General features: G+C 56.8%; 49 protein-coding genes (1 of these 49 running past the window's edge). 34 read left to right on the forward strand and 15 right to left on the reverse strand.

All coding sequences use genetic code 11. From position 1 onward, the window contains the following. Window positions 1-137 precede the first annotated feature (137 nt). Window positions 138-557 (forward strand): hypothetical protein, encoded by a 420-nt coding sequence (locus tag ABD837_RS17585; protein WP_345057077.1) that lies wholly within the window; start codon window positions 138-140, stop codon window positions 555-557. An 84-nt stretch (window positions 558-641) separates the two neighbouring features. Here the strand turns inward: ABD837_RS17585 and ABD837_RS17590 are convergent, their stop codons facing one another. Further along, window positions 642-1,130: a hypothetical protein gene (locus ABD837_RS17590; protein WP_345057079.1), complete on the reverse strand. Its 489-nt coding sequence runs from the start codon at window positions 1,128-1,130 to the stop codon at window positions 642-644. Window positions 1,131-1,344: 214 nt separating this feature from the next. Then, on the reverse strand, window positions 1,345-2,721 hold the full coding sequence (gene mgtE / locus ABD837_RS17595) for a magnesium transporter (protein ID WP_345057081.1): 1,377 nt from the start codon (window positions 2,719-2,721) through the stop codon (window positions 1,345-1,347). A 247-nt stretch (window positions 2,722-2,968) separates the two neighbouring features. Between mgtE and ABD837_RS17600 the strand changes: the two genes are divergently transcribed. After that, entirely contained in the window at window positions 2,969-3,796 is an 828-nt protein-coding gene (locus tag ABD837_RS17600; protein WP_345057083.1) for a cyanophycinase, read from the forward strand. A gap of 146 nt (window positions 3,797-3,942) precedes the next feature. After that, window positions 3,943-4,989 (forward strand): toxin-antitoxin system YwqK family antitoxin, encoded by a 1,047-nt coding sequence (locus tag ABD837_RS17605; RefSeq protein ID WP_345057085.1) that lies wholly within the window; start codon window positions 3,943-3,945, stop codon window positions 4,987-4,989. A gap of 39 nt (window positions 4,990-5,028) precedes the next feature. Here the strand turns inward: ABD837_RS17605 and ABD837_RS17610 are convergent, their stop codons facing one another. Beyond that, the gene (locus tag ABD837_RS17610) at window positions 5,029-5,388 is read right to left on the reverse strand and encodes a YraN family protein (protein WP_345057087.1); all 360 of its coding nucleotides are present in this window, start codon (window positions 5,386-5,388) and stop codon (window positions 5,029-5,031) included. Between the two features lie 131 nt (window positions 5,389-5,519). On the opposite strand from ABD837_RS17610, the gene lipB reads away from it, so the two are divergent. The 10 genes from lipB (at window position 5,520) to porN (ending at window position 16,055) form a co-directional block, all read left to right on the forward strand. Continuing rightward, window positions 5,520-6,332, forward strand: a complete 813-nt coding sequence (lipB, locus tag ABD837_RS17615) for a lipoyl(octanoyl) transferase LipB (protein WP_345057089.1) — start codon at window positions 5,520-5,522, stop codon at window positions 6,330-6,332. Between the two features lie 50 nt (window positions 6,333-6,382). Next, entirely contained in the window at window positions 6,383-6,802 is a 420-nt protein-coding gene (locus tag ABD837_RS17620) for a hypothetical protein (protein WP_345057092.1), read from the forward strand. Window positions 6,803-6,853: 51 nt separating this feature from the next. Next, window positions 6,854-7,939, forward strand: a complete 1,086-nt coding sequence (locus ABD837_RS17625; protein WP_345057094.1) for an MraY family glycosyltransferase — start codon at window positions 6,854-6,856, stop codon at window positions 7,937-7,939. An 11-nt stretch (window positions 7,940-7,950) separates the two neighbouring features. Beyond that, entirely contained in the window at window positions 7,951-9,150 is a 1,200-nt protein-coding gene (locus ABD837_RS17630; protein ID WP_345057096.1) for a DUF4271 domain-containing protein, read from the forward strand. A 77-nt stretch (window positions 9,151-9,227) separates the two neighbouring features. Continuing rightward, window positions 9,228-10,058, forward strand: a complete 831-nt coding sequence (locus tag ABD837_RS17635) for a uroporphyrinogen-III synthase (RefSeq protein ID WP_345057098.1) — start codon at window positions 9,228-9,230, stop codon at window positions 10,056-10,058. A 181-nt stretch (window positions 10,059-10,239) separates the two neighbouring features. Then, a complete protein-coding gene (locus ABD837_RS17640; RefSeq protein ID WP_345057100.1) occupies window positions 10,240-11,235 on the forward strand; it encodes a PorP/SprF family type IX secretion system membrane protein in 996 nt (331 codons plus the stop codon). 248 nt (window positions 11,236-11,483) lie between these two features. Beyond that, complete coding sequence (porK, locus tag ABD837_RS17645; protein WP_345057102.1) at window positions 11,484-12,503, forward strand: T9SS ring complex lipoprotein PorK/GldK; 1,020 nt, start codon at window positions 11,484-11,486, stop codon at window positions 12,501-12,503. A 77-nt stretch (window positions 12,504-12,580) separates the two neighbouring features. After that, entirely contained in the window at window positions 12,581-13,387 is an 807-nt protein-coding gene (gene porL, locus ABD837_RS17650; RefSeq protein WP_345057104.1) for a type IX secretion system motor protein PorL/GldL, read from the forward strand. Window positions 13,388-13,441: 54 nt separating this feature from the next. Continuing rightward, complete coding sequence (porM, locus tag ABD837_RS17655; RefSeq protein ID WP_345057106.1) at window positions 13,442-15,028, forward strand: type IX secretion system motor protein PorM/GldM; 1,587 nt, start codon at window positions 13,442-13,444, stop codon at window positions 15,026-15,028. 58 nt (window positions 15,029-15,086) lie between these two features. After that, window positions 15,087-16,055, forward strand: a complete 969-nt coding sequence (gene porN / locus ABD837_RS17660; RefSeq protein WP_345057108.1) for a type IX secretion system ring subunit PorN/GldN — start codon at window positions 15,087-15,089, stop codon at window positions 16,053-16,055. A 69-nt stretch (window positions 16,056-16,124) separates the two neighbouring features. Here the strand turns inward: porN and uvrC are convergent, their stop codons facing one another. From uvrC to porW, 3 genes are all read right to left on the reverse strand, one after another. Beyond that, window positions 16,125-17,960 carry an excinuclease ABC subunit UvrC gene (uvrC, locus tag ABD837_RS17665; protein WP_345057110.1) on the reverse strand — a complete coding sequence of 612 codons (1,836 nt, stop codon included), beginning with the start codon at window positions 17,958-17,960 and terminating at the stop codon, window positions 16,125-16,127. A 267-nt stretch (window positions 17,961-18,227) separates the two neighbouring features. Further along, on the reverse strand, window positions 18,228-20,567 hold the full coding sequence (locus ABD837_RS17670) for a penicillin-binding protein 1A (protein ID WP_345057112.1): 2,340 nt from the start codon (window positions 20,565-20,567) through the stop codon (window positions 18,228-18,230). A gap of 85 nt (window positions 20,568-20,652) precedes the next feature. Beyond that, window positions 20,653-24,096 carry a type IX secretion system periplasmic lipoprotein PorW/SprE gene (gene porW, locus ABD837_RS17675; RefSeq protein ID WP_345057114.1) on the reverse strand — a complete coding sequence of 1,148 codons (3,444 nt, stop codon included), beginning with the start codon at window positions 24,094-24,096 and terminating at the stop codon, window positions 20,653-20,655. 158 nt (window positions 24,097-24,254) lie between these two features. Here porW and ABD837_RS17680 point away from each other — a divergent pair, with 158 nt between their 5' ends. The 9 genes from ABD837_RS17680 (at window position 24,255) to ABD837_RS17720 (ending at window position 31,612) form a co-directional block, all read left to right on the forward strand. Further along, window positions 24,255-24,515 (forward strand): AtpZ/AtpI family protein, encoded by a 261-nt coding sequence (locus ABD837_RS17680; RefSeq protein ID WP_345057116.1) that lies wholly within the window; start codon window positions 24,255-24,257, stop codon window positions 24,513-24,515. A 28-nt stretch (window positions 24,516-24,543) separates the two neighbouring features. Beyond that, window positions 24,544-24,948 (forward strand): hypothetical protein, encoded by a 405-nt coding sequence (locus tag ABD837_RS17685; RefSeq protein ID WP_345057118.1) that lies wholly within the window; start codon window positions 24,544-24,546, stop codon window positions 24,946-24,948. 39 nt (window positions 24,949-24,987) lie between these two features. Further along, window positions 24,988-26,046, forward strand: coding sequence for a F0F1 ATP synthase subunit A (gene atpB, locus ABD837_RS17690; protein ID WP_345057120.1), 1,059 nt, complete (start codon window positions 24,988-24,990; stop codon window positions 26,044-26,046). Window positions 26,047-26,170: 124 nt separating this feature from the next. After that, entirely contained in the window at window positions 26,171-26,443 is a 273-nt protein-coding gene (gene atpE / locus ABD837_RS17695) for an ATP synthase F0 subunit C (protein WP_345057122.1), read from the forward strand. A 136-nt stretch (window positions 26,444-26,579) separates the two neighbouring features. Continuing rightward, window positions 26,580-27,080, forward strand: coding sequence for a F0F1 ATP synthase subunit B (gene atpF / locus ABD837_RS17700; RefSeq protein WP_345057124.1), 501 nt, complete (start codon window positions 26,580-26,582; stop codon window positions 27,078-27,080). 91 nt (window positions 27,081-27,171) lie between these two features. Further along, a complete protein-coding gene (gene atpH / locus ABD837_RS17705) occupies window positions 27,172-27,732 on the forward strand; it encodes an ATP synthase F1 subunit delta (protein ID WP_345057126.1) in 561 nt (186 codons plus the stop codon). Window positions 27,733-27,816: 84 nt separating this feature from the next. Then, a complete protein-coding gene (gene atpA, locus ABD837_RS17710; protein ID WP_345057128.1) occupies window positions 27,817-29,400 on the forward strand; it encodes a F0F1 ATP synthase subunit alpha in 1,584 nt (527 codons plus the stop codon). 90 nt (window positions 29,401-29,490) lie between these two features. Beyond that, on the forward strand, window positions 29,491-30,375 hold the full coding sequence (atpG, locus tag ABD837_RS17715) for an ATP synthase F1 subunit gamma (RefSeq protein ID WP_345057130.1): 885 nt from the start codon (window positions 29,491-29,493) through the stop codon (window positions 30,373-30,375). Between the two features lie 193 nt (window positions 30,376-30,568). After that, window positions 30,569-31,612, forward strand: coding sequence for an LLM class flavin-dependent oxidoreductase (locus tag ABD837_RS17720; protein WP_345057132.1), 1,044 nt, complete (start codon window positions 30,569-30,571; stop codon window positions 31,610-31,612). Between the two features lie 77 nt (window positions 31,613-31,689). Here the strand turns inward: ABD837_RS17720 and ahcY are convergent, their stop codons facing one another. After that, a complete protein-coding gene (ahcY, locus tag ABD837_RS17725; RefSeq protein ID WP_345057134.1) occupies window positions 31,690-33,006 on the reverse strand; it encodes an adenosylhomocysteinase in 1,317 nt (438 codons plus the stop codon). Between the two features lie 136 nt (window positions 33,007-33,142). After that, the gene (locus ABD837_RS17730) at window positions 33,143-33,898 is read right to left on the reverse strand and encodes a DUF4397 domain-containing protein (protein ID WP_345057136.1); all 756 of its coding nucleotides are present in this window, start codon (window positions 33,896-33,898) and stop codon (window positions 33,143-33,145) included. 153 nt (window positions 33,899-34,051) lie between these two features. On the opposite strand from ABD837_RS17730, the gene ABD837_RS17735 reads away from it, so the two are divergent. From ABD837_RS17735 to metK, 3 genes are all read left to right on the forward strand, one after another. Further along, window positions 34,052-34,681, forward strand: a complete 630-nt coding sequence (locus tag ABD837_RS17735; protein WP_345057138.1) for a hypothetical protein — start codon at window positions 34,052-34,054, stop codon at window positions 34,679-34,681. Window positions 34,682-34,710: 29 nt separating this feature from the next. Then, a complete protein-coding gene (locus ABD837_RS17740; protein ID WP_345057140.1) occupies window positions 34,711-35,925 on the forward strand; it encodes a THUMP-like domain-containing protein in 1,215 nt (404 codons plus the stop codon). A gap of 298 nt (window positions 35,926-36,223) precedes the next feature. Next, window positions 36,224-37,489, forward strand: a complete 1,266-nt coding sequence (gene metK / locus ABD837_RS17745) for a methionine adenosyltransferase (protein WP_345057142.1) — start codon at window positions 36,224-36,226, stop codon at window positions 37,487-37,489. A 126-nt stretch (window positions 37,490-37,615) separates the two neighbouring features. Here the strand turns inward: metK and hpf are convergent, their stop codons facing one another. The 4 genes from hpf to ABD837_RS17765 all read right to left on the reverse strand — a co-directional run bounded on the left by hpf (window position 37,616) and on the right by ABD837_RS17765 (window position 40,551). Continuing rightward, complete coding sequence (gene hpf, locus ABD837_RS17750; protein ID WP_345057144.1) at window positions 37,616-37,915, reverse strand: ribosome hibernation-promoting factor, HPF/YfiA family; 300 nt, start codon at window positions 37,913-37,915, stop codon at window positions 37,616-37,618. A gap of 38 nt (window positions 37,916-37,953) precedes the next feature. Continuing rightward, the gene (locus tag ABD837_RS17755; RefSeq protein WP_345057146.1) at window positions 37,954-38,832 is read right to left on the reverse strand and encodes a tyrosine-type recombinase/integrase; all 879 of its coding nucleotides are present in this window, start codon (window positions 38,830-38,832) and stop codon (window positions 37,954-37,956) included. A 167-nt stretch (window positions 38,833-38,999) separates the two neighbouring features. Next, complete coding sequence (gene rpsU / locus ABD837_RS17760; RefSeq protein WP_345057148.1) at window positions 39,000-39,197, reverse strand: 30S ribosomal protein S21; 198 nt, start codon at window positions 39,195-39,197, stop codon at window positions 39,000-39,002. Between the two features lie 208 nt (window positions 39,198-39,405). Continuing rightward, complete coding sequence (locus ABD837_RS17765) at window positions 39,406-40,551, reverse strand: acyl-CoA dehydrogenase family protein (RefSeq protein ID WP_345057150.1); 1,146 nt, start codon at window positions 40,549-40,551, stop codon at window positions 39,406-39,408. 312 nt (window positions 40,552-40,863) lie between these two features. Between ABD837_RS17765 and ABD837_RS17770 the strand changes: the two genes are divergently transcribed. The 6 genes from ABD837_RS17770 (at window position 40,864) to ABD837_RS17795 (ending at window position 48,881) form a co-directional block, all read left to right on the forward strand. Next, a complete protein-coding gene (locus ABD837_RS17770; protein WP_345057203.1) occupies window positions 40,864-41,754 on the forward strand; it encodes a polysaccharide biosynthesis/export family protein in 891 nt (296 codons plus the stop codon). Window positions 41,755-41,834: 80 nt separating this feature from the next. Further along, the gene (locus ABD837_RS17775; protein WP_345057152.1) at window positions 41,835-44,339 is read left to right on the forward strand and encodes a polysaccharide biosynthesis tyrosine autokinase; all 2,505 of its coding nucleotides are present in this window, start codon (window positions 41,835-41,837) and stop codon (window positions 44,337-44,339) included. A gap of 69 nt (window positions 44,340-44,408) precedes the next feature. Beyond that, entirely contained in the window at window positions 44,409-45,137 is a 729-nt protein-coding gene (locus tag ABD837_RS17780; protein ID WP_345057154.1) for a tyrosine-protein phosphatase, read from the forward strand. Between the two features lie 99 nt (window positions 45,138-45,236). Then, a complete protein-coding gene (locus ABD837_RS17785) occupies window positions 45,237-46,259 on the forward strand; it encodes an NAD-dependent epimerase/dehydratase family protein (protein WP_345057156.1) in 1,023 nt (340 codons plus the stop codon). A gap of 153 nt (window positions 46,260-46,412) precedes the next feature. Then, complete coding sequence (locus ABD837_RS17790) at window positions 46,413-47,810, forward strand: tetratricopeptide repeat protein (RefSeq protein ID WP_345057158.1); 1,398 nt, start codon at window positions 46,413-46,415, stop codon at window positions 47,808-47,810. A gap of 240 nt (window positions 47,811-48,050) precedes the next feature. Continuing rightward, complete coding sequence (locus ABD837_RS17795) at window positions 48,051-48,881, forward strand: phosphosulfolactate synthase (protein WP_345057160.1); 831 nt, start codon at window positions 48,051-48,053, stop codon at window positions 48,879-48,881. 127 nt (window positions 48,882-49,008) lie between these two features. On the opposite strand, the gene ABD837_RS17800 is transcribed toward ABD837_RS17795, so the two are convergent. Together ABD837_RS17800 and ABD837_RS17805 are read right to left on the reverse strand one after the other, a co-directional pair. Beyond that, window positions 49,009-51,777, reverse strand: a complete 2,769-nt coding sequence (locus tag ABD837_RS17800; RefSeq protein WP_345057162.1) for a T9SS type A sorting domain-containing protein — start codon at window positions 51,775-51,777, stop codon at window positions 49,009-49,011. Window positions 51,778-51,977: 200 nt separating this feature from the next. Continuing rightward, entirely contained in the window at window positions 51,978-52,901 is a 924-nt protein-coding gene (locus ABD837_RS17805) for a bestrophin family protein (RefSeq protein WP_345057164.1), read from the reverse strand. Window positions 52,902-53,276: 375 nt separating this feature from the next. On the opposite strand from ABD837_RS17805, the gene ABD837_RS17810 reads away from it, so the two are divergent. Further along, entirely contained in the window at window positions 53,277-53,930 is a 654-nt protein-coding gene (locus tag ABD837_RS17810; protein ID WP_345057166.1) for a DedA family protein, read from the forward strand. 80 nt (window positions 53,931-54,010) lie between these two features. Then, the gene (locus tag ABD837_RS17815; RefSeq protein WP_345057168.1) at window positions 54,011-54,754 is read left to right on the forward strand and encodes a shikimate dehydrogenase family protein; all 744 of its coding nucleotides are present in this window, start codon (window positions 54,011-54,013) and stop codon (window positions 54,752-54,754) included. A gap of 80 nt (window positions 54,755-54,834) precedes the next feature. On the opposite strand, the gene ABD837_RS17820 is transcribed toward ABD837_RS17815, so the two are convergent. Then, window positions 54,835-56,301, reverse strand: coding sequence for a serine hydrolase (locus tag ABD837_RS17820; RefSeq protein ID WP_345057170.1), 1,467 nt, complete (start codon window positions 56,299-56,301; stop codon window positions 54,835-54,837). Between the two features lie 277 nt (window positions 56,302-56,578). Here ABD837_RS17820 and ABD837_RS17825 point away from each other — a divergent pair, with 277 nt between their 5' ends. Continuing rightward, window positions 56,579-57,671: the 5' portion of a sensor histidine kinase gene (locus tag ABD837_RS17825; protein WP_345057172.1), read on the forward strand. The gene runs 101 nt beyond the window's last position; 1,093 of the gene's 1,194 nt are visible here — the first part of the coding sequence; the start codon lies at window positions 56,579-56,581; its stop codon lies off the right edge, out of view.

Here is a 57,671-nt window from a genome sequence, read left to right on the forward strand (position 1 = left end):
GTGTTTACTCGACTCATTCCGCAAATAACGAGCATAATGCAAACTAATTCATCCGACCTACTTATTCATGTAAATACTAAATTATTCATGGTGTCGTTCAGGGGGCTCACTTTCTTCAACCACTTTTCCCTAACCATATGGCCTTCGACGTCAATCTGCTCAAAACCCGCTCCCAATGCATTGCTGCTAAAAATTCGCTCGAAGCCGAGCTGGACAGCTACAGCGTGCGCAATACGAATCTGGACTTTCGCGACCGGCAGGCCGAACGCTCCGAAACCTCGGTGGCCTCGCGCCTGGCCACTGCTACCAGCCAGTTGGCCTACGCCACCCAGGAGCTGGCCCGCCCCGACCTCTCCGACGTGGACCGCAAGCGCTACAAAGCCCAGCAAATGACAGCCCGCCACCAGAAGGAGCGCCTCGAAAGCCAGGCCGAAGAAGAAGGCGGCACCACCGCCTTCCTGGCCGATGTGAATGCCGACCAGGTCGACGGGCAGGTGGCCATCCTCACGGCTGCCATCGCCGCCACCCAAACCCGCCACGACGCGCTGCCGGCGTAGTTCGGGCGTTGTACCAATAAAAAGGCCGGCCCCACGCAGTGTGGGGCCGGCCTTTTTATTGGTGCACAGAAGCCTTAACGGTTATTATTTAAGGGCCCTAAGGGAGTCAATGCTGCGAAATACCGCCGCCCGGTAGTCCAGCCAAGTACGGTACGTGACTAAGTCATGGTGGTCCATCGGGGCATTGGTACTGATGCCGGGGGTATTGCGGTCGATGATGGTGTGCTTGGCACGGGCGGTTCGCTCATAGTCCCGTATGAATTGCAGGTTGCTCAGCGCCCAGGCCTTCGCCCGCGCCCGCAGTTCCTGCGCGTTGGGGTGCTCGATAGTGTCACTGGCTAATTCCTCGTCATAGCTCAGCTCGTGGGCTATCTGGGCATCCGCACCGGTAAAAGGAAGCAGTTCGCGGCTCTCCGAAGGCTGGGGCTGGCTTTGAGGCGGGATTTGTGTCGGTGTTTGCGGGCACCCGGTGAGCAAGGTTAAGCCCAGCAGGCTGGCGCCAAGTAGCAATGAGCGACGCGCCGGGCCTCTGGGGGCATTCCTGGCAACACTCATTCTGATAGAATGGAACATGGTAAAGGGGTTTGTGGAAGGATACAACGTCTCAAACATAAGACAAGATCTATACTGCCATTGAAAACAGATGGCTGTTTTAACCCGTCAACAACATCATCATCAATTGTCTCTAAACCAAAGCTGTATTACTGCTTGGCAAACGAAGTGGAAAACGAAAAACCCCACGATTTTTGTCGTGGGGTTTGGTCGGTTCATCGGAATGGTGTTTCCTCTACAGCAGCGTGCCTCTAAGCAGCAGTAGTGCCACCGAGAAGTAGATAATCAGGCCCGTCACGTCGACCAGCGTGGCCACGAAGGGGGCGGAGGACGTGGCTGGGTCGAGGCCCAGCTTCTTGAGCAGCAGCGGCAGCATGGAGCCCGCCAGCGAGCCCCACAGCACAATGCCCACCAGCGCAATGCCCACCGTGAGCGCTACCAGTGCCCAATGCGGGCCATAAATGGGTGTGATGGCCTGCCAGATGGCAATGCGCCCAAAGCCCACGAGGCCCAGAATCAGGCCCAGGGCCAGGCCGGTGATGATTTCGCGCCGCAGCACCCGCCACCATTCGCCCAGTGTGAACTCGCCCAGCGCCATGGCTCGGATGATGAGCGACGTGGCCTGCGAGCCCGAGTTGCCGCCCGAGCTGATAATCAAGGGCACGAACTGCATCAGCACAATGGCTTTTTGCAGCTCGCCTTCGAAGAATTGCATGGCCGAAGCCGTGAGCAATTCGCCCAGAAACAGCACCACCAGCCAGCCGGCCCGCTTTTGCACCAGCGTCAGCAGCGGCATGGTGAGGTAGGGCTCGTCCAGCGCTTCGGAGCCGCCGAGCTTCTGCATGTCCTCGGTGTCTTCCTGCTCGCGAATGCTCAGGATGTCGTCGATGGTCACGATGCCGAGCAGGATGCCCTGGTCCGACACTACCGGCAGGGCGTTGCGGTCGTTGCGCCGGAAAATATCGATGGCTTCTTCCTGGTCCTGGGTGGCAGTGAGCTGCACAAAGCGGCGGTCCATGAGGTCGCGCACCCGCGCCGCGGGCGCCGCCAGCAGAAACTCCCGGATGCGGATGTCATCAATCAGCACGCCGTGGGCGTCGGTCACGTACAGCATGCTCAGCGTTTCGGACTGCCCGCCGTGCTGCCGGATGTAGTCGAGCACCTGCTGCACCGTCCAGTTCTCGCGAATGGCGATGTAGTCGGGCGTCATCAGGCGGCCCACCGAGTATTCGGGGTAGCCCAGCAGCTGCAGCGTCACCTTGCGCTCTTCCTCGCTCAGGCTCTGCACCAGCTCGGCCACAAAGTTGGCGGGCAGAAACTCTAGCAGGGCCGTGCGGTCATCGGGCGACATCTCGTTGAGGATGTCGGCCATCTTGTCCTGGGCCAGGTTGTCGAGAAAGTGCCGCTGTTCCTCGATGTCGAGGTACTCAAACACTTCAGTAGCCAGCTTCAGCGGCAGCAGCCGGAAGATGATGAGCTGCTCCCGTTCCTCTTCGGCCTCAATCAGCGACACCAGCTCCGAGGGCTGGTAATCGCGAAGCAGCTGCTTGAGCTTAAAAAATTCGCCCTCCTGAATCAGGGACGTGATGGTTTCCACGGTCTGCGGCTGCATGAAAAAGAGGAGGGAGATGCTTCGCTAGGCAAGCGGGGTTGATGACGGGAATAAGCTCCACAAAAGTAGGGCCAAGCGGGCCACAGTAGCACGCAGCCTGTGCTGCATACACGAGCGCAGCGAGTAAACTCTTTGGCGCCGTTCTCGTGAATACACTCGCTGGGCTCGTATACGCAGCAAAGGCTGCGGGCTACAACTACCCCAAATTCCCTCAACGGCCCCATCTTGCCGCCCCAACTCTGTACCTATGCCCCTTGATGCTTCTGCTGTTGCCATGCCTTTGGGCACCCTCGTGGTGCTCGGTGGTGGCGACGACGACCCCCTGCTGGCTTTGCTCGCCGGCCTGCTGCCCGACCGCAACGCCCCCATCGAAGTGTTGACCACTGCCACGCGCCGCCAGCCGGCCCGTACCGCTGCTGCCTATGCGCATGCCTGGCACCAGCTGGGCTGCCCCCACGTGCGCCACCTGCAGGTGAACGAAGACAACCCCGCCGACGCCCCCGCAACCCTGACTCGGCTGCGCCGGGCGGCCCTCGTGTTCATGAGCGGCGGCGACCAGGAGCGCATCACCGATTTCCTGCTCGGCACGGAGTTTTTGGAAGTCCTTCGGCATAAGTACCAGCACGAAGCCGGTTTCATTGTGGCCGGTACGTCGGCTGGAGCCTCGGCCATGGCGGAGGTGATGTTGGTGGACGGCCACGGGTGGCGCAGCCTGCTCGGTGGCCGCATCGAGGTGAAGCCCGGCCTGGGCCTGCTGCCCGGCGTGCTACTCGACCAGCACTTTGCCGAGCGCGGCCGCTACCCGCGCCTAATGCACGCCGTGCTGGCCCAACCCGAATTGTTGGGCATCGGGCTGAGTGAAGAAACGGGTCTTGTTATCCGCGCCGGCCAGCCTGTGCAGGTGTTTGGTGAGGAAGCCGTGGTAGTCGTCGACGCGGCCGAAGTGCACCACAACAACCTGCCGGGGCTGGCCGACGGCGCGGTTATCAGCGGCCACGGCCTGCGCCTCCACCTGTTGGTAGCCGGCCAGCAGATGGATTTGGCCACCCGTGAGGTGATACCGGCAAACGGTTGAATTGGTGACTGGCTGCATGGCTGACGTGAGGCGGATGCATTGACCAGTCAGGTTGGCTATCCACCTATTCACTAACCCATCAATTCGGCTGGGCACCAAACCCGTCTACCTTTGCGTTGATGGCCCGAAAATATTCCGTGCGTTTCATGCCAAGTTCTCATTTCTGGTCGCGGCGCTTGCCCGGCCTGCTGCTGGTGCTGCTCACGGTGCTGCCGTGGGCTTGCACCCGCAAAACTGTATCCTTCAACAGCACCCCCGAGCCGCCGGCCCTGGCCGTGTCGGACACGCTCACGCGTACCTCCGATACGCTCGGGGGCAAGCCCTCGCTCAGCACGGCCCGCAAGGTGGTGCTCACCAAGGAGCAGGAGCGGCTGGCCAAAGAGCAGGAAAAGGATGCCCAGCGCAAGTCGAAGAAGCCCAAGAAAAACGTGTTTCTGGGCGAGCGCATCAAACGCGCCTACACCAAGACCGGACCCAAGGGGCGCAACCAGAAAATTACGATTTTCTATTATCTGAAGTATCCTCAGGTGCTGAATGCCTACGCGCCGTCGCATTACTACTACGACACCAAAAAGCATAAAATTCTGCCTCTGGCAGCAATTGAAGACGAAGAGCCAAACCTGAAAATCCTACACGGCCCCTATAAGGTGGTGCAGAACAATAAGGTGCTCGAAACTGGCTACTACGCCCTCGGCACCCGGCACCTGCGCTGGGAAACTTTTAATACAAATGGCGTGCTGCTGGCCAAAACCCACTACGAAATGGGCTTCCCGCGCGACGCCAACGTGAGCTACTACGGCGAAGACCGCAGCCTCATCAACGAAGTGGTGCCCTACGTGAACGGCAAGCTCGAAGGCGAATACGCCAAGTTCTTGGTGAATGGCCAGCCCGACTGGCGCGGCCAGTTCGAGAACGGCAAGCGCGTGGGCGTCTGGACCAAGTACTGGGGATTCCGGGCCCGCCGCCGCTACGAGTACCAGTACGGCGAATCGGGCTACGACCCCGAGGTAACCGAACCCGAGCTCATCCGCCAGTACAACCGCAATGCGGTGCTCATCTACGACAAGGAGAAGAACTACGACCACCGCAACGACCCCGACGCTGTAGACCTGCCCGCCGCCCAGCGCCGCCCCGGCTATACGCCCCGGCCTGTTTACAAAGCCCCCGGCAAAGTGCAGCCCAAGAAGAAGTAAGGCTTTACTGTGCTGGCGCTTCTGCTCATGGTCCGTACCTCAGTAAAAGGCGTCCTCAAAGTGCTCAATGCGGAAGCCCGAGCTGAGCAGGGTTAGCGCCAGAATGTCGAAGCGGATGTCGCCGCGCCAGTCCATCTCCTCCTGCAAATGCGTGGCCGCGAGCCGAAACAGCTCTTTCTTACGTTCCGAAACAAAGGTTTCGGGCTCGCCGAACTGGCCGGAGGAACGGGTCTTCACCTCAGCAAATACCAGTAGACCAGCGCCCTGCTGTAACACTAAATCTACTTCGGCGCGGCCGTGGCGGTATCCACGCGCCAGCACTTGGTAGCCTTGAGCCATCAGGTAGTTGGCAGCAGCCTCTTCGCCAGCCTGGCCGAGTTGGTGGGGCGCGTGCGCCATTGAGTAGGGGAGAGGAGGGCCACACGAGCCCTCGGGAGCTGCAAGCTAGCCGTACCGGGGCTGGCCACCAAGCTTCTGCCAAAGCTTGCGGCGGGTCGTACCTTCGCGGTTCGTTTTTGCCCTTGCCGCCTATGGTTACTTCCGCTCCCTCGTTTTCGGCCCTGCTGCCCGCTAATACTCCGGCCGCTAACCGCGGCGTGCAGGTGCACCGCCTGGGCCTGGTCGAGTACGTACCCACCTGGCAACTCCAGGAAGCACTGATGGAGGCCACGCTGGCTATCAAAACCCAGAACCGCTTGGGCGAAGCTGCGGGTACTGCGCCGTTGCTTACGCCCAACCACCTGCTGCTCTGCGAGCACCCCCACACCTACACGCTGGGCAAAAGTGGTAAGCCTGAGCACCTGCTACTGGACGATGCCGCCCTGGCTGCCCATGAGGCCAGCTTTCACCGCATCAATCGGGGCGGCGATATCACCTACCACGGTCCCGGCCAGCTGGTAGGCTACCCCATCTTGGACCTCGACAATTTCCGGCCCGACATCCACTGGTACCTACGCACGCTGGAGGAAGCCGTAATCCGCACCCTGGCTGAGTATGGTTTGAACGCCGGCCGCATTGCCGGCCTCACCGGCGTTTGGCTCGATTGGGAGGAAGGTGCACCTAACCCGCGCAAAATTTGCGCACTAGGCGTAAAGTGCAGCCGCTGGGTTACCCTGCACGGCTTCGCCCTGAACGTTGCGCCCGACCTGTCCTATTTTGGCCACATCGTGCCCTGCGGCATCACCGACAAAGCCGTTACCTCGCTGGCCCATGAACTAGGTCCAGGCTCTGCCGTTACCGTAGCCGAGGTGCAGGAGCGGCTGCTCCCGCACCTGCTGGGATTAGTAGGTGGCACGGACCCTGCTGCTGAGGCAACTGCGCCCGTCATCACCCCGAACCTTTAATAGTGAATTCTGGCAAGCTGTGAAATCCGCTCAGCCCGTATAATGCTGCAATGAAGCAAGATATTTCGTTTGACCCTATCGAAGGTGTATCCGTAGCCGTAGTACTGGCCGCCGACCAGGCCCTCAATGCCAATGGGCAGCCCATCTGGCAGGTTTACCTACTGAACGAAAATGACTTCCCCCTCGAAAACGTCATCATCAACGCCAACGGCTACGGCCAGCAGCCCGATGGCGAAAAGGTGCGGACTTCCACGTTGCGCTACCTATTCGAGCAGGTGCCGCCGTACACCGCCGTCCCGGTCGAGCCCCTCGACCCATCGCTGTTTCATCTCAATAACCAGTACTGGGTGAGCTACTACCGGGGTCCCCAGATTTTCGATAAGAAATTCATTTTTGTGCCCGATTCCATCGTGCCCGACAACTTCTCCAACATTCCCTTGCTCGACCGCGTGGGCGTGCTACATAGTTAAATTTCTTTGGTGTTGGCCTACCTTCTGGGTTCAACTCTCATGCAATACTTTATGAATCATCTCGATATTCCCTTGGCTTTGTCCTGGATGTGGGCGCTACTGGTATCGTTGTTTGCTGTGCCGTCCATCATCTACATTGCGCACCTCAAAAACATGCTCGATACGCCCAACGGGCGCACCGTGCACCAGTCGCTTACTCCGCGCTTGGGTGGGGTGGCGGTGTTCGCGGGCTTTATGTCGGCCCTCACCATTTTCGCGCCCCTGCAAAATGGTGTGAAGGAGCTGCTCGCCGGCTGCATCATTCTGTTTTTCGTGGGCCTGAAGGATGACCTCGTAGGCATGTCGGTATCGAAGAAGTTTGTGGGCCAGCTTCTGGCCACGGGCATTGTGATGATAATGGCCGATGTGCGCCTCACCAGCTTCCAGGGCATCTTGGGCATTGACACGCTTCCGGTCGGTATCAGCTACGCCTTCACCTTCTTCGTCATTGTCGGCATCACCAACGCCATTAACCTCATCGATGGTCTCGATGGCCTGGCTGGTACCATTGTGCTCATCATTTGCAGCACATTTGGCTATTATTTCTACTCCTACGGCGGGGCCGGGTTTGGTAACTATGCTTACGTGGCCATCTGCCTGATTGGCGGTTTGCTGGGTTTCTTGCGCTATAACTTCCACCGCGCACCCATCTTTATGGGCGACACCGGTTCGCTTGTTTGCGGCTTCATTGTGTCGGTGCTGGCCATTCAATTCATCGAGATGGGACTGCGCGTTGGGCAGCCGTTCAGCGCTTCGGCGCCCTCGGTTGCTGTAGGTATCCTGTTCGTGCCCTTGTTCGATACCTTGCGCGTGTTTTCGTTGCGCATGGCCGCTGGCAAGTCGCCCTTCTCCCCCGACAAGAACCACATCCACCACCGTATTCTGGCCATGGGTTTCCAGCAAATCAGCACCGTGTTGCTGTTAGCTATGCTTAACATTCTGGTTACCCTGTTCGTCATTCGATTCGCCCACCTCGGCAATACCATTCTAATAGCTGCACTGGCGAGTTTCTCGGTTCTGCTCAGTATCTTCTTCGGCGTATACCAAAGCCGTCTTTCCCGCCGCCAGCTGCAAGCTGCCCAAGCCTCCGGTCAATAGCCCTTTGCCTCATGCCAGCCCTTTGCCTCTTGCGCTTGCCCCTGCCGCGCCTGCTGAGTTGGCTGCTACTATGCATTTGCTTATTGAAAGGAGCCGCAACTCAGGCCAGCGAGTACCGCCAGTTGCCGCCCGCTTCGCCAACTGCCCTCTCCACCGATTGGTTGATTCATGATGCGGCCCGGAACCGGCTCATCTTTTACCTGCCGGGCTACCACCAGCCGTCGCACGCCTACTACCAGTGGGTACGTATCAGCCACAACCAGCCGTTCCCGCTATCCTTCGCTGCCCAGCCCGGCCTTAGCCTGTTTCTCGACAACCAACTCGTTTTCACGGCTAGCGCATCCACCACCTACGCGTTCGACCTAGCGCTGTTATTGCCCTCCCAACTGGCTCCTGGCCGTCACCTGCTGGCCGTGTGGCAACCCGATGGGTCTCCCGCGTTGGCCTCGTTTTCGGGTGTAGCTGCTGTAGCCAGTGCATCAGCTACCGGCCTGCCCAAAGTTGCTGGTTTGGCCCTGCCTCGCTTGCCCGCCCCCCAGGGCCAGAACGTTTACCTGGGGTTTTTGCTGCTGTTGGGCCTTTCGTACGGGGCCATTCGCTCCACTTACCAGCCCGGTCTGGCACGCATCTTTCAAATCGAAGAACTCTTTGGCGTTAGTGGCGACCAGTCGGCCTTCCTCGTCAAGCCTGCATTCTCACTGCTGAACCTACTGCTGGTGGTGCTGTTCGCCCTCTCGTTTGGCCTGCTACTCACTGCCATCCATACCGATTTGCAGAACCTGCCGTTACTTCGGCAGTTCATCAACGTGCCCGAGTCGGCCATTGTAGGACGCGTTGTGCTCTATACAGCTATCATCACTTCTTTCGTTTTTGGGAAGTACCTGTTTCTGTCGTTGATGGCCTACATTTTCGGCCTGCAACCACTGGTCGATGTGCAGTACCGCGAGTTTTTGCGTACTACGCTGCTGGTTGGGCTTATTCTCCCGCTGGTGCTGTTGCTCTACCTCAGCCTCAATGGTACGTTTCCGCAGGCAGTTGCTTGGGCTGCTAGCATTGCCATCGGCCTCGTACTAGTGGGCACAGTGCTGCGCGTGGCCCGCACGCTGCACCGGCATGCCTCCCTGCTGAATCTGCATTTGTTTGCTTACCTTTGTGCTACCGAAGTACTGCCTCTGTTGGTGGTACTTAAGCTTATTGTTTTTACATACTGATTGATTCCGGCCCCTGCGGCCGGGCCAATTCCCTCCCGACTCTTATTGTCCTAAGCATTACCCCCTTTCCTTCCTGTATGGCCGAGAGTGCAGACAAGCCGGGCACAGGCCGGCACGCCAAGCGCATTAGCAGCATCCTGGTTACCCAGCCCAAACCCACCAACGACGTTTCCCCCTACTTCTCCATTGCCGAGAAATACGGCATCAAAGTAGACTTCCGGGAGTTTATCGACGTGCAGCCCGTGTCCTACAAGGACTTCCGGAAGGATAAAATCAATATCCTCGAATATACGGCTGTCATCTTCACCAGCCGCAATGCCGTCGACCACTTCTTCCGGATTTGCCAGGAGGCCAAGCTTGAGATGCCGGCAGAAATGAAGTACTTCTGTATTTCTGAACAGACTGCCAACTACTTGCAGAAGTATATTGTGCTTCGCAAGCGCAAGCTTTTCGTTGGCGAGCGCACTGCAGCCGACCTGTTCGATGTTATCAAAAAGCACAAGGGAGAGAAGTTTCTGTATCCTTGCTCTGATATTCGTAAGGATGACCTGCCAGTATTCATGCGGGCCAACAATCTGAAGTTCAGCGAGGCCGTCATCTACCGCACCGTAGCTAGCGACTTGTCAGACCTGTCTGACGTAAAGTACGACTGCATCGCGTTTTTCAGCCCTTCAGGCATTAGCTCGCTCTTCATCAACTTCCCCGACTTCGTTCAGGGTGGGACCCGCCTAGCTGCGTTCGGCCCCACAACCGCCAAAGCAGTTATTGATGCCGGGCTCATTCTGGATATCGAAGCGCCCCATCCCAACGCGCCTTCCATGACCGGAGCAATTGAAGCTTATATCCGCCTCCATGGCCAGACCCAGTCGGACAAGGAAGCCCCTAAAGGTGCCAAAACCAGCGCTTAAGAGACCTGATAGATAAGACTTTAACTATCAAAAACCGGCCTGGGAATTTCCAGGCCGGTTTTTTTTGTTTGAATTTTTTGGAGAGAGATTTTGAGTTACATTTGGAAGCTGTTCTTCATCGCCGGTCCACCCCCCTCCATCCCGGTTGCTTCCCTCTTCTAATACTCTGCACCTTACCTCCATGAAAGGAACTTTACTTGCAACGCTGTTGCTTTTGGCAACAGCTGGCTCGGCATTAGCCCAGCAGCAGCCCCAGTTCACCCAGTACAGTCTCAACGGCATGTCACTTAACCCAGCTTACGCGGGTATCAAGGGCCAGGGCGAGATAAACTTGCTTGGGCGTTACCAGTATTACAATTATGGCTCCTTTGGTGGTGCCAATGGCTCGCCACGTACCGGACTGTTTACTGCCTCGCTGCCTATCCTTGCCATTAGTGGCGGCGTTGGCGTGAGTGTATACTACGACCAGGTAGGCCAATCTAAAATGACCAATGCGGCTCTCTCGTACTCGCAGCACATCAAGCTAGGAGAAGGCAAACTTGGAATTGGCATCCAAGGCATTTATACTTACTTGGGAAAGGGCACATATATTGCTATTGACCCTGACGACATCAACGTACCCAAAGATGCATCTGACAGTAAGTTTGATGCCGGCGTTGGGGTATGGTACGAAGCGCCCAAGTTTTATGCTGGCTTGAGCCTCAACAATTTGTTGAGGTCGGGTTACACTTTTAAGAGCAGTGGTACCCAAGGTACCGCTAGTAAGTATCTGGCAGAAAACCATGCGTATTTCACCGCAGGCTACAATATCGATGCTACTTCTTCCGTTGTAGTGACACCATCGGTGCTAGTAAAGGCCGTGTTGCCGGGGGCTTATTCTGACAAAGGCAAATTTGATAATAGCAATAACTATTCATTTGAAGGTGGTGTACGCGCTACCCTCGACGATAAATATTGGGTTGGTGCCAACTATCGGCATCAGGAATCCGTTTCAGGTATGTTAGGCGCGAGTATTGCTAAGGATAATGCGTTGCGTTTAGGTCTTGCGATGGACATCATCACTATCAACCAAGCCGCCCGAGCGTTCAGCTCCTACGAAATTATGCTCTCCTACCGGCTGCCCAAGGTTGGGCTGCTGACCCGCCCGGCTATCCGCACCCCGCGTTACAGCTTCTAATTTTACTATTTTTTTATTCTAGCCTAAAATTGGCATTATCCAATTGAGTTAGGATAAAATTTAGCTAAGCTTAAAAATAACAAATCGGATTAACCGAGTTATTTGCGCTGTTCAGCGTGTTTTTAGTAAAATTGATTGGTTCTGGGAATGGCGGGGTATTGCACAGTATCCTAAAAAAGTGTAGATTTGCCAGCCCATCTAAATGTACTTTAGCGGTATTGGTAATTAAAACAGAATCTCTAACTCTCATGAACAAGCTTTTAGCAGTATCTCTTTTCGCTATCTCCGGAGCATTATTAGGTGGGTGCGGATTTGGTAAAGGCCCTCAGGGCGACCTGGTTGGCGCGGAAGACCGTCCTATTTTCAACCCGCAGGAAGTTCCCCTCGGCATGGTTCCCTGTCCGGGCGGCACTTTTCATATGGGCCAGACCGACCAGGATATTTCTGCGTCGATGGTAAACATGAACAAGCAGGTGACTATCGCCGGCTTCTACATGGACGAAACCGAGATTACCAACAACGAATACCGTCAATTCGTCGATGCCATCAAGCAGGACTCGCTTGATGTACTGGGCGAAGAGTACGTGATGACCGAGCTTTACCCCGATACTACGGTGTGGGTGCGCGACTTCACCTACCACATGGGCGACCCCCTGTTGGAGTATTACTACACTCACCCTGCCTTCGACGATTATCCAGTAGTTGGGGTGGACTGGTTTGCTGCTAAGTACTTCTGCAACTGGCGCACCAAGTTCCGCAACGCTGCCCGCGAGGAAACCGGCTTTGCCAACGATCCGAACTTCCGTCTGCCTTCCGAGGCTGAGTGGGAATACGCCGCCCGCGGTGGCCGCGACTTGGCTACTTATCCTTGGGGGGGACCTTACCTGCGCAACAGCAAAGGCTGCATGCTGGCTAACTTCAAACCCGGCCGTGGCGATTATGCTTCCGATGGCTTTGCGTACACCTCAGAAGTAGGTTCTTTCTTCCCCAACGACTTCGGCCTGTACGATATGGCCGGCAACGTGTCTGAGTGGTGCGACGATGCGTACATGGAAGCGTCGGTGCCTGTAGTTTGGGATTTGAACCCCACTAACCCCGATGATAACGAGCCGCGCAAAGTTGTACGCGGTGGTTCGTGGAAAGACATTGCCTATTTCCTCGAAACAGGCACCCGCAATTTTGAATATCAGGACTCGGCACGCTCCTACATTGGCTTCCGTTGCTCCATGATTCAGATTGGCATGGGCACCAACAGCTCACTCAACTAAAGTTATAATATCAGTTAGTACCAACGGTTTCAGTCACCCTCTCCTCAAACACCTCTCAACCTCTTTCGAAAATTATCATGGCAGCCAAAACTAGTTTCCTCTACGATACACTGATGCCCAAAATATATGGCCTCGGTGCAGCCGTTGTTATTGTAGGTGCTTTGTTTAAAATCGAGCACTGGGCCGGTGCCGATACCATGCTTATTGTTGGTCTGGGCACGGAAGCCGTTATTTTTGCGCTAAGCGCATTCCAGCCAGCCCACAAAGACCACGACTGGTCGCTGGTTTACCCGGAGCTCAGCGAAGGTTATGACCCTTCTACTGGCAACTCAAGCTTCTCGAACGAGAGCAACGGGAAGGGCTTGACGATGAAGCTGGACGACATGTTGAAAAACGCGAACGTAACTCCCGAAGCTCTCACAACTTTGGGCCAGGGCCTGAACCGTTTGAGCACGACCACCTCGCAGATGTCGCAGTTGGGTGAAGCTGCTAACGTAACCGACGAATACACCAAGAAAGTCCGCTCGGCAGCTGATTCGCTCGATAAAATTAACGTGGCTTACGGCAACACCGTGGAAGCCATCACGGCTATGTCGAACGCTACCTCGGATGCTAAAGAGTATCACATGCAGGTACAGAACGTGACCAAAAACTTGGGCGCGCTCAACGCAGTGTATGAAATGGAACTGCAGGATGCTAACACGCACCTGAAGTCGATGAACCAGTTCTACGGTACCCTCAGTAAGGCCATGGATAACATGACCCAGGCTGGCAAAGACACCGAAAGCTTCCAGAAGCAGGTTTCGGACCTCACCAGCAACCTCACTTCGCTGAACCGCGTGTACGGCAACATGCTGAACGCTATGCGTGCTCCCGCGCAATAAGCGCGTGCTAGCAAGGTAGTTAGTTCATCATCCACTTATTAGCGGAAAGAAACAATGGCAGGTGCAAATGAAACCCCGCGGCAGAAGATGATTGGCATGATGTACCTCGTGCTGACTGCTCTTCTGGCGCTCCAAGTGAACTCAGCAATTCTGCTGAAGTTCAAATTCATCGATGATAGCCTTTTGGGCGTCAACGATAAGACCGCTGTAGCAGCTGATGGCACGGTGAAAGGCATTGAGGCAGCGGTAAAGAAAAATCAGAACCAAGTCCGTGACCTGAATGTGTTGAAGCAGAGCGAAGAAATTCGTGCCAAGACCAAAGAATTGGTTGCTTACCTGCGTGATACCCGCGAAAAGCTACTGAAAGCCACTGAGAACACCGGCCCGGAAATGAAAAACCTGAGCGGTGAAGACAAAGTCGCTATCACAATGCTGGGTGGCCAAAAGCACAACGGTATTGCTTACACGGGCTTGAAACCGAAGCTGAACGAGTACGCAGAGTTCATTAAGCAATACGTGCCAAGCGCAACGCCTCTGGCGCTAGATGCTAAAGAAGACCCCCGTGTAACCGAGAAAGGTCAGAAGAACAAAAACTTCGCTGAGCTCAATTTCGAAAACACTCCGGTTGTAGCTGCCTTGGCAACCATATCGCAAAAGGAGACGGAAGTGCTTAAATATGAAGCAGAGGCTCTTTCGGCTCAGGCTCAAAAAGTAGGTGCTAAGACGATTGTATTTGACAAGATTGGTGCTTTCGCTTCGGCCGAGTCGAATACAGTAGCTGCTGGTACCAAGTACAAGGCTGAACTGTTCCTAACCGCTTCGGCTTCGAGCATTCGTCCATCGATGACTTTGAACGGTTCTTCGTTGGCAGTCGACCCAACTAACGGTCACGGCAAAGTGGAGTTCACAGCCCGCCCTGGTGGGTTTGATGCTTCAGGAAATGCTAAGTCTTCGTGGACGGGTACGATTCGCTTCAACCAGAATGGTCGTGATACCACCTTTACCGTGAAGGTGCCTTACACCATCACTAAGCCCGTAATGCAGATTCAGTCGGCTTCGGTGCAGGCTCTGTATTTTAAGTGCGGCAACAAGCTGAACGTATCAGTTCCTGCTTTGGGTGCTCAGTACAAGCCTAGCTTCTCAGCTTCGGGTGCTGCAGCTATCCAAGGCGCTAAGCTTGGTGATGTAACCCTGATTCCAAACTCGAAAGAGGTGACTCTGAACGTGAGCAGCGGCGGCAACGCCATCGGTTCGCAAACGTTCCAGGTGCGTCCAATTCCTAAGCCTTCGATTGAGGCTTATGCTGGTGGCCGCCCCGTGAATGACAAGCAGGGTACCCCTGGCACTGCCGTGCGTTCGTTCAGCCTGCGTGCTATTCCAGATGCTGGTTTTGCTACTTTCCTGCCCGATGATGCCAAGTTCCGCGTTTCGCGCTACGAAGTGACTTTGGTACGCGGTAAGCGTCCTGCCATCGGTACCATGACCTTCAATAGCCCCCAAGCTGACCTGAGCGCTGTGGTAAATGCTTACCGTGAAGGCGACCGCCTATACGTGGAAGTGAAAGACGTACAGCGTCAGAACTTCCAGGGCAATGTGGAGGCCGTGAACATGACCCGTACGTTCAACATTCCCTTGCTATAATATTTGTGGTTTAGCCACGTTAGCGAACTATCCTACCGACAATTTGCTTTTGCCCGTTATGAAATCTTTGCACACGCTGGCGGCTATCGCCGCAGGCTTATCGCTCTCGCTGACTGCCGCCGCGCAGGAGCAGGCCACTACGGCTAGTAGCACCGGTTCGCACCGGCCTATTCCGCTCTCCGACCAGATGTTCCGCAAGAGCATCTGGCGCCAAGTCGACCTGCGCGAGAAACAGAATAAGCCCATGTTCTCCGAAGGCAAGGAAATCAGCCGGGTAATTTTAGAAGCAGTGCGCCGGGGTGAGTTGCAGGCCTACAAAAACGATTCGCTGACATCAACGCTGACGCCGACCGAGGTGCAGACTAATAGCTCATACATTGACGCGGTAGACAAGCTAAGCGCTGATGAGATTGCCGCTGGTTTCAAGCCAGAGTCGGGTGGTGGAGGTGATGATTGGGGTGCTACTACTCCTAAGAAGCCTGTCGCCAAGAAAGTGCCTAAGTTGAATGCCGCCGGCAAACCAATGAAGGACCGTAAAGGCAAGGTTATCATGGTAAACGCTCCGGCTGCCGCTACTGTAGCTGCTGCTCCCAAGCCGGCTGGCAACGAGTACCGCCCGAAGGACATCTATGAGATGGAGATTAAAGAGGATATGATTTTCGACAAAAAACGGTCGAGAATGTATCACGATATCAAATCCATCACCCTGCTGGTCCCTTCAACGCTGGCTTCGAACACGTCGGGCATTGAAAAGCCAATTGGCACGTTCAAGTACAGCGACCTTGTGAAGGTTTTCCGTGCTAATCCGCAAAACGCCATTTGGTTCAACGCTGAGAACGACGCTCAGCACAAGAATTTGGCTGATGCTTTCGAGCTGTGGTTGTTTAACTCCTACATTACGAAAGTGTCGAACGCCGGCGACAGCCGTCTGGACGACATCTATGGTGGCGCTCAGCAAGGTATTTTGGCTGCTCAGCAGACCTCGGCTGACCTGATAGAGTACGAGTACAACTTGTGGTCCTTCTAAGGCTATACAGATTAAAAACAAAAAGGCCACCGCAGTAATGCGGTGGCCTTTTTGTTTTTATACTTTGGATTAGGCCGGAAGCTGGCGGGGCGGCATGGGGTGAGAAGGCGCCTCATTTTCGCCGAAATAGATTTGGAGGATTTTGGCTTTGGCTTTGCCTACTTCGGCGATTAGCTCAGCTTCATTTAGCTCACGGATTTTCTTGACGGACTTGAATTTGTTGAGGAGTTTTTCAGCAGTCACGGGGCCGAGACCCTTTACATCGGTGAGTTCGGTTTTAAGGGTGCCAGCGTCGCGGCGGGAGCGGTGAAAGGTGATGCCGAAGCGGTGAACTTCGTCGCGCATGCGCTGGAAGAGGCGCAGCGATTCGCTTCTTTTGTCGATATAAATCGGCAGCGGGTCGTTCGGGACATAGATTTCTTCGAGGCGCTTGGCAATGCCGATGACGGGAATCTGGCCCCAGAGGTTGAGGTCTTTGAGGGCTTTGACGGCCATACTAAGTTGGCCTTTACCGCCGTCGACGATAACTAATTGGGGGAGGCTGGCTCCTTCGTCGACCAAGCGGCGGTAGCGACGGGAAACGACTTCGTACATACTATCGAAGTCGTTGGGGCCGATGACTGTTTTGATGTGGTAGTGGCGGTAGTCCCGCTTACTGGGCTTGGCATTGCGGAAGCAGACCATGGCCGCCACAGGATTGTCGCCCTGGAAGTTGGAGTTGTCAAAGCACTCGATGTGTTTGGGAAGCTCGGTGAGGCGCAGGTCCTTTTTGATGGTTTCCATAATGCGCACTTCGTTGCTGTCCTTGCTCTTCTCGTTCATGCTTTCCTTCTCCTTGCGGGCGTAAAGCACATTTTTGATGGCAAGTTCAAGAAGCTTGCGCTTGTCGCCAATCTGGGGAACGGCGAGATTCACACCAGGGAGCGGGAGTTCAACAGCAACATTCGTGAGGATTTCGCGCGACTCGCTTTCAAATTCCTGACGTAGCTGCATGATGAGCGGGGCAAGGATTTCAGCATCGTCCTCGTCGAGCTTTTTGGTGACTTCTAGTGACTGCGTGAGAATGATGCTGCCGTTCATCACCTTTAAATAGGTGATAAAGCCCGATTTCTCGTTGCTAGCGATGGCAAACACGTCAATGTTGGTGAGCGTGTCGCTCACGATGGTAGACTTCGCCTGGAAGGCTTCCAGCTTATCGAGCTTGACTTTAAACTGATGGGCCAGCTCGTACTGCATTTCCTGGGCAGCGGCGGTCATGCGCTCCCTGAAATACTGCTTGGGAATACGCAAGTCGCCGTTGAGGATGTTGCGGATTTGCTGGATGTAGCTATTGTAAGTGGCCTCATCTTCGCGAGCGATGCAGGGAGCGTTACAGTTGCCGATTTGCAGCTCCAGGCAGGGCTTGAACTTGCCCGCTTCGACGTTGGCGACGCTGAGGTTGTAGTTGCAGGTGCGAAGCGGGTAGAGGGCGCGGATGAGTTCCAGCAGCACGTTGAGGGCGGTCCCATTGGCGTAGGGGCCGTAGTAGCGCGAGCCGTCGTTAATCTTGTTGCGGGTGGGAATCAGCCGGGGAAACCGCTCATTGGTAATGCAGAGAAAAGGGTAGGTTTTGCCGTCCTTCAGGAGGATGTTGTATTTGGGTTGGTGCTGCTTGATGAGGTTGTTTTCGAGCAGGAAGGCATCCGATTCGCTATCGACAATGGTGAACTCCAGCCGCTTGATGTTGCGGACAAGTTGCTGGGTTTTCTTATTGTGGTCCTGCTTGGTGAAGTAGCTGCTGACGCGTTTGCGCAGGTCGATGGCCTTGCCCACGTAAATGATGCCCTCGTCGTCGAAATACTTGTAAACGCCGGGCTTGTGGGGCAAGGCGGAGATTTGGGCTTGCAGTTCGGGGTTGGCGGCCATGAGCAGATATTTAGGCAGATTCGACGAATTTCGCGGCGGTAGGAAAGCCGAAACTCCACGTACGGAATTAACAAAAAATGACCGGCAAAAGTCGCCGGTCATCGGGCAAAAAAAGCACTGGCTGCGGGGGACATCAGCAAAACATTAGCATGTTTCAGGCAAAACATCCTAATGTTTCGGGTAACTCGATAAGCCCTTTTGAAAGTTCGTGACTATGGATTGCCCAACTCTTTACTAGGAGTTAGACAACTTTTCACTACGAGTTAGTTAGATATCCTTGTCGTCCAGGTCGCCGGCGTCGGGCACCTGCATTTTCTGGTTGGCCGGGATAGTATCGCGTTGGCCGCCGTAGTAGCGCGAGCAGTCGATTTCGATGCTGAGCGGGGCGGCGGGCTTGGGGAAGGGACCGGTGTTGATGCCGATGCTCTTGTCCTTGTATACCTTCTGCATGAAGAGGCCGTAGAGCGGCAGGGCCTCGCGGGCGCCCTGGCCATAGGTGCCGGTGCGGAAGTGAATGCTGCGGTCCTCGCCGCCCACCCACATGCCGCACACCAGGTCGGGGGTGATGCCCATAAACCAGGCATCGGAGTAGTTGCTGGTTGTGCCGGTTTTGGCCCCAATTTCATAGGGGAACTTGAAGCCCGTGTGCAGGATGGTGCTGGTGCCGCCGGGCTCGGTGGTGCTGGCTTGCAGCATATACGTCATGAGGTAGGCCACTTCTTCGCTGAGCACTTCCCGGGTCTGGGGTACGAATTCGCGCAGCACGTTGCCGTTTTTATCCTCGATGCGGGTGACCATGATGGGGTCGGTGTGTACGCCCTTGTTGACGAACGTGGAATAAACCCCGCACAACTCGTATATGCTGCAATCGGAAGTGCCGAAGCCCATCGACGGCACGGCATCAACGGGCGAGGTGATGCCGAGGCGCTTGGCGTAGGTGGCGATGGTTTCGGGGCCGAGCTTCATCACCAGCCAGGCCGTGATGGAGTTCATGGAGCGGGCCAGGGCTTGGCGCAGCGTGAAGGTGCGGCCCGAGAAGTTGCCCTCAAAGTTGTGCGGAGTATAGGGCGCACGGCCGGCCACGGCGGGGAAGGTGGTGGCCACGTCGGGGCGCGGGTAGCAGGGCGAGTAGCTCTGGTCGATGGCGGCCGTGTACACGATGGGTTTGAACGTGGAGCCCGGCTGGCGCTTGCCCTGCCGCACGTGGTCGAACTTGAAGAACTTGTAGTTGGGGCCACCCACCCAAGCCTTCACTTGGCCGTTGAGCGGGTTCATGGCCATGAAACCGGCCTGCAGGTAGCGCTTGTAGTATTCGAGCGAATCGTAGGGCGACATCAGCATCTCCTTCTCGCCCTGCCAGGTGAACACCGGCATCTTATATTTCTTGTGCAGGTAATAGTTCACCGAGTCGCGGTTGCCGTCGTACTGGGCCATCAGCGACTTGTAGCGCTGGGTGCGGCGCATAGAGTTCACCAGGAAATTGGGAATGATTTTGCCGTTCTCGTCGCGCCAAGGCAGCTGGCCCTTCCAGTGGGCCGAAAACCACTTCTGCTGGAGCGTCATGTGCTCAGCCAGCGACTTCTCGGCGTACTGCTGCATGCGCGAGTCGATGGTGGTGTAGATTTTCAGGCCGTCGGCGTACAGGTCGTGGTCGGTTTCCTTCGCCCAGCTGACGAGCGACTTCACCACTTCGGCCCGGAAGTAGGGGGCCAGGCCCTTGCTGGGGTTCTCAACCGAGTAATGCAGTACGATGCGCTTGGCCGTGTCCTGGGCTAGCTCGGCAGTCGTGATGTAGTTTGACTTGGCCATCTGGCGCAGCACCCAGTTGCGCCGCTTGCGCGAACGGTCGGGGTGGGCCACCGGGCTGAAACGGCCCGGGGCATTAACAATGCCTACGAGGGTGGCAGCCTCCGGCGTACTCAGGTTTTTGGGCGACTTATTGAAGAAGGTCTTGGCCGCGGTGTTGATGCCAAAGGCGTTGGAGCCGTATTCGACAGTGTTGAAGTACATCCGAATGATTTCGCGCTTGGTGTAGTTGCGCTCCAGCCGGATGGCCAAAATCCATTCCTTGGTTTTGGTGATGAGCATGCCCAGCTTGCCCGTGCCGTTCAGGGTACCGTCGTTGAGGTCGCCCCGGGTGCGGAACAGCACCTTGGCCACCTGCTGCGTGAGCGTGGAGCCACCGCCGTTGTGCGAGAAGGTGAGCACACCGGTCACGGCGCGCAGTACACTCTTCGCGTCGATGCCCGAGTGCTGCTCAAAACGCACGTCCTCGGTGGCAATAAGGGCGTCAATCAGGTTCTGCGGCAGGTCCTTGAAATCAACCGGCGTGCGGTTCTCGCGGAAGTATTTGCCCAGCAGCACCCCATCGGCCGAATAAATCTCGGAAGCCAGCTCGGAGCGCGGGTTTTCGAGGCTTTTGAGGTTGGGCATGCGCCCGAACAGGTTCAGGAAGTTGCCGCTCACGGCCAGTACGAACAGGCCAAGTCCCACCACGCCCACACCAAAAAGCAGCCACATGGTGCGTACAAACGCCGTAAACCGCCCCGAACGGGCCGGTTTCAGGGGCTGAGGCTTGGGACGACGAGCAGGAGGAGTACTGGGCATAAAGCAAAAAAGAGGGAAACGTTGCGCAAAAATAAAGCCCCCGGCGCGGGCCGGAGGCTTGGGGGCTGGTTCAACCCGCAAAACACTACTTGTAGGCGCGCTGGTAAAAGCTCAAATACCCCGCCAAATCTCCGCTGGTTTGCAGCAGCGCCAGGTTTTCGGCGCTAATCACCAATGTCTGGTAGCCGGCCCCGCGCAGCTTGGCCAGCGGCGATTGCGGCCCGCGCAGCTTGGTGGCGTAGCTCTGAGCCACTTTCGCCCAGGGCAGCGTTTTCACTACCACCAATTCCTGGTCAGTTCCCAGTGTTGCGGTTTCCACCGTCAGGGCGTTGGCTTTGAAAAAACGGCTGTTATAGGTGATTAATTGAGCTGCCAGGCCCGTTGCGGCGGGAGAATCCTTTGGAAACACCAGCACTACTACATGCGGACTATTCAACAGCGTAGTATAAGCAGTGGTCGGAGCCGAAGAAGCCGTGCTGGTTCCGGCCGTAGGCGTAGTGGGCGCTGGAGTGCCAGCAACAGGCGCCATGGTGCCAGGAGTAGTTGCCGAAGCACCTGGAGCGGTATTTCCTGCTGCCGCTGCGGCTTTGGCAGCGGCAGCTTTCGCAGCGGCCTCGTCGGCCAATTGCTTGCGGGTAGGCCGACCCTTGCGAACCGGCGCACCAGTAACCGGCGTGGCTGCCGCAGTTGCGGGTGGGCTGGTAGAAGCAGCTGCGGTGCCCGGTGCCGGTGTGGTAACGGGTGGGTTAACCCCCGCGTTAGCTGGCACAGCGCCAGTCGTAGCACTTGCCGGTGAGGTAGCTGCCGCTGCCTTTTTGGCCGCAGCTTCTTCCGCTAATTGCTTGCGGGTAGGCCGGCCTTTGCGTACCGGAACTGCAGCCGTCGTTACAATACCGTCCGGCGTGGCTGTGGGGACTGCTCCCGGCATAGGCGTTCCAGCAACCGGTGTGCCCTTCGGCGCAGGTGCCAGCGGTGCCGGGCCTGCCGAACCGCTCGGTGTGCTTTCCACGGGCTTGCCCGTGGGTGTTTTACGCTCCTCGTTGGGTGCCGATGGAAGCTTGGGCGTATCGCCGGCAGGAGCAGGCCCAAGAGCTTTGGCCGGCGTCTCGTTTTCCTTGTAGAAAATACGCATGCGGTTGTTCACCTCGCCCGGGCGGAACTGTGAAATCACCGGCTTCTCCGTGGAGGCCAGCGCCCCGGCAAGTGCCCCATTTTCCTGCTTGCTGTAGGAAGCTGCCAGAGCCTTCGCCTGCGGTTGGAGAGGGCTGTCGGGATACGCTTTGATAAATTGCTCGACTGAAGCCCGGGCAGTAAGCGGCGGCTGCGTACGGGCCACCAGCAGCGTCTTCAGGTAGGCTACCCGGTCATTCAGGTCGCTTTTCGGGTATTGTTTTTCCGTGCGGCCCAGCACTGCGTTGGCCTTGCGAAATTCCTGATTAACATAGAAGGTGAACGCCGAATCGACGCGACTCGCCACGGCGTTGTGCAAGGCTAATTCGTGCTCGCGGTACAAAGGGTCGGCAACCAGCTTGGCATAAATCGACTTCGGAAACTCGCGTTGCAAGGCCGCCGCATACTGCTCCATTTTAGCCGCGTCGGGCTTGTCTTTGTAATAGAGGTAGAGCAGGTAGTAGGCGTCGGGCGCGTGCTCGCCGCGTTCGTAACGGCTCACCTGCTGCTCATAGGTCTCAAAGCCTTTCTCGCGCTCCTTTAGCTGCTCTTTATAGATGCCGCCCAATTCATACAAAGCGGCTTCCACCTGCCGGTTCGACGCCGACAACTGGCCGGGGTCGGTAGGGATGGCCGCGCGGTATTGGGCCACGAGCTTGTCGCGGGTTGCCGTGGGACTAGCTGCCGCGCCTGCGCTGGCCGAGTCGGCTTGGGTGCCATTCACAGCGGTTGTGGAGTTGCCCGTTACGCTCAACGGTGCGCCGCCACCCGCCACCGTATTCGGCGAGCTAGCTGCTTGCCGGTTGGTGCGCCAGTTATCCTGCAGTTGGCGGTTGCCCCACTTCCGAATAAACTCGGCCCGGGCCGTGCCCAGCAGGGTTGGGTTGTCGAAATACCATTGCCCGGCCGCCGCTGTGGCCGTGGGGTCAAACGATGTTACGTCAGAGGTTGCTGCGTTCAGGCCGCCGGGGTTTATGTTACCACCCGGCAGGTCGCTCCCAATACCGCTATTGGCCGAGCTGGCGCGGCTGGCCAAGTCAGCCGCGCGGGCCTGCGTTTTGGCCACCGCCGCCAGCCGGTCGGTTTCTCGCTGGCGGGTAGCCAGCTCAGCGTCGGCATACGTATTCAGCCGCTCGGTCAACACATCAGGTGCCAGCTTGGCTAGCGCCTGCAAGCTGTCCTGTGTTTCGATGATAGTATACTGCTTGGCAAAATCCTTCAGAATATCGCTGCGCTCTTTGATGGCTAAGTAAGTCTTGGCCTCCTTGTTCAGGTTCTGCACCGTGCTGTCGTAGTAAGCAGCTGCCAACGGATACTTATGCAGGTTCTCGTAGTAAATGCGGCCCGCGAGCAGGTAAGCATAGCTTTTCTGAAAGCGGTTGGTGGTTGTGGCCTGCACCGACTGGCGCAGCAGCTTCAGTGCCTCCGGGTAGTTCTTCTCGCGGTAGTTTAGCCGCGCCATCTCATAATAGATTTTGTCGCGGTAATCCTTGTTATTCAGGTTTTTCAGCAACCCGCCGAAGTTTTTGTCGAGCCGGGCCCGGTCCTTCGTGCTCAGGTCCGACACTTGCGCCAGCATCAGCTTGGCCTGAAAGTCGAGCTCGTACGGCGGGTTGCGGGCCAGAATCTGGTCGAGCTGCTCGTAGGCCTTCTTGTTCTCGCCGGCCTCTTGGTACAGCTGCGCCAGCAGGTAGCGCGTGCGCGACCGTTCGTTCTTGTATTCAATCAGCGGAATGGCCTTTTCGAGCTGTATAATGGCCTTGGCAGGCTCGTCAGTGCGCATGAAGTAGTCGGCCCGAGTCAGGAAAAGCTGGCGCGCATCTTCCGGCCGGCCCTGTTCCTTATCGAGTAAATCCGAAACTGCCTTCGCGCTTTCGAGCTCGCCCTGTGCCGTGAAGGTGCGCATCAGGCCAATCAGGGCTTCGTGCTTGGCATTGTCGTCCTTGCTCGTCGAGTTCACATACTTAAACGTGAGCGCCGCGTCGTCGAACTGCATCAGGTAAAACCGCGACCAGCCCACCAAAATGTAGGCATCATCTGTCCAGTCCGAGCCCGGCCGGTGCTGAATTGGCATCGACGCCCGTTTGATAATGTCCGTCAAATCAGCACGACTGGCTCTCACGCTGGCACTGTCCAGCGTCGGAAACAACGCCAACGGCTGGTTATAGTCGTTGGGCCGGGACGTGGTATACAGCTTGTCCTCCAGCCCCCGAAGCTTCTCCCGCGCAATGAAATAGGCGTTGTCGCGCGCTGCTACGTTGTTGAACGCATGCGAAACGATGTTCTTATCCGAGGCGCAGCCCGCCGCTCCCAACCCTAGCAGGACCAGAAGCCGCGCAACCCAGCGATATGTCAGCAATGGATGTGTCAAAATCAGCGTAAAGGAAAAAGGCCAGTCCGAACTGCCGGAACGCCCAAAGCGCCCCGAAATGTTCGGCGGCTCTGCCAGATAACGGAGCCGGACGGGTAAAATTACGTTTTTTCGCCGCCCACGCCCGCCCGGCCCGCGCCGTACCTTTGCTACCCGCCGATTTCGACCTGCCCATGCCCACCTCCCCCGACCCCCAGCCCACCGGTTCCGACCGTCGGCAGGCCATCATGAAATACTCTGGCCTGGCCTTCCAAATGCTGGGCATTATCGGGGGCAGCGCCTGGCTGGGTATTTGGCTGGATGGCCGCCTGAACACCGGTCCTTGGCTTACCATCGGGCTGCTGCTGCTGGGCGTGTTCGTGGCCGTATTCCAGGTCATCCGCAGCCTTACCAAAGAGTCGCTGTAAAGCGCGCGCCCAACTTCTACTGTACCTCATGCCCCGTTTCCTGCGCCAGTTTCTGCTATTCACCGCCGCCCTGGGGCTGCCCATTTATATGCTGCATCGCCTGTATGGCCCGGCCGTGGTGCACCCGCGCACGGGCCTTCTGTTTGTGGTCATGGCTGCGCTCACCTACTTCGCCTATAGCCTTACTGCACGCCTTGTGGCCCGCGACCCCAACAGCCTCGGCTTGGGCTACCTCATTGGCATGACGGTGCGGCTACTGGTCTCGTTGGGCCTTGTAACCTGGCTGCTGGCAAGCGGAATTGCGCGCGAGCCGAAGGGCGTCTGGACCTTCCTCGGAGCCTTCTTCATCCTGTACTTTTCGTGGGCTGGGTTTGAAATCTGGGCTACTTTGAGTAACTTGCGGCCGATTTCAGGAAAGCAAGTAGCGCAATGATAATGCGTTAGCCCGAAATCAGTCATTAATTAACTTTGAATGAAGCGTTTACTCTCGATTCTCCTTTGCTTCGTCTCCCTGTCCGTTTTCGCTAACGAACCCGCTGGCGAGGGCGCAAAGGCCGAAGGCTTCAATCCCGGCGAAATGATTTTGGAGCATATCGGCGATTCTCACGAGTGGCACTTGGCCACCCTGGGAGCCGGCGAACATGCCAACCACGTCACCATCCCGCTGCCCATCATCGCCTACCGCCCCGGCACTGGCCTGAGCACGTTTTCGGGCAGCCAACTGGCCCACGGCAAAAGCTATAGCGGCCTCAAACTGGAGGAAGACAAGCTGGTTGCCCTCGACGGTAGCAAGGTCTACGACTTCTCTATTACCAAAAACACCGCGTCGCTGCTCATCAGCGCCGTGCTGATGCTGCTGGTGTTCACGGCTGTGGCCCGTGGGTACCGCCGCAACCAGGGCCGCGCGCCTCAGGGCATGCAGTCGTTCTTCGAGCCGGTTATCATCTTCATCCGCGACGAAGTAGCCAAGAAGAACATCGGCCCCAAGTACGAGCGTTACATGCCTTACCTGCTCACGGCCTTCTTCTTCATCTGGTTCAATAACCTGCTGGGCCTGATGCCTGGCGCGGCCAACCTGAGCGGCAACATCGCCGTGACGATGGTACTGGCCGTGCTCACGCTGATTATCACGCTGGCTTCGAGCAACAAGTATTACTGGGCGCACATTTTCGCCACGCCCGGTGTGCCCAAGCCGCTGCTGCCTATCATGATTATCGTCGAGTTCCTGGGCATTTTCACCAAGCCCTTCTCGCTCATGATTCGTCTGTTCGCCAACATCACGGCCGGGCACATCGTGGTGCTCAGCTTCATTAGCCTGGTGTTTATTTTCAAGTCGTGGTCCGTTGCGCCGGTTACCATCGCATTCGGCCTGTTCATCAACGTGCTCGAATTGCTGGTAGCCATCCTGCAGGCCTTCATCTTCACGCTGCTCACCGCCATGTACATCGGCGGCGCGGTAGAAGACCACCACGATGCCGACATGCAAATGGGTTACGACGACGGCTCGGCCTCGACCCACGCCGCTCATTAACCTGACTTAACTGGCCGGGCGCTTGCCGCCCGCCAACTGGCTGTTTCGGCCAGCCCGTGGCAATCCCCCCCCTCCCCGCTGCGGGACTGACGAACTTTTTCTTTTTCCCCTTTTTCCAATTTTTATGTTACTCTCTTTGTTGTTGCAAGCTGTCGCTATGGCGGCTAACTACGGTCCTGGTTTGGCTGTAATGGGTGCTGGTATCGGTGCAGGTCTGGTGGCTTTGGGTGTTGGCCTGGGCATTGGCCGCATCGGCGGCAGCGCCATGGATGCTATCGGCCGTCAGCCGGAAGCTTCGGGCAAAATCCAGACGGCTATGATTATCGCCGCCGCTCTGATTGAAGGCTTGGGCCTGTTCGCAGTTGTAGTCTGCGTACTTATCTGGACCAAACTCTAGAATACCCGGCCGGGCTTCGAGCCCGGAAGTAGTTGGAAGCCCGCCGCCCGCTGCTGCAATACGCAGTTGGCGCGGCGGGCTTACCTGCTCCTAATCTGTTATTCGATTAGTTGACATTCTTTAAAATACAATAGCAATGCTGCCAGCTTTTTTATCCCCTGAACTCGGCCTGATTTTCTGGCAACTGGTTATTTTCCTGCTGGTGTTGTTCCTGCTGGGCAAGTTTGCCTGGAAGCCGATTCTGCTCGCTCTCAAAGAGCGTGAGGACAACATTGAAGGCGCCCTGCGCATGGCCGACCAGGCCAAAATCGAGATGCAGCAGCTAAAAGCCGGCAACGAAAAGTTGCTGACCGATGCCCGCCTCGAGCGCGACCGCATGATGCTGGAAGCCACCCAAATGGCCAACCAGCACCGCGAAGCCGAAAAGGCCCGCGCCACGGCCGAAGCCAACACCATCGTCCAGCAAGCCCGCGAAGCCATCCAGCAGGAGAAAAACGCAGCCCTGGCCGAAGTAAAGAACACCGCCGCCAAACTGTCGCTCGACATCGCCGAGCGCATCCTGCGCCGCGAACTCGCCGACCCCGCCGCCCAAACGCAGCTGGTCGATTCCTACCTGAAAGACGTTAAGCTTAACTAGTTGCTTGTTGTTCGTTGTCAGTTGTTAGTTCGTGCTAATGGCTGATAAACGGCCTGACAACTAACAACCAACAACTGACAAACAAACCACTATGGCTGACCAACGAGTAGCGGCCCGCTACGCCAAGTCGCTCCTCGACTTGGGCAAGGAGATGGGCACCCTAAGCGCCGTGAAAGCGGACATGGACCTGCTGAGCAAGACCATGGCCGAAAGCCGCGAGCTGCGCCTGTTGCTGCGCAACCCGATTGTGAAGCACGACAAGAAGCTGGCCATCCTGAAGGCCATTTTCGAAGGCAAAGTGTCGGACATGACGCTGCGCTTCTTCACCATCCTCACCGATAAAAACCGCGAGTCGGCAATCGAAGGAATCGGCCCGGAGTTTCTGGCGCAATACAACGTCCTGCAAGGCATTCAGTCGGCCCAGGTAACGTCGGCCACGCCGCTCACTGCCGCTGCCCGCGCCGAGATTCAGGCGCTGGTGAGCAAGCAGACTGGCCATACTGAGGTGCAGCTCACCGAGAAAGTGGATGCTGACCTCATCGGTGGCTTCGTGCTGCGAGTAGGCGACACCCAGATTGACGACTCCGTGCGCACCAGCCTTCGCAAGCTGCGCACGTCGCTGCAAGAAAATTCTTACCAACAACAACTGTAGGGTATAGGAAATTAGGGATAGGGGATACGTTCCCCGCATCCCCGTCCCCTATCCCTTGTCCCCTATACCTTATTCCCCCCCCCAATGGCAGAAGTACGTCCGGATGAAGTCTCCGCAATCCTGCGGCAGCAACTGTCCAATTTCAAGTCCGAAGCCGAGCTGGAAGAAGTCGGCACCGTATTGCAGGTCGGCGACGGCGTGGCCCGCATCTACGGTCTGAGCAAAGCCCAGGCTGGTGAGCTGATTGAATTTGAGAACGGCCTGCAAGGCCTCGTGCTCAACCTGGAAGAAGACAACGTGGGTGCCGTGATGCTCGGCGACTACTCGGAAATCCGGGAAGGCGCCACGGTGAAGCGCACCAAAAAAATTGCCTCTATCAAAGTAGGCGAGGGCATCGTGGGCCGCGTGGTAAACACGCTGGGCCAGCCCATCGACGGCCGCGGCCCCATCACGGGCGAGTTGTACGAGATGCCCCTGGAGCGCAAGGCTCCCGGCGTAATCTTCCGTCAGCCCGTAACCGAGCCGATGCAAACCGGCATCAAGTCGATTGATGCGATGATTCCGATTGGCCGTGGTCAGCGCGAGTTGATTATCGGTGACCGCCAGACTGGCAAGTCGGCCGTGGCTATTGATACCATCATCAACCAGCGCGAATTCTTCGAAGCTGGCCAGCCAGTATTCTGCATTTACGTGGCCATCGGCCAGAAGGCTTCTACGGTAGCTCAGGTTGTGCAGGCCCTCACTAAGGGCGGCGCAATGGATTACACTGTAGTCGTGTCCGCTTCAGCTTCCGACCCGGCTCCGCTGCAGTTCTACGCACCTTTCACTGGTGCTGCTATTGGCGAATTCTTCCGCGATACGGGTCGTCCGGCCCTGGTGGTGTACGATGACTTGTCGAAGCAGGCGGTGGCTTACCGTGAGGTGTCGCTGCTGCTCCGTCGTCCTCCGGGCCGCGAGGCTTATCCTGGTGACGTGTTCTACCTGCACAGCCGTTTGCTGGAGCGGGCCGCCAAAATCAACGCTTCGGACGAGATTGCGAAGAACATGAACGACCTGCCCGACAGCATCAAGCATTTGGTGAAAGGCGGCGGTTCGTTGACGGCTTTGCCCCTGATTGAGACGCAGGCGGGTGACGTATCGGCCTACATCCCGACCAACGTAATTTCGATTACAGACGGCCAGATTTTCCTTGAGACCAACCTGTTCAACTCGGGCGTTCGCCCGGCCATCAACGTAGGTATCTCGGTATCGCGCGTGGGTGGTAACGCCCAGATTAAGTCGATGAAGAAAGTGGCTGGTACGCTGAAGCTCGACCAGGCCCAGTTCCGCGAGCTCGAAGCCTTCGCCAAATTCGGCTCCGACCTCGATGCTTCGACCAAGCTCACCATTGAGCGCGGCCGTCGCAACCTCGAAATCCTGAAGCAGCCTCAATACTCGCCTGTAAAGGTGGAGGACCAGGTGGCCATCATTTACGCCGCTACCAACGGCCTCCTCGACAACGTGCCCGTGAACCGCGTGCGTGAGTTTGAGAAGGAGTTTGGCCAGACGATGAACTCGCGTTATCCCGACGTGCTGAAGGCCCTGAAAGCCGGTAAGCTGGAGGATGCTGGCACCAAGGCCATCCGCGAGGTAGCCAAGGACGTTTCGGCGAACTACGCAGCCAAGTAAGTTGTCAGTTATCGGTTGTCGGTTGTTAGCTCCGGCTAATGACTGACGGCCATCTGGCAACTGACAACTAACAACTGACAACAAGTTTAAATGGCAAGCTTAAAAGAAGTCCGCAACCGCATTCAGTCGGTGAGCAGCACGCAGCAGATTACCAAAGCCATGAAAATGGTAGCGGCGGCCAAGCTGCGTCGGGCCCAGGACAACATCGTGCGGATGCGTCCTTACGCCCAGCGTCTGAATGCCATCCTGACCAACCTGACCCGCAACGCCGACGATGACATCGTGAGCGACTACGGTGTGGCCCGCGAGGTGCGCAAGGTGCTGGTTATCGCCATCACGTCGGACCGTGGACTGGCCGGCGCCTTCAACACCAACGTGTTCAAGGGTGTTAACGCCGCCATTGCTTCGCGCTATAGCAGCTTGCCGGCAGCTAACATCTCGGTGATGGCCATTGGCAAGAAGGCCCACGATTACTACACCCGCAAGGGCAACATCGTTGGCGACTACACCCACGTCTTCGCCAAGCTCTCGTTCGAAACGGTGCGGGCGGCGGCAGAAGTGGCGATGGACGGTTTCCGCAACGGCATGTATGACGAGGTGGTAATGGTGTACAACGAGTTTCGCAACGTGGCCACGCAGATTATCCGGACCCAGCAACTGCTGCCGCTGGTGCAGGAACCAGCACCCGTCACGGCTACCCCGGAGTCGAACGTAGACTACCTGTTCGAGCCTTCGAAAGAGGAAATCGTGCAGACGCTTATTCCGCAGTCTATCAAGATTCAGCTCTACAAGGCGGTGCTGGAAAGCAATGCCTCGGAGCACGGTGCGCGCATGACGGCCATGGACAAAGCCACCGATAACGCCGGTGAGCTGCTCAAGGCCCTTAAGCTAACCTATAACCGGACGCGTCAGGCAGCCATCACGACCGAGATTCTCGAAATCGTGGGCGGTGCCGAAGCGCTGGCGGCGGGCTAGACATAGTTCCAATATTATTTACAGAAAAGCCCGTTTCCGAGAGGAAGCGGGCTTTTCTGCTTTTCAGAGTGTAGTCCGCTTATGCATGGGCGCGAGGCAAGAATAGTTAGCTCGAGCCGATGGTGCCCGTCAAACCATTTTGCCATACAGAGGCTTTCACACGTGTTTATTCAAATTACAATACCGTTACTCCATGCAAATAGGCATTAGCTCTTTCGGCGAAGTAGCTCCCGCCCACAAAGCCGGCCTGGACCACGCCGCTGCCCAGCGTATGCAGGAACTGCTCACCATGGGCAAGCTGGCCGATGAAGTTGGCCTCGATGTGTTAGCCCTCGGCGAGCATCACCGTCCCGACTTCATCATCTCGGCTCCCGAAGTCATTCTGGCTGCTATTGCGGCTACTACCAAGCGCATTCGTCTGAGTAGCGCCGTTACCGTTCTCAGCTCCGTCGACCCAGTACGCACCTTTCAGAATTTTGCCACCGTCGACCTCATATCCAACGGCCGGGCCGAGATTATAGCTGGCCGGGGCTCTTTTATTGAGTCGTTTCCGCTGTTTGGGCAGGACTTGAAGGATTACGACGCGCTGTTCATCGAGAAGCTGCAGTTGCTACTTAAAATCAACGAGAACGAGGTGGTTTCGTGGCAAGGCAAGCACCGTGCAACCATAGCCGAGAAAGGCGTGTACCCGCGCCCAGCACAGCCCAAAATCCCTGTATGGATTGGCGTGGGCGGCACGCCAGCCTCGGTGGTGCGGGCCGGGCAGTTGGGGCTGCCGCTTACCATTGCTATTCTGGGCGGCGCTCCTGCCCAATACGTGCCGTTTGCCGAGCTCTACCGCGAATCAGCCCAGAAAGCCGGTCACGATGTGGCTTCCTTGCAACTGGCCATCAACTGCCACCTGCACCTGGCAGATACTGCCGAACGGGCCCGCGATGAATTCTTCCCGCCCTACTCACAGTTGATGAACCGCATCGGCCGTGAACGTGGCTGGTCGCCCATGGACCGCCGCCATTTCGACTACCTCTGCGGTCCGCAGGGGCCGCTGCTGGTCGGCTCGCCGCAGGATATCATCGCCAAGCTGCTCTACCAGCACCAATTGTTCAGCAATACCCGATTTCTGGCCCAACTCGTCATCGAAGGCATCTCGCACCAAAGCGTGCTGCGCTCCATCGAGTTGCTGGGCACGCAGGTGGCACCAGCCGTGCGAGCCACTTTGGTAGAAGCAGTTAGCTGAATCATTTTGGCAACAATGAAAAGGCCGGCTCACACAAGTGAGCCGGCCTTTTCATTGTTGCCAAAATGATTCAGCTACTAGTAGCGGTACAGGTCCGACTTGAAAGGGCCTTCTACCGGTACTTTGATGTAGTCGGCCTGCTTAGCGGTCAGCTCGTCAAGCTCCACGCCGATTTTGGCGAGGTGCAGGCGGGCTACTTTCTCGTCGAGGTGCTTGGGCAGCGTGTATACCTGGTTTTCGTACTGGTTGCCGCGCTCCCACAGCTCCAACTGGGCCAGGGTTTGGTTCGTGAACGAGTTCGACATTACGAACGACGGGTGGCCGGTGGCGCAGCCCAGGTTCACGAGGCGGCCTTCGGCCAGAATGATTACCTCTTTGCCTTCGATGGTGTAGATGTCTACCTGCGGCTTCACCGTGTCTTTGGTATCGCCGTAGTTCTCATTCAGCCAAGCCATGTCAATCTCATCATCAAAGTGACCAATGTTGCAGACAATGGCCTTGTCGCGCAGGGCACGGAAATGCTCTTCGCGGATGATATCGCAGTTGCCGGTGGTAGTGATAACGATGTCGGCGCGCGGAATAGCGTCCTTCATCTTGCGCACTTCGTAGCCGTCCATAGCCGCCTGCAGGGCACAAATTGGGTCAATTTCGGTCACGATAACGCGGGCACCCGCACCGCTCAACGAAGCAGCGGTGCCTTTTCCTACGTCACCGTAGCCAGCTACTACGGCCACTTTGCCGGCCATCATCGTATCGGTTGCCCGACGGATAGCATCCACAGCCGATTCTTTGCAGCCGTACTTATTATCAAATTTCGACTTCGTTACCGAGTCGTTCACGTTGATGGCGGGGAAAGGCAGCGTAGCGTTTTTCACGCGCTCATACAGACGTAGCACGCCGGTCGTCGTCTCTTCGCTTACGCCTTTGATGTCGGCGGCCAGCTCGGGGTAGCGGTCCAGCACCATGTTGGTAAGGTCGCCACCGTCGTCCAGAATCATGTTCAGGGGCTGACGGTCTTCGCCGAAAAATAGCGTCTGCTCAATGCACCAGTCGAACGAAGCCTCGTCCATGCCTTTCCAGGCATATACGGCAATGCCAGCGGCGGCAATAGCGGCGGCGGCGTGGTCCTGGGTCGAAAAGATGTTGCACGACGACCACGTCACTTCCGCGCCCAGCGCCGTGAGGGTCTCGATGAGCACCGCCGTTTGGATGGTCATGTGCAGGCAGCCGGCAATACGCGCGCCTTTAAAAGGCTGCGAAGCACCGAACTCCTCGCGCAGGCTCATCAGGCCGGGCATTTCGGCTTCGGCGAGGCGGATTTCCTTCCGGCCCCATTCGGCCAGGCTCATGTCCTTCACTTTGTAAGGAACGTAGGTTTTCGTCGTGGTTTCCAACGGTATGCGGATTAGTTGATTGTATCGCGTTGCAACTACAAAGATAAGCGGTTTGTTCGCCTGCAGCCACAAAAAAGCCTGCGCAGTGTAGCGCAGGCTTTCGAGGTTAACCAATTCGAGTCTTCAGCATCCGCCACTAATTGTTTGGGATGATGACTGCCTGAGGTTGCTGTGCGGTGGGAACACCACTGCCTGCAATTCCACGAACTACGATGGTGTAGGCCTTGCCTTCAAGGTACTTATATACACCAGCACCAGTACCCGTGCCGTCGCCTACCGCTACTACCACAGGGCGAGGACTTCCGTTGCTGGTGATGCTCAGGTTAAAGATGCCAGCCGTTAGTTTAACGAAGCTGGAAGCAGTGCCGAACGCAACATCTGGGGTAAGGTCGATAGCAGGCGTAGAGGGCGACGGGGACGGGGCTGTCAACCTGACGGGGCTTGCGCCTCCGGCAATCAGATATACCACCCGGACCTGGGCCTCTCCGGAGCTCAGAGTGAGCGGATTGTCTGTAACTGACAGAACGCCCAGGCTTCCAATTGCCGTTGTGGGCGAATATTCGAACACGGAATAGCTCTGGTCCTTGGCAATGATTAGGGACTGCGATGGAACAGCCACCTGTGCACCATTATTGATGCGAAGGGCAGGTGTACCAGCATTGACTGCAACGTACGCACTGCTTTGCCCATAGTTGAGCTGGCTTACCTGCTGGTCATTGATAAAGGCCGTCAGGGGGGTATTAGCTGCCGCGGCCGCATGGGTAAAGAGTACGCGGCCCATATCGGGTGCTGGAGTTGGGGCGGGGGTGTCGGTTTTGCTGCACGCACCCAGCAGCAAAACGGCAGGCAATGCGGCTAGTGCGGCGCGGCGGAAGTAGGTGGAAGGATTCATAAACAATGCGTAGCTAAGTGAAGCCAACTACATAGAAATGTGCAGTTGGTTGGCACTGAACGTGCGACAGCACGTGTTGGTTGAGTCGAATTCACAGAAAGGTGTATACAATGCACTTGCCACAGCTCCTGCTCACTACCTATCTTTGTAAATATGCATCAAGGTTCACGGGTTGTGCTACAATTGTGGCGTTTGCGGGCGGCGTTTGTCCTCGCCGTATTAGGTGCCTCGTCAGTGCCAGCGTTGGCCCAGCAGGCTAACGAGGACACTTCTACCATTCGCCTACTACCCGAGGATGCCCAGCGTGGCCTAAACGGCCACCAACAAAACTTTTACTTCCTGCCACCCGGCGTAACGGGCGAAAACTACGTGAATGCCGGCTTTTTCGGACAGAAGCTGCGCCCACTGCTGGTAGGCAACCAGGACGCACTAGACCAGCTTGACCTATACAAGCACAAAAAGACACAGTTTCTGGTGGACCGCATCGTGGCGGTGGCGTCCTTTGGCGTATACGGTCAGCAAATTTTCGCTCACGGCGACCGGCGCTATTTTGATGGTGCCACCCAGCAGGTCGCCCTCGGTGTCTTTGCGGCCAGTGTTCTGAGTACGCTCTTCATCAACCGCAATACCAACAGCTACTTCCAGCGCGCTGTGGGGGCCTACAACGGTACTAACCACAGAGGCCACGGTTCCCTATGGCCTCGCTTGCGTCCGGATGGCATCGAAGTAGGACAGGTTCGCACGGGCCAGCCCACGCTGGGCCTGCGCTGGGCGGTGCGCTAAACGCCGCGATTTTTCGTATACCCTCCGCAATGGATTACCCCTTGCCCGAAGCGGCCCGGCGGTACGTGGCCGCGCACCTGTACGACGACCCCGCCCACCTGGCCCTCCAAGCCCGTCGCCACCCCGGCCTGCCCGTGCCTGAACTTGTGCGCCAGATTCAGGCCCGTCAGAAAGCCCGCACCAAGCTGCCCGCCTGGGCCGACAACCCCGAGTTGATTTTCCCCCCTGCCTTGTCGGTCGAGCAGGCTTCCTCGGCCCGTACCGCCGCTTTTAAAGCCGGGCTGGTGGATGGCGTGCGTCTGGCCGACCTCACCGGTGGTTTTGGGGCCGACTCGGCCGCCTTTGCCACACGCGTGGCGCAAGTCGACTACGTAGAGCGTAACCCGGCCCTGGCTGAAGTGGTGCGCTACAACTTTGGCCAGCTCGCCCTTGATAACGTGGCCGTGCATGCCGCCGATGCAGTAGCATTTCTGAAGGAAAGCCCGTACCACTACGACTGGCTGTACCTCGACCCGGCTCGCCGCGATACTGCCGCCCGCAAAATTTTTCTCTTGCATGACTGTGAGCCCGACGTAGTGAGACTACTGCCTTTGTTGCTGCACAAGGCCGACAAAGTGCTGCTCAAAACCTCGCCCATGCTCGATATCGAGCATGCCGTGCAGGGCCTGGGCCACGTGCGTCGCCTTTGGGTAGTGGCCGTGGATAATGAGGTGAAGGAGGTGCTCTACGAGTTAGGCCAAGAGCCCGCCGTAGACCCTGAACGTTATGCGCTTAACCTGCGCCGTGATGGCAGCCAGCAGGAGTTTCGCCTCAATCGCGCCCGCGAAGCCCGGGCTATTCCGCGGTATGCCGAGGCTCAGCAGTACCTCTACGAACCCAATGCGGCCGTGCTCAAAGCGGGTGCCTTCCGCAGCATTGGCACTGCTTTCGAGCTATTGAAGCTGCATCAACACAGTCATTTATACACCTCTGATGTGTTGCGTACCGATTTCCCAGGGCGCGTTTTTAAAATTCTGGCCGTCGAAAAAGCTGATGGTGCAGTTCTAAAAGCCCACCTTGGCCCCGAAGCCCGCGCCCACGTCACAACCCGCAACTTCCCCGATTCGGTGGCCGACTTCCGGCGGCGTACCGGCATTCGGGAGGGCGGCGAAGTATACCTGTTTGCCACCACCGACTTGCGGGGCCGACCTGTGGTACTGGTGTGCGAGAAAATAACCCCGCCTGTTGAGCAGTTGGCCCAATAATCGCTGGCTGGTCGTACGAGTTGTCAATCGGTTGGATACCTTACTATAGTTCCAGATGCGTTTTGCTTGTGTGCGCGGTACTGCGCCCGTAGTCAATGTGGCGGCCAGCTGGCGCAATTGAAGCGCTGATACCAGCAGAATAGTCGGTTTGCAATGCGGTGCTGGCTGCTAGCGTCGCAAAAGCCGTGTTCAACTACTGCTAATAGCCCGAATTTCCGTAGTTTTGCACCGCGCCCGCCCGCCGGTTTCGGCCCGGCGGGCGCCTGTTTTTCTACATTACGCTCTTTTCGCGCCCTTCATGCCCTATCTGTTCACTTCCGAATCGGTTTCGGAAGGCCATCCCGATAAAGTTGCCGACCAGATTTCCGACGCTATTCTCGACGAGTACCTGCGACAGGACCCCACCAGCAAAGTAGCCTGCGAAACCCTTGTTACCACCGATTTTGCCCTTGTCGCCGGCGAAATTAAATCCAAGGCCCACGTGGATGCCGAGCCTATCATCCGCGAAACCATCCGTCGCATTGGCTACGACAAGCCCGAATACCTCTTCAATGCGGATACCTGCGAGGTAATGAACCGCTTGCACGAGCAGTCACCCGATATTAACCAGGGAGTGGAGCGCGCCAAGGACGAAGACCAGGGTGCCGGCGACCAGGGCATGATGTTCGGGTACGCCAGCCACGAAACGGCCAACTACATGCCGCTGGCCCTCGACCTCTCGCACCGCCTGCTACAGGAACTGGCCGCCATCCGCCGCGAAAACCGCGACATGCCCTACCTGCGCCCCGATGCCAAAAGCCAGGTAACCATTCGCTACTCCGACGACCACAAGCCCGAGGCCATCGACACTATCGTCATCAGCACCCAGCACGATGAGTTTGATGCATCGGAGAGCGTGATGCTCGATAAAATCAAGGCCGACGTGCTATCCGTACTCATTCCCCGCGTGAAAGCGGCCCTGAACGCCGACGTACAAGCCCTCTTCACCGACCAGATTACTTACCACATCAACCCCACGGGTAAGTTTGTTATCGGTGGCCCGCACGGCGATTCCGGCCTAACCGGCCGCAAAATCATTGTCGATACCTATGGCGGCAAGGGTGCACACGGCGGCGGCGCTTTCTCGGGCAAGGATTCCTCTAAGGTTGACCGTTCGGCGGCCTACGCGGCCCGTCACATTGCCAAAAACTTGGTTGCTGCCGGCGTAGCCGACCAAGCATTGGTGCAGGTAGCCTACGCCATCGGCGTGGCCCAGCCCGTGGGTGTGTTTGTGACCACTTACGGTACCATTAAAGCTCAAAACGGCAGCGGCCAGCTTCTGACCGACGGCGAGGTAGCCGAGAAGGTGAACAAGTTATTTGACCTCCGTCCCTACGCCATTGTGCAGCGCTTCGGCCTGCAAAACCCCATCTTCGCCCAGAGCGCTGCTTACGGCCACATGGGCCGCCAGCCCGGCACCGTGAACGTGGTAATGCCTGGCGGCGAAACCAAAACGTTTGAAACCTTCACTTGGGAAAAGCTCGACTACGTTCCCCAGATTAAGGCCGAATTTGGGTTGAATTAAGCGATACCGGTTAGCCGTTGGCTTTCCCAACGCATATAAAAAGCCCCGCCTGATTTATCAGGCGGGGCTTTTCGGTTGATATGTGAAGCAGCCACAGCCTGTGGCCGGTAGCTCACAGCGCCGTTTCTAGTGGCTCAGGGTTTTCTCTTTGTAGCGCGTGATTTGGCGGCGCAGGCTTTCGGCGGCAGCATCCGCAGCGGCTTCGAACGAGGCTGCGTCTTCGGCGCTGAACAAGGTACTGCCGGGTACCAGCAGCTTTATCTCTACCGTTTTGTTCTCAATACCGTCTTTGTTGTTAAGGCGTAGAATTACTTCGCCGCCGGTTACTTTATCGTAAAAAGTTTCCAGCTTATTGAGGCGTTGCTGCACAAAGTCAAGCAATTTCTGGTCGGCGTCGAAGTGCACCGAATGCATCTGAACTTTCATAAAGCAGTTGATTAAGAGAGTAAAAGGGTGTGGCAAACTCAGGCCCGTGGGTGGGCCTGTTTAAATACGGATTTCAGGCGGTCGACGGACAGGTGCGTGTACACCTGCGTAGCTGCCAAGCTGGCGTGCCCCAGCAGTTCTTTAATGGAGTTCAAGTCGGCGCCTTTGCCCAGCAGGTGGGTAGCAAACGCGTGTCGCAACGCGTGTGGGTGCTGTTGCGCGCGGGAGGTCGTAATCTGACTCAGGTACCGCTGCACGGTGCGGTACACAAACTTTTCGTACATGGCCTCGCCCTTGTCGGTAAGCAGCAAAGGCCCGTCTGATGCTCCAAACTCGTGTGCCCGACTGGCTTGGTACGCTTCAATCACGCGCATCAGCGTGGGGTTAAGCGGTACGAGGCGCTGCTTGTTGCCTTTGCCTGTTACGCGCACGGTGGCGGCTCCCAGGCTCACATCGTGGGCGTGTATGCCAATAAGCTCCGAAAGGCGAATACCGGTGCCGTAGAGCATCTCCAGCACCAGCTGGTCGCGTCGGCCGGCAAAGTCAGTACCGAAATTAAAGGAATTTAGCAAGCCATTCAATGCCTCTTCGGGTACAAACTCGGGCAGCTTCTTGGCCATTTTGGGAGCGGTAATGCGCAGCATGGGGTTGGCCGCAATGGCCCCGGTGCGCAACAAGAACTTAAAGTAGGAGCGCAGGCAGGCCACTTTGCGGTTCACGGTGCGCGGGTCCAGGTTTTCCTGCATCAGCTCAACTACCCAGCCCCGGATGAGCGGGTGGGTGGCCTGCGCGGGGTCTATTAACTCATAAGCCGACTTGAGGTAGGCCGCAAACTGGCTTAAATCGGTCTGGTACGAAACAAGCGTGTGCGGACTGTAGCGTCGCTCAAAGCGCAGGAAGTCGAGAAAAGCTTGCATACTAATAAACAAAAAAGCCCGGCGGTTGGGCCGGGCATTCAAGGTAGCATTTTTTTATTTTCCTGCAACTCATCACAGAAATCAGGGCGCGAAAAAACCGGCCAGCTAACTCGAAGGAGCAAGCCGGCCGGTTTTCAGTTCAGAAAACGCGGTGCTAAACCGAAAGGCTATTCGTTGTTGGCCTGGCCGTAGGTAGCCAGCTTGTAAACAGCCTTCTGCTTTTGCTTGCGCTGGGTGATGCTGGGCTTCTGGAAGAACGTACGACGACGCAGCTCTTTCAGCACGCCGGTGCGCTCAAATTTCTTCTTGAAACGCTTCAGAGCGCGGTCAACCGATTCGTTGTCTTTGATTTGAACGATAATCATATCAGGGAGTGAGGGAGATTTCTGAGGAGTGCGGTATAAACCGGGCCGCAAAGATAAACCACAGATTTAACAGATTCTAACGGAAGCAACAGATTTTTTGTGGTTTCAGGCCTGACGTAATAATTCGAGGCATTTTGCACCTGATTTGCCAAACCCAGGAATTACCAAAAATCTGTTGCTTCCGTTAGAATCTGTTAAATCTGAAGGGTTACTTGAGCAAAGCGCGGGCGATTACCAACTTCTGGATTTCGCTGGTGCCTTCGCCAATGGTGCAGAGTTTGGCATCGCGGTAGTACTTCTCGGCCGGGTAATCCTTGGTATACCCGTAGCCACCGAAAATTTGCACGCCCTCGTTGGCGGTGCGCACGGCCACTTCCGAAGCATAGAGCTTGGCCATTGCCGACTCGAGGTTCACGTTCAGGCCGCGGTCTTTCATGTCGGCGGCACGGTAGGTGAGCAGGCTGGCAGCTTCCACTTCAGTAGCCATATCGGCCAGCTTAAAGCTGATGCCCTGAAAGCTGCTGATGGGCTGATTAAACTGATGCCGCTCCTTGCTGTACTTGGTTGCCGCTTCCAGAGCGCCCTGGGCGATGCCTAGGCTAAGGGCCGCAATGCTGATACGGCCTCCATCGAGCACCTTCAGGCTCTGTACAAAGCCGTCGCCTACTTTGCCGATTACATTCTTCTTGGAAACTTTGCAGTCGGTGAAAATCAGCTCGGTGGTTTCGGAGGCACGCATGCCCAGCTTGTCTTCCTTGCGTCCAGCCTCGAAGCCCGGCGTGCCGCGCTCAATAATAAAGGCGGTCATGCCGTGTGAGTCGCCTACTTCGCCGGTGCGCACAATCACAACAGCCACGTTGCCGGATTTGCCGTGGGTGATAAAGTTTTTGGCGCCGTTGATGATGTAATTCTCGCCGCTCTCGTCGAGCACGGCGGTGGTGCGCATGTTACCGGCATCGGAGCCTGTGTTGGGCTCGGTGAGGCCCCAGGCCCCAATCCACTCGCCCGAGGCGAGCTTGGGAAGGTACTTCTGTTTTTGTTCCTCCGAAGCGTGCTGGAGGATGTGGCCGGTGCAAAGCGAGTTGTGGGCGGCCATGCTCAGACCTATGCTGCCATCAATCTTTGATAGCTCGGCAATAGCCGTCACGTACTCGCTGTACCCGAACCCTGAACCGCCGTACTGCGTGGGCACAAGCACCCCCATCAGGCCGAGCTCGCCAAGCTTATGAAAAATTTCAATGGGAAACTCCTGGCTATCATCCCATTTCATCATGTTGGGTTTGATGTGCTGGGCGCCAAAGTCGCGCACCATCTGCGCAATCATGGTCTGGTTTTCGGTCGCTACGGCTTCCATTAGTGGTGTGGGAACAAAGGGTGGGATTTACGGAAAAAGCTGGCTGCACCAACGCTCTTACTGCCAAGCAACAGCGTTGGGGATACAAAAGTATGATTCGGAGCGTTGGGAACGGGCAGGAGATGGGCCTGCCAACGGGGTATTCTTGAACGGGCGCGGCAAAAGCGTTACTTTTGAAGCTTTTTGGGGGGGATGCGGCCGGGCGCGGTCTAAAAAATCCGATTTCTTCATCCGAGTTTGTAACAATCTGGCCTGATGCCACTATTTCTTCTTCCCCGCCTCCGGCGGTTCTGGATGCTGGCTTTGCCTGCGATGCTATTATTTTCATCGTGTGCATCATCCCAATACTATCAAAAGCGAACGCTATTTCGACTGACGGATGGCCAAGGCCGACAACTTGATAGCACCAAGCTGCGAATTGCGGTAAACCGTTCGGAGCGTAATTATGTCATTCAGCCCAACGACTACGTAGAAGTGCGGGTGAACACGAACAAGGGTGAACGAATATTGGACCCTAACGGCGAACTGCCCTTTGGCCAGCCCAGTGGGGCGTTGCCTAGTCGTAGCGGTGGCTCAACCGGGGGGCAATCGGCCGCAGGCAGTAGCCGCAGTCCAAGCCGCGCAACAGGGCAGGGAGGTGGCAGTACGGGAGCATCAGAGTTCCTAGTGTATGCCGACGGCACAACCGTGCTCCCCATGGTAGGGCGTGTGAAGCTAAGTGGGCTGTCGTTGTTACAGGCAGATAGCATGTTGGCCCGCATGTTCGACGTGTATTACAAAGAATCATTCGTGACTACCCGCGTAGCGAACAACCGTGTAATTATGCTGGGAGCAGCCGGGGGACAGGTTATTCCATTGGCTAACGATAATATGAACTTGCTTGAGGTGCTGGCGCTGGCAGGCGGCCTCGACGGCGGTGGTGGTGGTGGTGGTGGTGGTGGTGGCTCTAATCGTAATGGGGGCCGGGCAGATAACATTCGCATTATCCGTGGCGATTTAAAGAACCCTCGGGTACAGCAGATAGATTTATCAACGCTGGACGGCATGCGCCGCGCAAGCCTGCAGGTAGAACCCAACGATATTATTTACGTGGAGCCTATCCGCCGGCCATTGCTGGATGCGCTGACGGATGCTGCTCCATTACTGAGCTTGACAAGCCTTATTCTAACCAGTACATTTTTTATTATCTCCCAACTTAGATAAAGCCCAACTACCATTACGCTATTGCCAACTGCCCAGTAAAAGCTGTTAGGTCAATAGAAGCAGAAACCTATTACGTCGTTATGAACGAAAATTCGGAATTAGAGCAGCTTATCCGCGACGCGACCGGTGGTGTATCGGCCTTGCCGACTGCACCAGTTGGCGGTTCAGCAGATGGCGACAGTGATGAGGCCGGTGGGCTAGACCTATCAACTTTAGTGCTCGTAGCCCGGCGCAGTTTGCTTTGGCTTCTTCTGCTAATTGGCCTCGGGTTTACGGCTTCGTGGCTGTATCTGCGCTACACCAAACCTGTGTACCAGTCAGCCTCACTGCTCAAGATTGATGAACGTGCCCAAGCAGATGCACTTGGCTTGACCGGACAGATGGCACCCGTAGTCGACAAAGCACGGGGAAGTAAATTGGCAGGCGAGGTTGAACTCATTAAGTCGGGCCTCATTTACAAGCGGTTGAAAGATACGTTGGCCCTTGACGTGAACTACTATGTGCAGGGCACGGTGCTGGAATCAGAATTGTATGGTGCTTCGCCTTTTCGGGTGCAGTACGTGGTGAAAGACCCGTCACTTTACAATCGAAAGTTCAACCTCAAGTTCGTTAATGCACAGAAGTTTGTATTGGAATATAATGCTACTGGCAGGAGCGTGAACGGGGAATACATGCTGGGCAAACCTATCGAATTACCCGGCATTAATCTCACCATCAGCGCAACACCACAGCTTACAACGGCTACCCTGGAAGAGGATTATCATTTCACTATTCAGGACGAGGGCACAGTGAATGGGTATCTGGACCGAAACCTGGCAGTAGAAATTGTGAACCCTGACGCCAATACCATCCAGATTTCCTTCAGAGACTTCAATCCTAGTAAGGCTCAGAGCATCGTGAATAAGATTGACACGGTGTACCTGCAGGAAAAGCTGGCCCGCAAGAAGGAGTCGACGGAAGCATCCTTGCGCTTTTTAGAACAGACGCTTAACGAAACGCAGAACAGCTTGCAAAGAGCCGAGGATAACCTGCAGCAATTCACGGAGGTGGCCAAGACGTCCAACGTTGAAAGCGATATGTCGACAATTGCCAACAAGATGGAGAAGATGGAGGAAGACAGGCCCAAATTGGAGCAGAAGCTGAATCTGCTTGCGGAAATCAGTCGGCTGGCCAACCGCGAAAGTGTCACCAACTCGGAAACAGAAACGGTAGAGCAAACATTGCCTGGGCTAGCCGGAATCGATGACCCACAATTGAGCCAAGCCCTATCGGAACTAAATAACCAGCAATGGTATCTGGTACGGTTGTTACGCTCGCAGACCGAACGGACGGAGGGTGTGCAGCGCGCTATTGCTGAGTTGGCTTACACCCGCCGCAACATCAAGCGCTTACTGGTACAAGACCAGAAACTCGTGCGTCGCCAGTTGGACTTGTTGGACGTGCAACGCTCCAAAATGAATGCGCAGCTTGAAAAAATGCCGGAAATTGCCACGAAGCTTTCGCGGTTGAAACGTCCTCTCGAGCAGTACAGCAAAAACTATGACATGCTGTTTGGGCGGAAAATCGATTTCAATATTCAAAAGGCAGGAAGTATTGCCGATTTTCAGATTTTATCGCCTGCCTCCCCTCCTGGAGCGCCAATTTCGCCCAACCGGTTGTTCGTGTATGCCGTGGGCTTGGCTGGAGGGTTGATACTAGGTTTGGGCCTGATTGCTGTGCGCTACTTCATGCACAACACTGTATCGAACGTGCGCGAACTGGAGCGCAGCACCAAGGCTTCGGTACTAGGCATTATCCCGACCTACGATAAGGAAAAAATGGAGGTGTCGCGTTTAGTGGTAGATAAGAACCCCAAGTCGGCCATCTCCGAATCCATTCGCTCAATTCGAACGAACCTGGACTTCATTAGTTCGGCGAAGAAAAAACGACTGATTTCGGTTACTTCGACCATTTCGGGCGAGGGCAAAACTTTCGTAACAGTGAACTTGGGCGGCATTATCGCCTTGTCGGGACAGAAGGTTATCATCCTCGACCTGGACATGCGTAAGCCCAAGGTGAACCTAGCTTTTGGGGCCGAAAACACTAAGGGAGTAAGTACTATCCTTATTGAGCGCCACAGCATAGCTGAGTGCATTCAGCCCACAAGCATCGATTCGATGCAGTTCATTTCGGCTGGCCCTACACCGCCCAACCCATCGGAGTTGATTCTGAGCGACCGGTTCGACAAAATGATAGAGCAGTTGTTTCTGACTTACGATGTAATTCTAATTGACACACCACCAGTGGGGCTCGTAACGGATGGCATCTTGATTATGCGTAAGGCCGACATTCCGCTCTACATTGTGCGGGCCGGCTATTCGCGCAAAGCCTTCCTCAAAAACATGAACCGGCTGATGCGCAGCAACAACTTCACGCGCATGTGCGCCATTCTCAACGATGCCCAGAGCGGTAGTGGGTATGGCTACGGGTATGGCTATGGGTATGGCTACGGCTACGGCTACGGAGCTTATGGCCAGGGCTACTACGAGGAGCCCGCTACCAAAGCATTGACCTTCGGCCAAAAGCTGAAAAAGTTTTTTACCTAACCTTTTCGGCGGGCAATGGCTTCGTTCTGGCAACGGTTATTTGGCACGGGGGAGGCCCCCAGCATACCCATGGCAAGCGTACCGGCTGCCCTGGCTATGCTGGGAACCGATATGCACTCGCACCTGCTGCCTGGCCTCGACGATGGCGCGGAAACCGTAGCGCACTCACTCGACCTGTTGCGGGCCTTGCGAGCACTGGGCTACCGCAAGTTGGTGATGACGCCCCACATCATGGGCGACTTCTACAAGAATACGCCGGAGGGCATTCGGGCGGCGCTGGAGTTGCTGCGTACCGAAGCCGCCGCCACGGATTTGGGCGACGTGGAGCTGGACTGCGCAGCCGAATATTACCTCGACGAGTTTCTCGGCCACAAACTGGCCGACGGCACCGAGATGCTCACTTTTGGGGGCGAGAAGCGCTATCTGCTTTTCGAAACTTCGTACATGAACGAGCCGCTCAATTTCTACGAAATTGTGTTCGAAATGAAAGCACAGGGGTACCGCCCGGTGCTGGCCCACCCCGAGCGCTACACGTACTTGTATGGGCGCTTTTCTGAAATCGAGAAGATGCGGCGGGAGTACGACATTCTGCTGCAGGTGAACCTGAACTCACTGGCCGGCTACTACTCACCAGCTGCCAAAAAGGTGGCCGAGCAGTTGGTTGATGGTGGCCTGGTCGATTTTGTGGGCACCGATGCGCACCACCTGCGCCATACCGATACCCTGCTGAAGCGCACGCTGACCCAGCCGCATCTGGAAAAACTGCTGAAACTGCCGCTGCTTAATAACACGCTTTAGGAAATGGTGAATAGTTAGGCGTTAATGGTTGGTGTGATTAGCACTTGCTGCGGGCTGTCTTACTTAAGCATCAACCGTTATTCATCAACCACTCAGTAAATGGTTTTCGTCACGGGTGGCACCGGCCTCATTGGTTCTTTCTTGCTGCTGGCGCTACGGGCGCGGGGGCTGGCGGTGCGGGCGCTGCACCGCGGGCCGGTGCCGGCTGATGCTGCGCCGGGTGTGGAGTGGCTGGCCGGCGACCTGCTCGACACTGAGCAGTTGCGCATGGCTCTGACGGCTGACGTCACGCACGTATTCCACTGCGCAGGACTGGTATCGTACGCGCCACAGGACGAAGACCTGCTCCTCGCCGTGAATGTGCAGGGAACTGCTGCCTTGGTTGATGCCTGCCTTGAGCGGCCCGGTATTCGGCTGGTGCATGTATCGTCGGTGGCAGCGCTGGGAGGGCCGTCAGCCGGCGCAGTGCCCGGTTCCGATGGCCGAATGACAGTAACCGAAGCCGCAACCTGGGACCTGGGTGCCGCACATCCGGCCTATGCTACGTCGAAATACCTGGGCGAACTGGAAGTATGGCGCGGCGTGGCTGAGGGGCTCACTGCTGTAATCGTGAACCCTTCGGTAGTGCTCGGGCCCGGCGACTGGAGCCGCAGCAGCACGCGCCTGCTGCGCTATGCCCATCAGCAGCACCGCTTTTTCACGCGCGGCCTCCTCAACTTTATTGATGTGCGCGACGTGGCAGCGCTGCTAGTGGCGCTGGGCTTCGACCATCCGGAAATAAGCGGCGAACGGTACATCCTTAGTGCGGCCGCTGTACCGTTGGGCGAGTTTTTTAGGGCGGCGGCAGCGGCGATGCAGCGGCGGGCACCCACAGTCGCCGTGCCCGACTGGGCCGCCGAAGTTATCTGGCGGCTTGAGCATGCGCGGGCAGTGCTCACGGGCGCCCGGCCCTTGATTACCCGCGATACGGCCCGGGCGGGGCGGCAGCCGGTGGTATATAGCCCCGCCAAAGTGCAAAGTGCTACCGGGTTGTCATTGCGGCCATTAGCCGATACATTGGCCTGGTGTGCGTCTGGATTGGCCGGAAAAGCTTACTCTTCCGGCGCAACTGTCGTATCTTAGCTAGGGCCGGATTGCACGGTTTTAGCCAATAATTGTTATCATTGATATAGGAGAGCCGCTTGGGCCAGATTGCCAGCCGTTGAACCGCAATGGACTGCCTCGAAAGCCCAGTTGCTTGCCCCGATTACTCCTCTTAACCGCGGAATTATGCGCATGAACGAACATTTTGAGAACCCCCGCGCCGTACTCGATACCGTACGCCGCTTTGAGCGCATGCTAGCCCAGCAGGAGTCTGTTTTCTTTGACCTCGAAGACTTCGAAAACATCATTGACCATTACGTTACCGGCGCCGAATTTGACAAAGCCCTGCAGGCTTGTGAGGCCGCTCTGGGCCAGTACCCCTTCTCGACCGAGCTGTTGATTGACCGCGCGCAGGTAATGGCCATGCGTGGCGACTATACCGAAGCCGAGCGTCAGATTGACGCTGTAGCAGCCCTCGACCCCACCAACGCCGACGTGGCCGTAACGCGGGGCATTATCAGCACGCAGCGGGGTGAATTTGCTGAGGCAGTGGCCTTTTTTCGGGCCGGGCTGGAGAAGGAGCCCGAGCGCGAGGACATTCACTTCAACTTGGGCCTGGCGTTTCAGAGCTGGCAGAAATTCAAGAGCGCGGCCAAGCACTACAAGCAGAGCCTGCGCCTGAACCCCGACAACGAAACCGGCGTGCAGGAGCTGCTGCACTGCCTCGACATTACGGGGCGGCTGGAGGAGCACGAGGAGTTCTTTAGGCAGTTCACCGACGACGACCCGTATTCGGCCACCGCCTGGTACAACCTGGGCCAGTATTGGTACCGCCGCGAGGATTTTGCGAAAGCGGTGGAGGCATTCGACTACGCCGTAACCATTCAGGCCGACTTCTACGACGCGCACCATTGGCTGGCCGATTCCTACGTGTGCCAGCAGGAGTACCGCAAGGCCATCCCGGAATTTGAGCTGGCCTACCCGGCCGGCGAGCCCACCGATGAGGCCCTGTGCAACATTGGCGAGTGCTACGAAAAGCTGCGCGAGTGGGAGCCTGCCCGCAAGTATTACCGCCAGGCCCTGGAGCTAAATCCCAATATGGACGAGGCCTGGTTTGGCCAGGGCGTGCTGTTGCAGGAGCAGGGCCGTTGGTTCGAGGCCATTCACTTCTTCCGGAAGGCTACCGAACTCTACGACCAGAGCGGTGAGTACTGGTCGGCATTGGGGGCAGCCGAAAACCAGGTTGGTAATGTGGTAAGTGCGCTCGAAGCGTACGAAAAGGCTACGGAAGTGGCCCCCGACGACGTGCAGGCCTGGGTGAGCTGGAGCGCCATTCTGTACGACCAGGGCCACTTTGCCGAGGCTGTGGACCTGGTACGCCACGCCGTGGAGCTGCACCCCCACGAGGCGCATTTCCACTACATGCTGTGCGCTTACCTGCTGGCCGATGGCCGGATGAAAGAAGCGTACGGTGTGCTCGAGACGGCGCTCACGCTTAATTACGAGCAGCACGTGCTGCTGTTCGACTACTTCCCGCAGCTGCGCGAGCAGCCCGGCCTGAAGCGCCTTATTGAGCAGTTTCGGAAATGATGAGTTGAAAAGCTGATTTTTTGCCTTGCCGCTGGCTTGTGCAATGCATTGGCTGATTCGCAGATGGTGGTAGTGAAATTCTCTGCCACGACCAATCTGGAAGCGTTACTTTTGCAGCCGCCCGCGTCTTACGCGGGCGGTTTCTTTTTTGGCGGCTGCCATTGCCTGGTTCGGAACGACTGTGGGATGATGCCAATGGGCCAGCATACCAACACATCAACTAAACAGAACATTAACCTAATGAACTACGACATTTCGCAACTTCCCGAACGCACGGCCAAGCCCCGCGAGCAAGGCTATACCATGATGATGGACAAGGGCCTGAGCCTGCGTGAAGTAGAAGACTTTCTGGAAGTGGGCGGGGCCTACACCGATATTGTAAAGCTGGGCTGGGCTACGTCCTACGTAGTGCCCAACCTAAAGCGTAAGCTCGAGATTTACAAGGAGGCGGGCATTCCGGTGTACTTCGGCGGCACGCTATTCGAAGCCTTCATCATCCGCAACCAATTTGACGATTACCGCCGCCTGCTGGATAAGTACGGAATGGAATACGCCGAGGTGTCCGATGGCAGCATCGACCTCGACCACGACCGCAAGTGCGAATACATCCGCGAGTTGAGCAAGGACGTGCAGGTGCTGAGCGAGGTAGGCTCGAAGGATGCCGAGAAAATCATTCCGCCCTACAAGTGGATTGCGCAAATGGAGACCGAACTGGCCGCCGGCGCCATCAAGGTTATTGGCGAAGCCCGCGAGGGTGGCAATGTGGGCCTGTTCCGGAGCACCGGCGAGGTGCGCTCGGGCCTGGTAGAGGAAATCCTGACCAAGATACCGTTCGAGAAAATTTTGTGGGAGGCTCCGCAGAAAGCGCAGCAGGTGTGGTTCATCAAGCTGCTCGGCGCCAATGTGAACCTAGGCAACATTGCTCCCAACGAAATAGTGAGCCTTGAAACCATTCGCCTGGGCCTGCGCGGCGATACCTTCTCCCACTTCCTCGACATGGACGCGGTAGACCCCATGTTCCGGCCCGCTGCCAAAACCGGCAAGCCAGGTACATCCATGCCCCGCGGCTAAACGTTGGTTGTGGTACCAAGGCTATAGTCTTTGTCTCAGACTAGCGGCTTCAAAATACTGCAGTACATAAAAAACGCCGGCCTCCTTGCGGAAGCCGGCGTTTTTAGTAGCCAGAGGGAGAGGCAGCTTATTGCTTCGTCACCTTCATGGTCTTCTTCTCGCCCGAGGGCAACATCACATTCAAGATGTAGAGGCCGCTTTTCAGCTCGCTCATGTTCTCCACGGGAATGTCGTTGCTGCCAAGGGTGATGGCCACCTGACGCTGACCTACCTGACGGCCGGTCATGTCGAGGATGCGCACAACAGCAGTACCGCTTACCGAAGAGTTCAGGCTCAGGTGCAGGGTTTCGTTGTTGAGCGGGTTGGGGTATGCCACGATGCTGGTGCTGGCTTCAGCAGCCTTGCCATCGAACGTTACTACACGAGGAGCAAAGAAGGTCGACTTGCCGTCCAGGTCCAACTGCTCGAGGCGGTAGTAACGAACACCAGCCTTGTTTTTCTCCGTGTCGGTGAAGGCATAAGCTTTAGGAGCCGTGCTGTTTGGCGTCTCGCTGGCTACAAAACCGACGTTGCGGTAGTTCTTGCCATCAACCGATACCTGCACGTTGTAGCCTTTGTTGTTCTGCTCGCTAGCAGTCTGCCAGGTTACCAAAGCATCGGCACCGTTACGCTTGGCATCGAAGCCAGTCAACGATACGGGCAGGGGCTTGTCGATGTCGCCCAGGGTGAACGTAGCGAAGGTGCGGACACCCGTCTTGGTCAGGATGTTGTTCACCTGGTCGAGAGCGTCGCGGCCCAGGCCGCCAAACTGGTTGCCGCCGCTGGTCGATACAAACAGTGCCAGATTTGGCTCAGGTACCGAGCCAGTGCCCTGCGGGCCTAGGTTAACGAGTTCGGTGTCGAGGTAACGGAATGTCAGGGTTGCTACCAGCGGGCCACTAAAGCTTGGGCGTACACCAAAAATACGACGGATGCCAAATCGGGCGCTACCACCATTGGTAGGCACCAAGGGCGTGTAGCTTTCGGCAGTGTTGCGGGTCACCGTAACATCGCCCGGATTGTTGGTGCCACCAAAGAGCAGCGTCAGACCAATGTTACCGAAAGTGCGGGGGTCTGGGTTGCCGTTCGAATCCACTTCATTGGCCTGAACAGATGTACGAACGGTTTTCAGAAAGCCGCGTACGTAGGCTGCATCCGTTTCGCCGAGCAACTGGGCACCATCGGGTGCATCAACAGAGCGGTTCGAGAATTCGAGGTAGTTTTTGTCGGGGTTCGAAGGGTCGGTGGTAAACAAGCCACCATTGGGCTGGAATTTCATCGACAAGCTAACGGACATAATACCAGTCAGGTTCTTGGTTCCACCTCCCGAAAGCTCTACGCGGGTGAAAGTGCCACCAGTAATAGTTTGGTTGCCAGTGCCCGCAAATTCGAGTATCGCTGGTGCACTGGAGCCAAGGCGCTGAATGTAGCTGTCAAAGGAATTGCTAAAGCTGCCATACACCATCCAACGGCCATTCACAAGGCGAAGAATAGAACGCTGGGCCTGCGAGCTGCCCTGCATGTCAACGTCGCGGCAAATAGCAGGGCCGGAGTTGGTGTTGTTGACGGCAGGACCACTTCCGCCAAAGGTGTTAAAAATAACGCCCGCGTTAATGTTCGGATACGGCTTGGTGTTCCCTACGCCAAAGTCTGGAATGATGACGTTGGTATTGAAATCAGGCACACGATTTAAATCCCAGTTGCCACTGTTGAACCAGTCGTCGTTGATGACACCAGTCCAGGTGTCTACCAGAATCGGAATACCAGTCGTGGTAAAGCTGGCCGTGTAGCCAGTGCCGCCGTTGTCGTCGCGCAAAATGGTTGGAGAACCGTTGCGCAGTACGTCGGCCTCGTAGCGAACACTGATGTTGAAAGTGCCGACGCCGAAGTTGGCCAAGCCAGAGATGATATTGCGAAGCGCGGTGTTGTTGGAGTACAGACGCGAGGTGCCGCCGTTCTGGGCTGTACCAGTGCCAACCTGTACCAAAGCAATTTGCGAAGGCGAGAAAATGATTGGGTTAGGCGTACCGGGTTGAATCGGCTTTACGATTTGGTAAATGAGACGTGCACCCTGTACAGCGTCGCCGCCGCTCTCAAACGTAGTCAGGTCACCACCGTTCAGGGTCAGCTTACCCGTGTTAATGTCATAAGCACCCAGGTTGGCACCTTGAAATTGTGGGACCGCGCCTGAACTGGCGCCGTAAGTCGTGTTAGGAGTGGTAGCACCGGTCGTGTTAATGAAAACGTTGCTGTTGCCGATGTTGGTAGGAGCAATTGGGGTACCAGTAACCGTGAACGTTGCGGTTTTTACCGGGGCGCTGGTAATGGAAGACCCAAAAGTATTGTTGTCGTTGGCTCGGAAAATAACATCAAAGTTGTAGCCCGTGCCTGCTCCACCGGTGAGAGAAGTCAGCAAGTTGCGGTTCAGGCCCGTCACGGTAAACGTGCGTACACCTGCACTGAGAGAGCCAGTTCCCAACGAAATGGAAGTGAATCCGGGAGCACTGCTGCCGGTCATATAAATGCGGAACAGCAGTTGGCCGTCATTGTAAACGCCACTTGGGTCATTGATGGTCAGCGTAGCTCCGTTCAAATTAAGAACGTCGGCAGAATTTGCTAGGTCGAAGGTGCCGAGGTTAGCACCATTGAATACACCAGGGCCAGCCGTGGGGTTCTGCGTATTCAGGGTGGTAGAAGTGCCTTTGATGTTTAGCGTTACCGTGTTGTCGGTAACTGCTGCTTGCGCCAGTACAGACTGCGGTGACCCCAAGCCAACGAAAATGGCGAAGAGCGGGAGCAAAAAGCTGAGAAAGCGACGCTGTCGTAACAGCTTAGGAGTAAAAGTTAAAGTTTGCATGGAATTGGGGATTAATTGTAAAAATTGAGAAGACGCTGAAGGGGGAGAGGCGTGTTCAGGGCGCATATACGCAGGGTTGAAAAAAAGGTCGAAGGGTTGGGAAAAAAAAATAAAAAGTGGTAAAACAGTGCAGGTTAGGAACTTTTAAGGGCAAAATAAAAATCCCGGTTTGGGAAATGAATGGGCTTTCATTGTCCTCTTTAATGGACCACACTGTAGGGCACGGTGGCCAAAGCTTTTTTCTCGGCTGGCAGTTCCACACCCAGCAAATCGTGGACACTTACCCGGATTTTATTGGACAGCTGGGTAATGGGCAAATCGTTGCTGTCGTAGCCAAAGGGGTTCTCAATTTCGTTGCCAATCATCTCCAGGCCCAGCATGGCGTAGGCCCCAATCATGGTCACGGGCACCATCCACCAGCCGCACGAATCGACGAGCACCAGGGGCATCACCATAATGAACACCGTGATGTAGCACTTGATAAAAAAGCTGTAGGAGTAGGGAATGGGCGTTGATTTAATGCGCTCGCAGGTACCGTTCACAGTCATCATGCCCAGGTAGTGCTGCTTGATGTTGATGAGGTGGATGGGGTCGAAAATCTGGACTTGCCGCAGCTGCTCCACGCTTTCCATGAGCACGGCGATGATGGTAGAGCACACGCTTTCGGCCTTTTGCAGCCGGTCAATGATGTCGGGGGTGGCCTCCATCTTGTCGAAACGCACGCGGTTGCGCAGGCTGCCTTCGAGGGCGATGGGAAAGTTGGAGATGAGCGCAGCGAAGTAGCGGCGGCTCGATTTGGCCTCGCGGGGCAGCAACGCATTCATTTCCATGGCCAGGCCACGGCATTGCGACACGAGCTGTCCCCATACCTGGCGGCCTTCGTAGTAACGGTCGTAGGCCGTGTTGGTGCGAAACACCAGCAGCAAGCTGAGCAGAATGCCTAGAATGGAGAGGTACTCGCGCCCTATGCGAACATTGAGGGTATGAAAATCGAGGCTAATGATGGCAATAGCGGAGCCGTAAAGCCCCACCAAGGCCACACGCTTCAACAGAAGTCGGATGACTGCAGAGGTGTGGAAGTGCCATAGGGCCCGCCACCAATCTCCGCCCTGATACACAATCATCGGGATAGTAAATATGTATGTAATTCAATAACATGGACGGGCTGTGGCGGGGGTAGGCAGCCAACGAGCCCATATACGGAAAGGTTGATAAGAGGGTGTGAGGTAAAAGAGCAATGCGGGTCCGAAATCGAAGATGGTAGCAGCCAATGCCAACCTAGGCAACATAACCGGGGCACAGCAATAAGGAGAGCTTCGTTAAAATAGTGGAGCTAATAAGAAAAACACCGCACTTTTCGGGGTAAATACAATTGTAATAGTTTTGGTTACAAAGATAATGCCGGATTGGGCCGTGAGGTAATTGGTTTAGTGAAATTGCCTGCAATGCGGCTACTTCAGCAGCAGCCCGTTTTCTTTGTACCTCACTTTTCGTCCGGCATGGAACTCCTTAAACACTTCTTCGACCTGTTGCTGCACCTCGACAAAACCTTGGTAAACGTTGTGCACGACTACGGCAACCTGACTTACCTCATACTGTTTCTCATCGTTTTCACCGAAACCGGGGTCATTGTGTTTCCCTTTCTGCCCGGCGACTCCCTGCTGTTTGCAGCGGGTGCCCTGGCTGCCCGCCCCGAAACCGGCCTGAGCGTATGGATATTGATGCCGCTGCTGATTGTAGCCGCTTTTGCCGGCGACAACCTGAACTATGTGGTGGGCGACTACTTAGGGCCGCGGGTGTTTCGCGAAGACTTTAAGCTTCTGAACCGCAAGTACCTCGACCAGACCCAGGCCTTCTATGCCAAGCACGGCGGCAAAACCATCATCATGGCGCGCTTCGTGCCCATCGTGCGCACATTTGCGCCGTTTGTGGCAGGCATCGGCACCATGACGTACCGCTACTTTGCTTCCTATAGCATTGTGGGCGCAGTGCTGTGGGTGGTGACGCTCTCGATGGCGGGCTACCTGTTCGGCAACATTGAAGTGGTGAAAAAGAACTTCGAACTGGTGATTTTAGGCATCATCGTGCTGTCGGTGCTGCCGCCTCTGGTCTCCTTCCTGAAGGAAAAATTTGGCAGCAAGCAGGCTGCTTAGCGGCCATCAGGCGAAAAGTTGTGCCTGGCCCGCTTTCGCATGACGTTCTTTAGACCTACGATTAGTCAGACCTGTTATTTATGCGCCAGTTCGGGCTTATCGGCCGCACCCTGCAGCACTCGTTTTCGCAGACCTACTTCACCCAGAAGTTTTATTCGCTGGGCCTGGCCGATGACCACCGCTACGACCTGTTCGAGCTGGCCGACATTCACGAGCTGCCAGCCCTGCTGCGCGCCCATCCCCAGCTGGTGGGGCTGAACGTGACGGTGCCGTACAAGGAAGTTGTGGTCTCGTACCTCGACGAGCTGGCTTCGTCGGCTGCCCGCGTAGGAGCAGTGAACGTGATTGAGCGGCTGGCCGATGGCCGGCTGCGCGGGCACAATACCGACGTGGTGGGTTTTCGGGAGTCGTTGCGGCAGTTTTTCCCGAACCGGCCGGACAGTCGGGCCCTGGTATTGGGCGCCGGTGGGGCCGCCAAAGCCGTGATAGTGGCCCTCAGCGACCTGGGTATTGGCTACCTGAGCGTGATTCGCGACCCGCTGGGCCACGGCCTAACCTACAACGAGCTGACGCCTAAAGTGCTGAAGGCGCATTCCCTCATCATCAACACCACGCCGCTGGGCACCTACCCGCAGGTAGATGCCTGCCCACGCTTAGCCTACGAGGTGCTGGGGCCGCAGCACTACCTCTACGACCTGGTGTATAACCCGAGCGAAACCCTGTTTATGGCGAAAGGACGCGAGGCCGGGGCACACACCAAAAACGGCTTCGAGATGCTGGAGCGACAAGCCGAAGCTGCCTGGGATATCTGGAACGGGCGGTAGGGCAGGGAAGCTGTCAAACAACAGCCCCTTCTGCTGCGCTTGTCGCAGCAGAAGGGGCTGTTAGAGTTGATTGGGATCGGTTATTCCACTCGGGGCGCGGTTTGGCGGCGGCCACCTTGCAGCAAGTAAAGCTGAGCAACCTCGCCCTTCTCGTTTTTGCCGAACTCGACCTGGGCCGGCACTCCGCGTAGGGTGAAAAGCGCCGGCGAGTTGGCCTCGGTTTCGAATTCGGGTTGCCCGGTGGCTTGCACAAAGAGGCGGCTGTCGCGCTGCTTCACCGTGATGCGGAACGTGGGGCTCAGCTCGTACACTCCTACATAGGTGTTCAATAGGGCCGTGGGTACGGCTACAGGCGCACCAGTAGTGACCGGAGCGACGGCTTGCGCAGCGGCAATACTGGGCGGGGTAGCGGCCTGGTGGTTGATGAGGCGAAGCAGGCCCCGGCGCAGCTCGGCAAGAGCGGGGCTGCTGTGGTTATCGAGCAGCACAATGCACTGCTGGCGCTGCGGCACCCGCACCATGAAAGAGCTGAACCCGTTGACGGCCCCGTTGTGCTCCTGTACCAGTACGGTATCGGGGGCGGTGCCAATGCGGGCTTGGAAGACTATCCAGCCATAGCCATAGTTTTCCTTAACGGGGGTGAAGAGCAGGCGCTGGCTGGCCGCCGACAGCACTTTAGTACCCAGCAGCGCCTCATTCCAACGGTAGAGGTCGGTAACGGTGGAGGTGATGGACCCGGCCGCATACGGCACGCTCATGTGGATGGGTGGGGCGGGGACCGGGCCCGCCGGTGTGGCACTGTAGCCGGCGGCACGGCGGGCATCAGCGGGCTCGGTGGGGGCGTAGGCAGTAGCGCGCAGCTTGGCGGGGTAGGCAATTTGGGCGTCGAATACCTGGGCGTACGACTTTCCTGTCACCTTTTCGATGATGGCCCCAAGTAAAATGTAGTTGGAGTTGCTGTAGTGGAATTGGCTGCCGGGCGCGTAGTCCAGTAGCAGGCCGGCGAAGATGAACACAAGCTGCGTGGGCGTTTGGGGCGTGGTGGCAATACCTGCGAAAGCCAGTTGTGCCAGGTACTCGGGCAGGCCGCTGGTGTGGCTCAGGAGCTGGTGCAGGGTGAGGGCCCGGCCGGTTGCGGAGGGGTAGTCGGGCAGGTAGTCGCCCACCCGGCCATCCAGTTTCAGCTTGCCCTGGTCTACCAATTGCAGCACCAAGGCAGCCGTAAACTGCTTGGTGAGCGAACCGATACGGAACTTGGTGTTTGGAGTATTGTGGGTGCCGGTGGTGCGGTTGGCCAGGCCGTAGCCTTTCTGAAGCACAACGCGGCCCTGGTCGGCCACCAGCACGCTGCCGTTGAACAGGCCGGCTTGCTGGTAGAGCTTCACATAGTCGTCGAGCTGTTTGGTCAGCGAAACGGCCGGTTGGGCAGTGGTAGTAGCACTTGCAGCAGGGGAGGCCGGCTGCTGGGCCACGGCCGGCGCGGTGGTTGCTAGCAGACCCAGCAATACAAAACGGAAAGAGCAAATAGGCAGCAGAAAGTTTTTCATGGCGGTAAGCAGGGAAAGGTGAGAAAGGGTGGCCGTTGAGTTGGAAGCCGAGGCAAACCTAGCCGGTCGGAAACCGCCTTTTTCAAGTATTCAACCAACCCTATGCCCTGGGCCGGCAACTCCCTTTTTCAGCCGGCCAACTGCCTTTGCCGGGAGCAACGTTAGCTGCGCAGTTGGCAAAAGGGGGTGAAGGCAGCAGGGCAGGCGTTGGCGGCTGGCAGCGGGGCGTTGGTTGAAAAATGCGGGCTAACCGCGCAGGCAACGGCTACCTTTCGGCGTGGAAAACCTCCTGATTTCACCCGTTCAATCTGCCTCTTCTGTTTCGGCCGGGGCTTCGGTGGCTTCCAGTACTGCCAGCAAATGGGCCGCCCGCCTGCGCTGGTGGCCCCAGGCAGCCGACTACACGCCCATTCCGTGGTGGGTGCACCTGCTGCTGGCGTTGGTGTTGCTGGCCATCGATGGGTTGCTGTACTACAGCATTCGCACTAATCCCAAGTCCACGTTGCCCCTTGATGTAGTGTGGTTTGTGCGCAACGCCGTGCTCGATGCCCTCACGGCAGCCATGTTTTACTGGAACTGGGCCGGGCTGTTTCCGCGCACTCTGGCGCTGGGGCGAGTGCAGGGCTACCTGGCGGGGGTGTTGGCATCAGCGGCGGGCTTCACCCTGCTGCGGCTGGCCACCTCGAACCTCGTGTACCACGTTATGAAAGGGGTTGACCCCGATTTGCGCGAGCTGTTCTGGCCGCTGTTTGCGGGATTGTTGCTGGGCAGCGTGGCCACGATGCTGGCCAGTTTGGCGGTGCGCATTACGCTCGATTACCTGCGCGGGCAGCGCACCCGGCACGAGTTGGAGCGCCAGCATCTCCTGACGGAATTGGCCATGCTTAAAACCCAGATTAACCCGCACTTTCTCTTTAATACCCTCAACAACATTTACTCGCTCACGAGCCGAAAGTCGGACCGCGCCCCCGAGGCGGTATTGCGCCTGGCCGAAAGCATGCGCTACCTGCTCTACGACAGCAGCGCCGACACCGTGCCCCTGAGCCAGGAGCTGGCCCACCTGCGCAGCTTTTTGGACCTGCAGCGCCTGCGCCTGCCCGAAGCCGAAGCCGAAGCGGCCATCGTGCTGCACGTGCATGGCGCGGTGCCGCCCGAGGCTTTCAGCATCGCACCGCTGCTGCTGCTGCCACTGGTCGAAAACGCCTTCAAGCACGGCGACCTGGCCGCCCGCCCCGAGGCCATCCGCATTGAAATCGAGCTGCCCGATGCCGACACGCTGCAAGTAACGGTGCACAACTACGTGGTGGCCCGCGATGCGGCGCTGCCCGCCCAGCCCGGTGGCCTGGGCCTGCACAACCTGCGCCGTCGGC

It is taken from the genome of Hymenobacter glaciei (genome assembly GCF_039539585.1).
Classification (GTDB): domain Bacteria; phylum Bacteroidota; class Bacteroidia; order Cytophagales; family Hymenobacteraceae; genus Hymenobacter; species Hymenobacter glaciei.

Bases quoted from the DNA above. Each gene is read 5' to 3' on its own strand.
- ABD837_RS17805 (WP_345057164.1), bottom strand. From the start codon at position 52,901: ATGATTGTGTATCAGGGCGGAGATTGGTGGCGGGCCCTATGGCACTTC.
- lipB (WP_345057089.1), top strand. From the start codon at position 5,520: ATGGTTACTTCCGCTCCCTCGTTTTCGGCCCTGCTGCCCGCTAATACT.
- ABD837_RS17605 (WP_345057085.1), top strand. From the start codon at position 3,943: ATGCCAAGTTCTCATTTCTGGTCGCGGCGCTTGCCCGGCCTGCTGCTG.
- ABD837_RS17770 (WP_345057203.1), top strand. From the start codon at position 40,864: ATGCTATTATTTTCATCGTGTGCATCATCCCAATACTATCAAAAGCGA.
- ABD837_RS17635 (WP_345057098.1), top strand. From the start codon at position 9,228: ATGGCCGAGAGTGCAGACAAGCCGGGCACAGGCCGGCACGCCAAGCGC.
- ABD837_RS17600 (WP_345057083.1), top strand. From the start codon at position 2,969: ATGCCCCTTGATGCTTCTGCTGTTGCCATGCCTTTGGGCACCCTCGTG.
- ABD837_RS17815 (WP_345057168.1), top strand. From the start codon at position 54,011: ATGCGCCAGTTCGGGCTTATCGGCCGCACCCTGCAGCACTCGTTTTCG.
- ABD837_RS17800 (WP_345057162.1), bottom strand. From the start codon at position 51,777: ATGCAAACTTTAACTTTTACTCCTAAGCTGTTACGACAGCGTCGCTTT.
- porN (WP_345057108.1), top strand. From the start codon at position 15,087: ATGAAATCTTTGCACACGCTGGCGGCTATCGCCGCAGGCTTATCGCTC.
- ABD837_RS17620 (WP_345057092.1), top strand. From the start codon at position 6,383: ATGAAGCAAGATATTTCGTTTGACCCTATCGAAGGTGTATCCGTAGCC.
- ABD837_RS17670 (WP_345057112.1), bottom strand. From the start codon at position 20,567: ATGCCCAGTACTCCTCCTGCTCGTCGTCCCAAGCCTCAGCCCCTGAAA.
- ABD837_RS17820 (WP_345057170.1), bottom strand. From the start codon at position 56,301: ATGAAAAACTTTCTGCTGCCTATTTGCTCTTTCCGTTTTGTATTGCTG.
- ABD837_RS17790 (WP_345057158.1), top strand. From the start codon at position 46,413: ATGAACGAACATTTTGAGAACCCCCGCGCCGTACTCGATACCGTACGC.
- atpB (WP_345057120.1), top strand. From the start codon at position 24,988: ATGAAGCGTTTACTCTCGATTCTCCTTTGCTTCGTCTCCCTGTCCGTT.
- ABD837_RS17730 (WP_345057136.1), bottom strand. From the start codon at position 33,898: ATGAATCCTTCCACCTACTTCCGCCGCGCCGCACTAGCCGCATTGCCT.
- ABD837_RS17590 (WP_345057079.1), bottom strand. From the start codon at position 1,130: ATGTTCCATTCTATCAGAATGAGTGTTGCCAGGAATGCCCCCAGAGGC.
- ABD837_RS17685 (WP_345057118.1), top strand. From the start codon at position 24,544: ATGCCCCGTTTCCTGCGCCAGTTTCTGCTATTCACCGCCGCCCTGGGG.
- ABD837_RS17625 (WP_345057094.1), top strand. From the start codon at position 6,854: ATGAATCATCTCGATATTCCCTTGGCTTTGTCCTGGATGTGGGCGCTA.
- porK (WP_345057102.1), top strand. From the start codon at position 11,484: ATGAACAAGCTTTTAGCAGTATCTCTTTTCGCTATCTCCGGAGCATTA.
- ABD837_RS17755 (WP_345057146.1), bottom strand. From the start codon at position 38,832: ATGCAAGCTTTTCTCGACTTCCTGCGCTTTGAGCGACGCTACAGTCCG.
- mgtE (WP_345057081.1), bottom strand. From the start codon at position 2,721: ATGCAGCCGCAGACCGTGGAAACCATCACGTCCCTGATTCAGGAGGGC.
- atpE (WP_345057122.1), top strand. From the start codon at position 26,171: ATGTTACTCTCTTTGTTGTTGCAAGCTGTCGCTATGGCGGCTAACTAC.
- atpF (WP_345057124.1), top strand. From the start codon at position 26,580: ATGCTGCCAGCTTTTTTATCCCCTGAACTCGGCCTGATTTTCTGGCAA.
- atpG (WP_345057130.1), top strand. From the start codon at position 29,491: ATGGCAAGCTTAAAAGAAGTCCGCAACCGCATTCAGTCGGTGAGCAGC.
- ABD837_RS17735 (WP_345057138.1), top strand. From the start codon at position 34,052: ATGCATCAAGGTTCACGGGTTGTGCTACAATTGTGGCGTTTGCGGGCG.
- ABD837_RS17640 (WP_345057100.1), top strand. From the start codon at position 10,240: ATGAAAGGAACTTTACTTGCAACGCTGTTGCTTTTGGCAACAGCTGGC.
- hpf (WP_345057144.1), bottom strand. From the start codon at position 37,915: ATGAAAGTTCAGATGCATTCGGTGCACTTCGACGCCGACCAGAAATTG.
- porM (WP_345057106.1), top strand. From the start codon at position 13,442: ATGGCAGGTGCAAATGAAACCCCGCGGCAGAAGATGATTGGCATGATG.
- atpA (WP_345057128.1), top strand. From the start codon at position 27,817: ATGGCAGAAGTACGTCCGGATGAAGTCTCCGCAATCCTGCGGCAGCAA.
- ABD837_RS17785 (WP_345057156.1), top strand. From the start codon at position 45,237: ATGGTTTTCGTCACGGGTGGCACCGGCCTCATTGGTTCTTTCTTGCTG.
- ABD837_RS17810 (WP_345057166.1), top strand. From the start codon at position 53,277: ATGGAACTCCTTAAACACTTCTTCGACCTGTTGCTGCACCTCGACAAA.
- ABD837_RS17795 (WP_345057160.1), top strand. From the start codon at position 48,051: ATGAACTACGACATTTCGCAACTTCCCGAACGCACGGCCAAGCCCCGC.
- uvrC (WP_345057110.1), bottom strand. From the start codon at position 17,960: ATGGCCGCCAACCCCGAACTGCAAGCCCAAATCTCCGCCTTGCCCCAC.
- porL (WP_345057104.1), top strand. From the start codon at position 12,581: ATGGCAGCCAAAACTAGTTTCCTCTACGATACACTGATGCCCAAAATA.
- ABD837_RS17585 (WP_345057077.1), top strand. From the start codon at position 138: ATGGCCTTCGACGTCAATCTGCTCAAAACCCGCTCCCAATGCATTGCT.
- ABD837_RS17720 (WP_345057132.1), top strand. From the start codon at position 30,569: ATGCAAATAGGCATTAGCTCTTTCGGCGAAGTAGCTCCCGCCCACAAA.
- ABD837_RS17610 (WP_345057087.1), bottom strand. From the start codon at position 5,388: ATGGCGCACGCGCCCCACCAACTCGGCCAGGCTGGCGAAGAGGCTGCT.
- rpsU (WP_345057148.1), bottom strand. From the start codon at position 39,197: ATGATTATCGTTCAAATCAAAGACAACGAATCGGTTGACCGCGCTCTG.
- ABD837_RS17780 (WP_345057154.1), top strand. From the start codon at position 44,409: ATGGCAAGCGTACCGGCTGCCCTGGCTATGCTGGGAACCGATATGCAC.
- metK (WP_345057142.1), top strand. From the start codon at position 36,224: ATGCCCTATCTGTTCACTTCCGAATCGGTTTCGGAAGGCCATCCCGAT.
- atpH (WP_345057126.1), top strand. From the start codon at position 27,172: ATGGCTGACCAACGAGTAGCGGCCCGCTACGCCAAGTCGCTCCTCGAC.
- ABD837_RS17765 (WP_345057150.1), bottom strand. From the start codon at position 40,551: ATGGAAGCCGTAGCGACCGAAAACCAGACCATGATTGCGCAGATGGTG.
- ABD837_RS17630 (WP_345057096.1), top strand. From the start codon at position 7,951: ATGCCAGCCCTTTGCCTCTTGCGCTTGCCCCTGCCGCGCCTGCTGAGT.
- ABD837_RS17775 (WP_345057152.1), top strand. From the start codon at position 41,835: ATGAACGAAAATTCGGAATTAGAGCAGCTTATCCGCGACGCGACCGGT.
- ABD837_RS17740 (WP_345057140.1), top strand. From the start codon at position 34,711: ATGGATTACCCCTTGCCCGAAGCGGCCCGGCGGTACGTGGCCGCGCAC.